We start from the raw sequence: 54,700 nt of genomic DNA, 5'->3' as shown, positions 1-54,700 counted from the left end.
CCTTATCCAACTCCCCAGGTGTCACACACCATCAACGCGGCACAGCCCCGCAGGACACGCCACCAGCGCGTACACCTGACCAAGCACTACTAGGGCCTCCAGGGCCTCAGGCCCAGAGCTGGCCCTGCAGCGCCTCGACGGCCGCCTCGGTGGTCTCCGCCGTGTAGATGCCGGTGGACAGGTACTTCCAGCCGCCGTCGGCGACCACGAACACGATGTCGGCGCGCTCCCCGGCCGCCGCGGCCTTGCGGCCGACGCCGATCGCGGCGTGCAGGATCGCCCCGGTCGAGACGCCCGCGAAGATGCCCTCCTGCTGGAGGAGTTCGCGGGTGCGGCGGACGGCGTCCGCGGAGCCGACCGAGAAGCGGGTGGTGAGCACGGCGGCGTCGTACAGCTCGGGGACGAAGCCCTCGTCAAGGTTGCGCAGCCCGTACACCAGGTCGTCGTAGCGGGGTTCGGCGGCGACGATCCGCACGCCGGGGACCTTCTCGCGCAGGTAGCGGCCGACGCCCATCAGGGTGCCGGTGGTGCCGAGGCCGGCCACGAAGTGGGTGACGGTCGGCAGGTCGGCGAGGATCTCGGGGCCGGTGGTGGCGTAGTGGGCGCCCGCGTTGTCGGGGTTGCCGTACTGGTAGAGCATGACCCAGTCCGGGTGCTCGGCGGCGATCTCCTTGGCGATCCGGACGGCGGTGTTGGAGCCGCCGGCGGCCGGGGAGGGGATGATCTCGGCGCCCCACATGCGGAGCAGTTCGCGCCGTTCCTCGCTGGTGTTCTCGGGCATCACGCAGACCATCCGGTAGCCCTTGAGCTTGGCGGCCATGGCGAGCGAGATGCCGGTGTTGCCGCTGGTGGGTTCCAGGATGGTGCAGCCGGGGGTGAGCCGGCCCGCGGCCTCGGCGCGCTCGATCATGTGCAGCGCCGGGCGGTCCTTGATGGAGCCGGTGGGGTTGCGGTCCTCCAGCTTGGCCCAGAGCGTCACCTGCCCGTCGGTGTTGCCGGGGACGGCGGCGGACAGCCGCGGCAGGCGCACCAGCGGGGTGTTGCCGACGGCTTCGAGCGGGCTGTCGTAACGCAAGGGAGGCCTCCGGCCACGGCGGTGAGGGTGCGGAAGGACGCCCTCCCGCCCGCCGCGGGGCGGGCGGGAGGGCGGGAGGTCAGCGGGCTCCGCCGGCCACGGCGGGCAGGATGGTGACGCTGTCGCCGTCGGCGAGGGCGGTCGAGATGCCCTCCAGGAAGCGGACGTCCTCGTCGTTCAGGTAGACGTTGACGAAGCGGCGCAGCTCGCCGCCCTCGACCAGGCGGGCGGCGATGCCCGGGTGGCGGGCGTCGAGGTCGGTGAAGAGTTCCCCGAGGTTGCTGCCGGTGCCCTCGACGGCCTTGGCGCCGTCGGTGTAGGTGCGGAGGATGGTCGGGATGCGGACCTCGATGGCCATGGGTGCGCTCCTGTGCGGGTCGTGGGGTGGGTGGGCCGCGGCGGGCGCGGCGGGGAGGGTGGTCCCGGGGCCCGGCGTCGCCGGCAGGAGGTGGGCCCGGGTGGGGCGGGGCGGCTCAGCGCGAGCGCGCGGGCGTGCCGGGACAGATCGCACTGGCGAGCCGGCACAGGTCGACGTGCAGGCGCGCCACGAGGCGGGTGCCCGGGGCCTGGTTGCTCACATCGACGGAACGCATGGGCTCATCGTATAGATTCCCCGGCCCGCTCCTCCATGCCCGTCTCGGGATCCGGATGTTCCCGTTTCTCGGGCTGAGACGACACGGGCCCGCCGACCGCTCGCGGGCGCTCGGCGGGCCGCGCCCAGGTGGGTGCCGGTCAGGCCGGGTGGGCCTCGACGACCTGGACGTCTTCCTCCGTGATCTCGCCGTCCACGATGCGGAACGAGCGGAACTGGAACGGGTCGTCCGCGCCGTTGCCCTCGGCGGTGGAGACCAGGACGTAGTGGGCGAACGGCTCGGAGGCGTAGCTCACGTCGGTGCGCGAGGGGTAGGCCTCGGTGGCGGTGTGCGAGTGGTAGACGATCACCGGCTCCTCGTCGCGGTCGTCCATCTCGCGGTAGAGCTTGAGCAGGTCGCCCGAGTCGAACTCGTAGAAGGTGGGCGAGCGGGCCGCGTTGAGCATCGGGATGAACCGCTCGGGCCGTCCGCTGCCGGCCGGTCCGGCGACCACGCCGCAGGCCTCGTCCGGGTGGTCGGCGCGGGCGTGGGCCACGATCCGGTCGCGGAGTTCTCGGGTGATGGTCAGCATGCGGTCAGGATAGCCACGCCCCGATGGGTGTCCGCCGGGGCGTCCGAGGCCCGGTCACCGGGTGTCCGCCACCCGGGCGCGGCGGTCCGGACCCGGCGGTCCGGGCCCGGGCGGGCGGGCCGGTTCAGCCGCCGTCGCGCGCGTGCAGGTGGTCGTGGGCGACGCCGTGGGCGGCCCGCGGGTTGCGGCGCTTGAGCACCTGGTAGCCGATCACCAGCAGCACGGCCCAGCACGGGAAGACGTACAGCGAGATCCGGTTGTCCACGTCGAACCCGATCAGCACCACGACCAGGACGAGGAAGGCGAGCGCGGCCCAGCTGGTCCAGGCGCCGCCGGGGGCCTTGAAGGTGGGCGGCGGCAGGTGGCCGGCCCGCCAGGCCCGGCGGTAGCGGATCTGGCAGATCAGGATCATCGCCCAGGTCCACAGACCGCAGACGGTGGCGACGGAGGTGATGTACTCGAACGCCTTGGCCGGGACGAGGTAGTTGAGCACCACGCCGGCGCCCATCAGCAGGCAGGAGACGGTGATCGCGAAGGCCGGGGTGCGGCGGGTGTTGAGCTTGGTGAGCTGGCCCGGGGCCTGGCCGCGCAGGGCGAGGTCGCGCAGCATGCGGCCGGTGGAGTACATGCCGGAGTTGCAGGAGGAGAGCGCGGCGGTGAGCACCACGAAGTTGATGATGCCGGCCGCGGCCGGGATGCCGATCTTGCCGAAGGCGGCGACGAACGGGCTGACGCCGGGCTGGAACTCGGTCCACGGCACGAGCGAGAGGATGATCACCAGGGAGCCGATGTAGAACAGCATGATGCGCCAGGGCAGGGTGTTGATGGCGCGCGGCAGGGTCTTCTCGGGGTTCTCGCTCTCCCCGGCGGTGACGCCGACGAGTTCGACGCCCAGGTAGGCGAACATGACGATCTGCAGCGTCATCACGGTGGCGCCGATCCCCTTGGGGAAGAAGCCGCCGTCCTGCCAGAGGTGGGTGATCGACGCGGTGTCACCGGCCTTGCTGAAGCCGAGGGTGAGCACCCCGATGCCGATCAGGATCATGCCGATGATGGCGGTGACCTTGACCATCGAGAACCAGAACTCGATCTCGCCGAACAGCTTCACCGAGATCAGGTTGGCCCCGTAGAGGATCACCAGGAAGGTCAGCGCGCTGATCCACTGCGGGATGTCAGGCGCCCAGAACCTCACGTACACGGCGGCGGCGGTGGTCTCCGCCATGCCGGTGACCACCCAGAACAGCCAGTACGTCCAACCGGTCACGTAGCCGGCGAAGGGGCCGAGGAACTCGCGTGCGTACTCGGCGAAGCTGCCGGAGACCGGGCGGTAGGTGAGGAGTTCGCCGAGGGCGCGCATGATCGCGAAGATCACCACGCCGGCGACGGCGTAGGAGAGGATCAGGCTCGGGCCGGACCTGGAGATCGCGGTGCCCGCACCGAGGAAGAGGCCGGTGCCGATGGCACCGCCGATCGCGATCATCTGGATCTGGCGGCTTCCCAGCCCCCGGTGGTAGCCCTCCTCGTCCGGTTTCGAGTCGACCACGTCGTCGTACAGCTGCTCGGCCATGGTGCACCGTCCTGGGTGGGTCTCGTGGGGTGGAGAAGTCGTACCACGCAGGGTTCGGACAGCGGTGTTCGTCTGAGCGTTATTTGAGCATGACCTGCTAGGTTTTGCCCGATTTACCAGGAGATGCCCCGGTCATCCGTCCACATACTGGACGAATCGACCAGGGCTTGCCCGAGAGCGGTCAGGATCAGTCCGCGATCGCCTCCAGGAGCGTCTCCTGGAGCGCCCCCAGCCAGACGTACGCCATCACCAGCGGCTTGCGGTCGTCCTCGTCCGGCAGCTCGTAGAGCTCCTCGTCGTCCTCGCTGACCTCCAGCTGGACGCCCAGGGTCAGCCGCAGGTCGTTGAGCGCGCCCAGCCAGCGCAGGCAGTCGGCGGGGTCCAGCTTGACCACCCCGCCCTCGCCGCCGAGCCGGTCGAGCATCCGGACGACGTGCAGCGCGTCCTCGCGCTTGCGGGCCCGCAGGTCCACCTCGGTGTAGCGGCGGAACTCTCCCGAGGCGGCCCGGCTCTCCGGGTCCTCCGGCGCGGCCGGGTCGCCGTAGGCGTCCGGGAGGAGCCGGGCGAGCATCGGATTGGCCGGCGCCTCGGTCGGGCCCTCGGCGAACAGCGCGGCCAGCGGATCGCCGCCGTCCCCGCCCGGGCCGGGCCCGATCAGCTGCAGGATCCCCACCTCCAGGGAGCGCAGGATGGAGGCCTCCAGCTCGTCCAGCGCGATCGTCGCACTTCCGCCGCCGGCACTCTCGAACAACCCAGCCATGTCTATCGGTCAGCCCGTCTTCGTCGTCTCGGGTGGGGTACCGGCTCCGCGGCCGCGGTCGGTCGCGCAGCAGTCCGCCGCGCGAGGGGCCGCCACACCGTGGTCAGCCGTCCTGTGGTCAGCCGCACTGCGGCCGATCGCACTGCGGCCGATCGCGCTGCGGTCAGTCGTGCTGCGGTCAGTCGTGCTGCAGCGTCGCCCAGAGGCCGTAGCCGTGCATCGCCTGGACGTCGCGTTCCATCTCCTCGCGGGAGCCGCTGGAGACCACCGTCCGCCCCTTGGTGTGCACCTCCATCATCAGCTTCCTGGCCTTGTCCTTCGGGTAGCCGAAGTAGGCCTGGAAGACGTACTGGACGTAGCTCATCAGGTTCACCGGGTCGTTGTGCACGATGGTCACCCAGGGCGTGTCCGGCTCCACCACCGGTAGTCCTTCGACCTCCGGGCGCTCGATCTCCACGGGCGCGACACTCACCGCCGGGTCCTCCTCGCTGCGCAGTCCGTCCACGCCTCTTCTGCCCCATGCTGCCATCCGGGGGACCCCCGGGCGATTCCGGCCCGGCCCGCACCACGAGAAATCGTCACTCTGACGCTAAGTGGTAGTAGCATCATCCGCATGGACGCCACTTCAGTGCGCGCGGCCGGTTCGACCGCGCTCCTCACCGACCGCTACGAGCTCACCATGCTGCAGGCCGCCCTGCGCAGCGGGGCCGCGGACCGCCGCTCCGTGTTCGAGGTGTTCACCCGCCGCCTGCCCGGCGGCCGCCGCTACGGCGTCATGGCCGGCACCGGCCGGGTGCTCGACGCCATCGAGAACTTCCGCTTCACCACCCCCCAGCTCGACTGGCTGGCCGGCCAGGGCGTGATCGACGACGACACCCTGCACTACCTCGCCGACTACCGCTTCGCCGGCGACGTCCACGGCTACCCCGAGGGCGAGGTCTACTTCCCCGGCTCGCCGCTGCTCACCGTCGAGGGCAGCTTCGCCGAGGCGGTGATCCTGGAGACGGTGATCCTCTCGATCCTCAACCACGACTCGGCGATCGCGGCCGCCGCCTCCCGGATGACCGCCGCCGCCGGCGGTCGCCCGGTGATCGAGATGGGCGCCCGGCGTGCCCACGAGCAGGCCGCCGTCGCCGCCGCCCGGGCCGCGTACGTGGCCGGCTTCGCCGCCACCTCCGACCTGGAGGCCGGCTTCACCCACGGCATCCCGACCACCGGCACCGCCGCCCACGCCTTCACCCTCGTCCACGACAGCGAGCGGGACGCCTTCCGCGCGCAGATCGCCTCCATGGGCAAGGGCACCACCCTCTTGGTCGACACCTTCGACCTGCGCGAGGCCGTCCGCACCGCCGTCGAGGTGGCCGGCCCCGAACTGGGCGCCGTCCGGATCGACTCCGGCGACCTCACCCTGCTGGCCCACCGGGTCCGCCGTCAGCTGGACGACCTCGGCGCCACGAAGACCCGGATCATCGTCACCTCCGACCTCGACGAGTACGCCATCGCCGCGCTCGCCGCCGCCCCGGTGGACGGCTACGGCGTCGGCACCAGCCTGGTCACCGGCAGCGGCCACCCGACCTGCGCGATGGTCTACAAGCTGGTCGCCCGCGCCGAGACCGCGGACGGGCCGCTGGTGCCGGTGGCCAAGCGCGCGGCCGGCGGCAAGACCAGCATCGGCGGCCGCAAGTGGGCCGCCCGACGGCCCGACGCCGACGGCGTCGCCGAGGCCGAGGTGGTCGGCACCGGAACGGTCCCGGCCGACCTGGAGCCGCACCTGATGCAGGTGCCGCTGGTGCGGGCCGGCCGGACCGTCGGCCGCGAACCGCTCACCGCCGCCCGCGAACGGCACGTCCGGGCCCGGGCCGCGCTGCCGCTGTCGGCCACCCAGCTCTCCAAGGGCGACCCGGTCCTGCCGACCGAACTCGTCCTCTGACCCCGCCCGGCCGACCGACGCGAACCGGCGGACGGCTCCCGGGGCCCGCCCCGGGAGCCGTCGCCACCCAGGCGGGAGCTCGAAGACGGCCCCAAGCCTTCCGCCCCCGCGCGCCACTCCCTAGAGTCAGCCGTAGAGTTCCCCCGGAGCTCCCCGAGAACCCCCCGAGCCCCGCCGCGGGCCGAGTATCCCGAGGGCTCCCCCGCCGGGGCGCCACCACGGCCGCCCCCCACATCCGAGGATGCGAGCCATGCACCGGGCACTGATCGTCGTCGACGTGCAGAACGACTTCTGCGAGGGCGGCAGCCTGGCCGTCGCCGGCGGCGCCGAGGTGGCCGCCGCCATCACCGACCTGATCGCCGAGTCCTCCCCCGGCTACCAGCACATCCTCGCCACCCGCGACCACCACATCGACCCGGGCGACCACTTCTCCACCGACCCCGACTACGTGACCAGCTGGCCGGTGCACTGCGTGGCCGGCACCGAAGGCGTGGGCTTCCACCCCAACTTCGCCCCGGCCGTCATCTCCGGCGCGGTCGAGGCGGTCTTCGACAAGGGCGCCTACTCGGCGGCGTACAGCGGCTTCGAGGGGCTGGACGAGAACAACCGCGGCCCGGTGGAGTGGCTGCGCGAACGGCAGGTCGACGAGATCGACGTGGTCGGCATCGCCACCGACCACTGCGTCCGGGCCACCGCCCTGGACGCCGCCCGGGCCGGCTTCACCACCCGCGTCCTGCTCGACCTCACCGCCGGGGTCGCACCGGCGACCACCTCCGCCGCGCTCGCCGAACTGCGGGCCGCCGGGGTCGAGTTGGTCGGCACCCCGGTGGTACGGGCGTAGCCCTGGCGCTGTGCGGGCGCCGCGCGGGAGCGACGCGGGGCCTGGTGAGGGCCTGATGCGGGCCTGGTGCGGGCCCCGGTGCGGGCTCAGCCCTGGCCCTGCGCGGGCGGATCCGGCCAAGACCTAACCGACCATCAACTCCACCACGTCCGAGCCGCCCACCCGGTGGGCCTCGCGCAGTTCGGCGCCGACCGCGTCCCGGTCGGCCGCGAGCCGGGCACCGGAGACGTACACCACCCGGATCCCCAGGTACTCCATCCGGTGCTGGCCGCCGCGCACCCAGGCGGCCTCGCCCTCGCTGACGCAGCGCAGGTCCGGGTCCACCTCCACCGCGACGCCCTGCTCCGGCCAGTAGAGGTCGGGGACGGCGATGTACGTGCCGCCACGCATCCGCAGCTCGGGGCCGACCAGCGGGACGGGCAGCAGGCACTCGTCCACCAGTTCGCCGACCCGGTCCATGACGAAGTCCCGTTCACCGGCCAGCAGTTCGTCCAGGGCCGCCCGCACCCGGGGTTCGCCGGTCAGCCCGGACTCGGTCAGCTCGGTCGCCAACTCCCGGACTGTGCAGGGATCGTCGGGGCGGGCGACGGCCTCGCGCAGCACCTCCCGCACCGGCACCGGGGCGCAGTCCTCCTCCGTCGTCCACTCGCACAGCGCGTCCGCGACCGCCCGGGCGACCGGCGCACAGGCCAGGCCGTGCACCGAGCGGGCCACCAACTCCCGTTCGGTGCGCCGGATCCGCACCTCCCCGGCGTCCTTCAGCCGGCGCTGGCGGGGCACCAGGACATCCACCCCGGTCACCGCCGGCAGCCGGGGCACCGCGGCGAAGCCGTACAGTGCGAGCGCGGCCGCGCCGGTGATCACCGCGCCCTCGCGGCGGCCCTCCTCCCGGCCGTTCTGCGCCGCGTACAGCAGGGCGGCCCACATCCGCTGCTCCGGGGTCGGCCCGTCGGACTGCAACAGGTACACCCGGGGCAGCAGCCGCTGCCAGGGCCCGCCGCGACGGCAGTGTTCGGTGACGATCCGGGCCGGCACGCCCCGGGCGCGCAACTGGCTCGCGGTGACGACGTTCTGTTGACGCTTCGCCAGCTCCTCCAGGGACGGCGGCGGCGTGGGAATCCGGTAGCTCATGCGGACACCATCCCCAACCGCTCCGACCCGCCACCGGCCACCTGACGCACTGTTACCCAACCGTCGCGAAACCGGGATCAGCCCGCACTAAAGTCCCCATACCCTCACTCAATCGGAGTAATTGACGGTCGTCAGGTTGTCATATCTGATCGAAAGCGATCGCCCACCAGGCCGCCTGACCCAGAGTGACCAAAGGCATACGCCGGGAGACCCTCCAGGCGTCAAACCCGCCCCGGGAATTGCCTAGGCTTGCGTCATGTCACGTGACGAGACCGCCGGCCTCCGCGCGGCCCAGCTCCGCCTTGGCCGCCTGCCCGGATACGTCCGCCGCCCGGACCCGGCCCGCCGCAGCGGCGAACAGGGCCATACGTACAAGAAGGGCTGGGAGGTCCGCTTCACCGCCCGCAGCGAGGCCGAGATAGCCGAGATCCGCGACCTCGTGGTCGCCGCCGGGTTCGCCCCGGCCAGACCCTTCTTCAAAGGCCACCAACTCATCCAGCCGGTCTACGGCATGGCTGCCGTCCAGGCTTACCTGGCCGCGAGACAGGCGGCCGAGGAACACGCCGCCCGCACCGCACTCGGCCGCCGCCGACGAACCGCCGGCGGACACCCCGCCACCGGACACCCCTCCAGCGGACACCCCGTCAGTGGGCGCCCCGCCACCGGGCACCCCACCGGCGCCGCACACCGGTGCGAACGCGAGGAGGCCGCCGACGGGGCCGCCGCGGCGACTGCGGCCGCAGCTGCCACCGCCGCCCAACTCACCCGGCGGCGGGCCATCGAATCCTTCCCCGCCCAGGTCGAACGGGGCAACGCCGTCGACGACCGCCTCTCCCCGACGGAGGCCCGACCGAAGCCCTGACGACAGACCACCCCACCCGCGCCTCGGCCCCCGGGCCGGACGGCCCCAGGCCGCCGGGGCGTGGCCGATGTGCACGGTGGCGGCCGGCAGGCGCGGGACCGCCCGGACCGGCGCCTGCTCCGCCGCCTCAGCCACCCGGTGCGCCGCCGCCACGGCGAGCGCACCGTCCACACCGGCACGTCACCGGCACGTCCACCACCACACCCGCCGGCGCGCCCCCGGCGGAGGCCCCCACGACGCCGTCCGGCCGCTCCGTGGCGCCGTCCACCCGCTCCGTGGCGCCACGCCGGTGCAGGCGCGATCGAAGGTGTGGTTGCGCGGATGGTTGTGCGGCCGCGGCTTCGCGCCGTGGGCGTGGACGCCAGCCTCCATAAGCCCTACGGTGGCACATCAACCGTCTTGCAACCACACCCCTCCTGCACCCCCTGACCAGCCGCGACGTGCTCGCAACTACGCCCCCCACGCCACTGCGCCACCCTTCCCCACCGATCCCCCGCCCGGCCGCCCCACCACCGCTGCACCACCGCGCCCCACCGGTCGACACCGGAACCGGCCGAGCGGCGGCGGGTTCCGGGCATTCAATCCGATTGGTAACCCAGCGCACCGAGGGCATATCGTAGAGTGAGCGCAGATGATCCACCGTCAGCCGTCCATCTCCCTTTCCGAGAAGCCGAGATGACCAACCGTCACGCGAGTTCCGCCGAGCCGCCCCCGAGGCCCGGCGAGCCGGAGGACGTACCACTGGAGTTCGCCGCCTTCTGCGAACTCCACCGCCCCCGGTACCTCAGCTACGCCCGGGTCTGGCTGACCGAGCACAGCGCCGCGGCCACCGCCGTCCAACAGGCGTTCGCCGAAATCGCCGTCCAATGGCGCGAGTTGCTGGGCAGCTCCAACCCCACCGCGAACGCCTGGCAGATCCTGCGCAGCACCGTCGCCGACCACACCCGGCACGTGCCCGCCACCCCGGACCGCCATCCCGCCGACGACGACCTGGCGATCCTGCACTACGTCGTCGGCTTGGCCGCCCCCGAGATCGCCGACGTCATCGGCACCGACACCGCCAGCGTCGCCGGCCGGCTCCGGCGCACCATGCTGCGGGAGGCCTCCGGCTGGTGAGTCCCCTCAGACCCGCACACCCGTCACATCGAACAAGTGATGCACCGGGTCATGGATCAGATAGCGGGCGAACGACTCCACCGTGAACCGCGCCCCGTCACTACGGCCCCCGGTCCGCCGCCACTGCTCGCCCGCCACCCGCTCGAACGCCGCCGCCAACGCCGCCGCGGCCTCCGTCAACTCCCCGGCCACCACCGCCGGCACCTGCTCCCCGTACCGCTCGGCGACCGCCGTCTCGTCCTGATCCCAGTTCGGGAACAGCGGACCGTCCTCGTCCAGCATCAGATCCACCCGGACCCGGAACAACCGGAACACGTCCCGGACATGGCACGCGTACTCCAGCCCCGACCACACCCCCGGCCGCGGCCGCCGACGCACCCCCTCCTCGTCCCCGGCCAACAGCGCCGACCAGCCCTCGGCATTGGCCCGGACCATCCCCGCGACGTCCTCCGGCACCACCGCCGGGACGTCCAACCCACACTCCGGACACGGGCGTTCCAACACCCACGTCCAGTCCTTGCCATCCGGAACGACCACACCCGCCGGATCCACGCCACGCTCAGAAGCACTCATGGCCCCAGCATGGCCACCCCGCCACCCGCCCCACCAGCGGCAAGGACGCCAACCGCCACCAAAATACTGCCACCCCCGCCCTCACCCCTCACCCGAACGGCGGCCGCCCAGCCCCCTCAGCCACCCGCCTCCGCCGGGCCCGCACCCCCCACACCACGACCACCACCACCCCGCCGACCAGCACCCCCCACAACGCCACCCCCACCGCGACCCCGACCCCGAACCAGCCACCCCCGCCGGCCCCGCCGGCCCCAGCCGCGGGCACCACGGCCTCCCCACTCGGCTGCTCCGTCACCCCCTCCACCGGAGCCCCCTGCGACTCCCCCCGCCCCACCAGCGGATTCTCCCGAGGCCCGCTGTCCACAACCGGATTCGCCTCCAACGCCTTCGCGGGCGCAAGAACCCCGAAGCCATACCTGCTCCCCGGCACCGCCGACCCGTCCCCCGGCGCCGCAGCAGTCCTGATCATCCGATTGATCACCTGCCCAGCCGACAGCTCCGGATACTTCGCACGGATCAACGCGGCGGTGGCGGAGACGTAGGCGGTGGCATCCGAAGTGCCGTTGCCCACGCCGTAGCTCGACGAGGACTTGGCCGTGGCCTGGTAGATCTCCACACCGGGCGCGGCGAGTGTCGTCTCGGCACCCGGAGTCGAACGGTCCCAAACGCTCCCCGTGGAATCCACAGCCGCCACCGCCACCACTCCGGGGAAGGCCGCCGGGTACTGGACACCGCTCAGGTTGGCGCCGTTGTTTCCTGTGGCGGCGACCAGCACGACATCTTTGGAGACCGCGTAGTTGACGGCTTCGCGTGCCGGGGAATCGGACCTCGACGTCCCCCCGACCGACATGTTGACGACCTTCGCACCGTGATCCACGGCAAAGCGGATCGCCTCGGCGAGGCCGTTCCGCTGGAGATCCGGATTCTCGCCGTCGGTCCGTACCTTCACTGGCAGGATCTTCGCTTTCGGCGCCAAGCCCATGACCCCTGCCTGAGCGCCGTGCCCGTGCCCCGCGATCAGGCTCGCCATCGCGGTGCCATGGCCGTCGCCGTCGGTGCGGCCGTCCGTGTTCGTGCCGGAGAAGTCACCCCCCGGAAGAACCTGCCCGGTGAGGTCCTGGTGGTCCTGGTTGACCCCGCTGTCGACCAGGCCGACGATCACGCCCTCGCCCTGGCTGACAGTCCAGACTTTCGTCTCGGCCTCGAAGGTCTTCAGGGCCCACTGCTCGTCTCTGATCTGATCCGCCGATGCCGTCGGTGCCGCGACGCTCCAGATCAATGCCCCGGCGGCAAGGGCCGCTGTACCACGTGCCAACCGGCGGCTCGTCAAACCTGGTCACCCCACTCAGCGAGGCGTCCCGCAGATCACCGATCTGCGGGACGCGATCAGATCACCCATCCGATTCAGGACTGGGCTCATTCCACCACGTTCGGATTGGCGGGCTTGTCCGACGCCCAGGTCTCCTCGTCCTCGACGAGGTAGTCGGGCCGCCGACCGCCCTTCTCCCGGTCCTTCTTGTGCCGTTGCGCGCCGGTGAGCGGCATGCCAGGAGCCATGCCGCCTGGGCCGCCAACACCGGGTTCCCCCCTGAGCCGGTTCCGGGCTCCTAGGCCGGAACCGCCTTCCGTGAAAGCCTCTTTGTCACGCATTCCCTCGACCGGCCGCGCCGTCCCGCCGACGATCCCACCGGGTCGGCCCGTAGGCCCACCCATCGGCCGGGCGCCAGAACCACCTCGGTCCCCGCTTCCCCCACCCGGATAAGGTCCACCGGCACCAGTCGCCCGGCCGCCGACCGGCCCGGGGCCGCCCGCCGGATTCGCACCGTCCGGGAGTTCCCGACCGCCAAATCCGACCTTGGCCTGACCGGTGCCGGGGCCAACCGGTAGACCGACTGCGGCCGGGCCTGCGGGATTGGAGATCCCCTGCCCGCCATTGCTACCCGGGAGGCTGCCCGCAACGCCACCGGGCGGCACAACACCCGCTCCGGAGGTCTGGGTCCCTGGAACGGTGGTAGTGGCCATAGCCCCGTTAGGGAGGACCACCAGCGTGCCAGCGATGCCCACGCCGGGGCCGTAGTTCACCGAACCCTGGGCCTTCGGCGGGGTCTGCGCCGTGCCACCCTTGATCCCCGAATCGGTCGGAACAGACACACTCCTCGACGCGGAGCGGGCCGGCATCGCCGGTTCGGAAGACTTCGGGTTCCGCGGTGGTGGGCTACTCGTCACCCGCCCTGACGTTCCCGCGACACCGATCGAGGTGCCCGACATCATCGCGCTCGCCACCGCCGCCGTCCCGGTCGGATCGTCCTGTGGCGTCACATCGCGTGTCTCGCCCGACTTCTGCAACGGTGACAGGTTCTGTGGCGGCTTCAGCGCCGGGGTGGCGATGCGGTAGTGCATGGCGAGGGTTTGCATGACGGTGGCGGCTTCGGCTTTTCGGCGGTCGGCGACGGGGATGTGTTCGTCGTCGCCGCCGAAGACGGAGGAGACTCCGTCGCCGACGGTGTCCTTGACCTTTTCCCAGGTGCTGGGTTCCTCGGGCATGTCGCGTTTGGCCTTGGCGATGGCCTCGGACATGTTGTGGAGGGTGTTGGCCGCGTCGTTGGCGTACGAGGCCGCGTTGTTGATGCTGTCGGCGAGGTGGAGCATGCGGGTGTGGAAGGCGTCGCTGGTGGTGCCTTCCCAGGTGACGGCGGCTTCGGTGCTGGCGCGGGTGAGGGTGGCGCGGATGGCTTTGAGGGTGTCGGCGGCGTGGCGCCAGGGGTCGCCGGCGGCCATGACTTCGCCGGGGTTGAGGGCCTGGGCCATGGTGCGGAGTTGGGCGTGGCTGTAGCTGGTGAAGTCGGTGTAGGCCATGGGGTGTTCGCCTCCGTTCGGGCTCGGCCGGTGGGCGCCGGGGGTCAAGGGGCGGGTGTGCTGCCGCCGGGGGCGGGTGGGGCGACGGTGTGCTCGCAAGCCACCTTGCTGCTGGCGGAGGGGTTGGCGACGGACCAGCCGTCGTCGCCGAGTTTGAGTTTCTTCGCGGTGTGCCGGTCGTGTTCTTCGTAGTTGGTGGCGGTGAGTTCGGCGTTCTTCTGGGCTTCGTCGACGGCTTGTTGGAGTTGGTTGAGGACATCGCGAAGGCCGTCGCGCATGGTGTTGTAGCGGCTGTGGATCTCGGTGGCTTCGGCGAAGGTGCCGAAGGCGGTTCTGCCGATGCCGCTGCTTCCGTGGGTGGCGGCGCCGTCGGCGTGGCGTTGGAAATCGGCGAGCAGGAGCCGGACTTGGGCGGCGAAGGCGCGGAGTTGTTCGACCTCGACGCGGTAGCCCCGGCCGGCGCCTCCGGTTGTGCCGGTTCCTGTTGCCACTTCGGCGCCTCCCCCGTGCGTCCGTGGGTCGCTGTCGGGGTTGGGCCCCGGTGTCTCATGTCTAACACACGGGGCCCGAATTCCGCCTGGTACCTGTTCAGTTCGCAGGCGTCCTCGCATGGAGGGCGTCGGCGAGGGCGCGGCGGCAGAGGGAGTCGGCGTGCCGGGTGGTTTCGGGGAGCCGGTAGTGGGGCGCGAGTTGGAGGGTGGTGCGGACGGCGGTGTCGAGGCTGATGCGGTGGCCGATGGAGACGTAGACGGGTTTGACGCCGGGCCGGGTGCGGAGGGCGCGGCCGACCTCTTCGCCGGTGGCGGGGTCGGTGAGCGGGGTGGTGGCGCCGCGGGGGGTGTCGGGGTCGTGGTGGTGGAAGGTGAAGGGGGTTTTGGCGACGCCGAGGGTGCGCAGGCCGGTGAGGACGCCGAGGTGGCTGGCGAGGCCGAGACGGCGGGGGTGGGCGAGGCCGTAGCCGTCGCAGACGACGGTGTCGGGGGTGCGGGTGAGGGCGGCGAGGGCGTCGAGGACGGCGGGGAGTTCGCGGAAGGCGAGCAGTCCGGGGGTGTAGGGGAAGGGGATGCGGCCGACGGCGGTGGCCTGTTCGACGACGGCGAGGGTGTCGTGGTCGAGGAGGACGGCTGCGGCGGCGACGAGGTCGTGCTCGTCGTCGTAGGCGACGTCGACGCCGGCGATGAGCCGCCCGACGCCACCATCGGAGCCTCCGGAGTCGTCGGAGGCACCGGGGTCGTCGTGGGTCCGGACGAGGGGGCGCAGGCGTTCCTGTTCGGCGAGTGCCTGGGCTTCGGTGGTGGGCCAGTCGGCGGGGATGGGCACGGGTGTTCCCCCGGGGTGGGTGGGGCGGACACGGTCGGGTTCACCGTACCGAGGGGGCGAACGACCCCGGGGTGAGCCTGTGCGCCCCCTGTGCCCCCGGTCCGGCGGGTTAGCCTGGACTTACCGAACTCCCTTGCCGGGCAGTGCTTCTGGGACCGGCACCATTCCCGCTCGTTTCCCCCGACGTGCGAAGGACCCCCGCCATGCCGCGTCCGTCCGCTGCCCAGTACTGCCTCGGCTCGTTCACCGTCGTCGCCGCCACGGTGGCACTGCTGGCCGTTTCGGGCGCCTCGGGCGTCCTGGAGGTCGCGGTGCTGGTGGGGTTCGCGCTGGCGCTCGGCACCGTGGTGACGGTGTTGTCGCTCGCCGCGTCCGGCAGGTCGGCCGCGAGGGCGGGGGCCGCTGCCCCGACCCCGGCCGGACGCGAGTACGCCCGGCAGCGCTAGCAACGCTAGTCCGCCGCCGGGCGTCGCGGCCCGCTTGGCCGGTCAGTCGGTGGTGACCACCACGGTCTTCGCGGCCTTGTCGTGGATGCACTGCCGGTAGGGCTTGTCGAAGACGCCGAACATCCCGTCGATGATCCACCAGAGGGCGGCGCAGCAGATCACGGCCGGGAGGATGTAGACGGCCGCGCGGGTCCAGGCGGCGGCCTGGGTGGGCTTGTTGCCGTCGATCAGCATGGCGACGCGGACGTGCATCGCCTTCTTGCCGAGGGTCTGGCCGTCCCGGCTGAGCATCAGGCCCTCGTAGAGAAGGTAGATGGCGCAACCGAGCCAGAATGCGCCGACCTCGCCGGAGCGGTCGCCGAAGTCGGCGAAGGGGGCCACCACGATCAGGGCGACGACCTGGACGAGGAGGTAGTCGATCAGGCGGGCGAGGATGCGCCTGGGCCAGCTGCCGATCGGCGGCATCCCGGGAACGGGGCCGCCGCCGGGGGTTCCGTAGCCGGCGGGGCCGTAGCCGGGCGGGGGCTGGTCGTAGGGGTTCTGGCCGTAGGGGGCCTGGCCGGGCTGGCTCTGGCCGTAGGTCGGGCCGCCGTAGGTGCCGCCGTACGCGCCGGGGCCGTCGGCCGGACTGCCGGGGGTGCCGTCGGACGGACCGCCGGTGGGCGGCGGGGCAGGGGAAGGGTTCGGGTCCGACGGGCGGCCTTCCGGCGTGCCGCCACCCGGCTGCGGGGACTGCTTGTCGAAGGAGGGCTGGCCGCCCCCCTCCGGCTGGGGGCCTGAGGGGTCGTGAGTGCTCATCCCTCGAGTAGAACATCACACATTCTTGCAATTTGGGACATTCTGTCCGTTTTGCCGCCCAGTCGAGAAGAGCGCCTCCGGGCCGGGGAGGCGGCCTCCGCACTGGGGAGGCGGCCTCCGGGCCGGGTGGCCTCAGTCGCGGACCACCCTGGTGCGAGCGGCCCGGTCCTGCCAGCCGCGCCGGGCCTGGCGGTCGAACACGGGCCAGACCAGGCCGACGAGCAGCACCAGCCCGAGTTGCCTGACCGCCCATCGGAGCAGCGAGCGGCCGAGGCTCAACCTCGCCCGGGCGCCGGGGGCGGCGGCGTCCACCACCCGGATCCGGGCCAGCCGCTTGCCGAAGGTCTGGCCGGTGCGGGCGGTCGGCAGCACCTCGTAGAGCAGGCTGACGAAGAGCAGGATGCCGAGCAGGACCACGACCTTGCCCAGCACCACGTCGTCCACCAACCAGACCTGGACCTGGCGCCGGGCGAGGGAACTGGCCATCCGGGCCTGGTCGAGCTTCTGCTGGAGGTGCTCGGACGCCGAGCGGCCGAGCGGGATTCCGGCGGCGACGGCGACCACGAGGAGTACGACGGTGTCCACGGCGCGCGCGGCCAGCCGGCGCCCGAGCCCGGCGGGCGTCGCCGGGGCGAGCGCCGCAGGGGCGGGGCGGCGGCGCGCGACGGCCTCCCGGGCCGGGCGCACGACGGGCAGCGACGCGGCAGACGCGGGGGGCCGGCCCTGGGTCCGGGCCGGAACCCCTCCGGCGGCGACCGGCGCGGCCGGGGCCGGTACGGCGAGCTCGGGCTCAGACGCGGACTCGGATACGGGCTCAACAGCACGCCCGGCCCCGCGCACAACCTTCGGAACGGGCGCCACGACGGACGACGCGACGGACGACGGCGCCTCCCGCACCGCCACCGCCGTCGGGGCGCTCGCGGGCGACCCGACGACGGCGGCCACCTCCACCGCGACCGAACTCTCGACCGACGCCTCGATCGACGCCGCGACCGGAACGCCGACCGAAGCCCGGGCCGGAACAGCAACAGGAGCACGAACCTCCATCACGCGCCCCTCCTCCGCCTCGGGCTCCCCCGGAAGCGCTCCCCAGGAGACCCGGTGCGGCCCGCCGCCCGTCTCCATCAGCCCCCGCTGCACCCGCGGATCGGCCTGCCAGCCGGGCTCCTCCGCCGCACCCCCGACCGCCGCACCCCCGACCGCCGAAACCTCGACCACCAGCTCGCCGAGGACCGCCTCGTCGAGAACCGGCGCCTCGACCACCACCCTCTCCACCCCGGACAACCCGGATACCCCGGATGCTCCAGGCGCTCCAGACATCCCAGACTCCCCGGACTCCCCGGACTCCCCGGACTCCCCGACCGTCCGGAACACCGGCCCGCCCATCACCTCCGCCGCCCGCGGCCCGAGGACGAACTTCGCCCCGCCCGTGGTCTGGTCGAGGTACACCGGCCCGGTGTCCCCGCCCCCGCCGCGCACGGCCCCGCCCCAGGACGGCTCCGGGGCCCCCGACTCCGGGACGGCCGACTCCGGGACGGCCGGCTCCGGCACCACCGGCGGCGGCACTGCCCGCGCCGTACCCGCCACGACCGCCCCGCTGGCGGCAGGCCGCCGGGACGCGAACCGGGGCGGCTCCAGCACCTCGCCCTCGGCGGGTGCGGGCCGGCTGGTGCCCGGCACCCAGGCCGAGCCGCCCCAGTACCGGACGAAGCCGGGGATGGAGGGGTCGGGGTAGTAGCCCGGCTCGGGTCCGACGGCCGGGTCGCCGGCGCCGGCGAAGGGGCGGTCCGTCATGGGGTCTTCTCTCCTGGCGGGTCCTGGCGGGGCCGACACGGCACGCCCGCCCGGCGCACCCGCGAGCCGCCCGGCGCACGCGAGGGCACCGCCGGTAGGCGGACAGTCGCCGGACAGTCACAAAGGGTAGTACCTCGCCGCAGTGCCAACGGAAAGTTGGCCAATCACCGGACAGCGGGAGGCCGTCCGGGGTAGGAGCGGCCGAGCCGTCCCGGCGTGTGGCAGGTGTCCGAGCGCCGCGTTCCCCACCGTTCACCACCTCTCGCCGAACTTCCCGAAGAAATCCCGGAAACGTGTGTAAGAACCGGTGTGGACCGCCCTCTCAAAGGTCACCGGGCCCGGAACCGGGCAGGAACCGAAGGCAGAGAGGAAGACGATCATGGAGCGCCCCACCAGCGTGGTCGAGCACGAACTGGAGCTGAACCTGGTGCTCTCCCCCGAGCACAGCGTCCCCGTCCCGGCCCGGCTGTCCTACGGCAGCCACGACCCGTACGCGGTGCACATCACCTTCCACCTGGACACCGGCTCCCCGGTGACCTGGGTGTTCGCCCGCGAGCTGCTGGTCGAGGGCACCTTCCGGCCGTGCGGCCAGGGCGACGTGCGGATCTGGCCGACCCGCTCGGGCCGGCGCAGCGTGCTCTGCCTGGCGTTGAGCTCCCCGGCCGGGGACGCGCTGCTGGAGGCGCCGCTGCCGACCGTTGCGGCCTGGCTGGAGCGGGCCCACCGGCTGGTCCCGCCGGGCAGCGAGATGGCCGCGCTGGACATGGACGGCTCGCTCGCGGACCTGCTTGCGTGAGCGCGCGTACGACCAGCGGCCCTGCTTGCGTGAGCGCGCGTACGACCGCCGGCGCACCTACGACCGCGAACACACCTACGACCGCGAACGCGCGCACGACCACGAGCGCGCCGACCGGTGGGAACGCGCCCACGGCCACGAACGCGCACCCGGCCGGGACCGCGCAACGCGACGGGAGCGGCGCCCCCGCTGGCTCAGCGGGCCGCGGGGGCCTGCTGACGGCCGCGAGTGGCGTCCGGGCCGCCGCCGTCGCGCTGGCCGGGCAGCCGGACCAGCGGCGCGCCGGCGGAGCGTCGCCGGGCCCTTATCCGGATGGCGGCGGCGAGCAGGAAGCAGAGCCCGACCCACGGGTAGACCGAGGTCGGCAGCTGGCGCAGCGGTGACATGTGGAGGACGGCAGGCCCGAGCGGCTTGGCGGCCCACATCGCGAAGGAGAGGAACGCGAGCAGCGTCGCCCAGAAGGCGGCCCGCCAGCGCAGCCGGCGGACGCCGACCGGGCGGGCGTGCTCGACGGAGGCCTCGGCGGCCAGCAGGACGAGCAGCGGCACGCACCAGACCCAGTGGTGGGTCCAGCTGATCGGCGAGATCAGCACGGCGGTGACGGCGGCGCAGCAGACGCCCCAGGCCTCGGCCCGGGGCAGCCAGCGGGCGCTGCGGTGGGCCCAGGCGGCGACGGCGAGGCCGGCCACCGCGACCAGGCCGGCCGCGAGGGTGGCGAGGGTGCCGGGGTCGGCGGTGTGCAGCAGCCGGGCGAGGGCGCCGCGCAGCGACTGGTTGTCGACGATCTCGGTCTTGCCGACCCGGGAGGAGTCGTACAGGTACTTGGTCCAGAAGCCCCAGGTGGCGTCGGGCAGGGCGACGGCACCGATCAGGAAGGTGCCGAGGAAGGTGAGGCCGGCCACGAAGGCGGCCCGGACCCGGCCGGTGATCAGCAGGTAGACGGCGAACAGGCCGGGGGTGAGCTTGAGGCCGGCGGCGATGCCGATCGCCATGCCCTTGCTGCGGCGGGCGTCCGAACGGGTGAGGTCCCAGAGGATCAGGCAGGCGAGCGCCAGGTTGATCTGGCCGTACCGGAGCGTGGTGAAGACGGGTTCGAGCCAGACGCCGAGGCCGGTCACCAGGATGACGCCGATCGGCCGCAGTTCGCGGCGCGGCCAGCCGACCAGCTTGAAGGACAGGTGGGTCAGCAGGGCGAGCAGACCGAGGTTGCCGAGAGTGATCGCCACCCGGAGGAACGGGACCGGGAACCAGGTGGTGGGCACGAACAGCATGGCCGCGAACGGGGGGTAGGTCGCGGGCAGGTTCCACTCGGTGACGCGCAGTGCGTACAGGTCGGTGCCGTTGGCGACGGCGGCGCCCTCGGCCCGGTAGACGATCATGTCGACCATCGAGGTGTTGACGAAGTGGCGGACCACCGCGTACACGACCAGGGACAGCAGCGCCAGGGCCGAAGCGGCCAGCAGCGGGCGGCGGGGGGCCTCGCGCAGCGCGCGGACGGGGGCGCCGAGCGCGGTCCGCAGCCGGTCCGACAGGGGGGCGGGCGCGGGGTCGGGTGCGGTCCGCACCGGGCTGCGCTCGTCTTGCACCGCTGTCACCAGTCCACTCCGTCCACCACTCGACCAAACGCCGACGATACCGGATGCAGGCCGACCAGGCCTGGGCGCGATCAGTCACGCAGCGTGACGAGTGGGCCCCGGCCAGCCGGCCGTGCACGCGCGTTTCGCCCCGGGCCTCTTCATCCGGGCCTCTTCATCCGAGCCCAGCCGACCTTGACCCGGTCGGCCTCAACCCGGCTGGTCTCAACCCGGCTGGTCTCAACCCAGATCGCGTGAGACCCTGCCGACCGCCGGCCGGCCGGAACGGGGCGAGCCGGAGTCCCCCGGGCTTCGGCCGGGAGAGGGGTCAGTTCTGGAACAGCGCGCCCCGGCTGCGCCGTCGGCGGGCCCGGAGCGGCGCCCCGCCGTCCGGGCGGGCCTCCAGCCGCAGCCGGATCTCGGCGCCGCCGAGCACGGCGGAGCGGCCGAGCGCCAGGTCGCCGCCGGTGGACTCGGCGAGTTTGCGGACGATGTCGAGGCCGAGGCCGGTGGAGCCCTCGCCGCCGTGGCCCTCGCCGCGCTTGAGGGCGGCGGCCGGGTCGCTGAAGCCGGGGCCGGCGTCGCCGACCAGGACGATCACCGAGGTCTCGGTGGCGAGCACGTCCACCGAGAAGGCGGTGCCGACGGCGGTGTGCCGGAAGACGTTGCCGAGCAGTGCGTCGACGACGGCGGCCAGGTCGGCACGCTGGACCGGGACGGGCGCCGCCCGGTCGGCGCCGGCCAGTTGCCAGCGGCGTCCCTCGTCCTCGGCCAGTGCGGACCAGAAGCCGACCCGTTCGCGGACCACCTCGGCGATGTCGCAGCCGACCGCGACGGCGGGCGCGTCCTCGGGGTCGCGGCGGGCCGAGCGGATGATCTGGTCGACCTCGCGTTCCAGTTGGGAGACCGCGTGCCGGGTGGCGTCGGCGGCGTCGCCCTCGCCGAGCGAGGCGGCGTTGAGCCGCAGCACGGTCAGCGGGGTGCGCAGCCGGTGGGACAGGTCGGCGGCCAGTTCCCGTTCGGCGGCGAGGAGCTGGACCACCCGGTCGGCCATGGTGTTGAACGCGTGGGCGGCCTCGCGCAGTTCCTCGGGGCTGCCTGCGGCCTGCTTGCCGTCGACCGGGACCCGTACGGCCAGGTTGCCGGCGCCGAGCGAGCGGGCGGCGCTGGCGAGCCGCCGGGCGGAGGCCACGATCCGGCCGCCCATCCGGTCGGCGACCAGTACCGAGATGGCGACCAGGCCGAGCGCGACGCCCGAGAGCACCAGCCAGGCGGTGGAGACGCCCCGGGTGAGGTCGCCGTTGGCGACGAACACCTCGACCACGGCGGTGCGCCCGGTGTCCACCGCGACCGGCTGGAGCAGCGCGTAGCCGCCGGGCACCGCGACGGTGAAGGAGCGGCCCTGGCCGCCGGCGGTGGACACGTCGCCGGCGGCGGCCCGGGCCTCGCCGATGGTGGGCCCGCCGGGGCCGCCCGCGCCGGGGAGTGCGTCCGGGGCGGCCGGGGCGGGCAGGTGGACCGCCATCCGGCCCTGCCCGCCGGCGTCGGTACTGGCCAGGGCGCGGTCGATGGCGATCTGGTCGGTGGTGATGGCGAGGGCCGGGCCGAGTGCGGCGGCCTGCCGTTCGGCGGCGGTGAAGGCGTGGTCCCGGGCGGTCTGCTGGACCATCAGGCCGAGCGGGATGAGGAAGGCCAGCGCGACCATGGTGGTCCCGGCGACGGCGGCCTTGATCAGGGCCCAGCGCAGCGAGCGCCCGAACCTCCTCATGTCCGGTGCTCCGCCAGCCCCCCGGCCGCCTCCAGCCGGACCCCGACTCCCCGGACGGTGTGCAGGTAGCGGGGGCTGGAGGCGGTCTCGCCGAGCTTGCGGCGCAGCCAGGACAGGTGGACGTCGATGGTCTGGTCGCCGCCGTAGGTCTGCTGCCAGACCTCGGCCAGGATCTCCTTGCGCGGCACGACCACGCCGGGGCGCCCGGCCAGGAAGGCCAGCAGGTCGAACTCGCGGCGGGTCAGGTCGAGCAGCCGCCCGTCCAGCGAGGCCTCGCGGCGCTGGAGGTCGATGGCGAGGCCGCCGACCCGCAGCACCTGGGCGACGGGGGCGGCGCCGCCGCCGAGCCGGCGCAGGACGGCGGCCATCCGGGCACTGAGGTGCTCCCCGGAGAAAGGTTTCACCAGATAGTCGTCGGCGCCGTCGTTGAGCAGCCGGACGATCTCGGCCTCGTCGTCGCGGGCGGTCGAGATGATCACCGGCACATTGGTCAGGCCCCGGATCATCTTGAGCGCCTCGCTGCCGTCCAGGTCCGGCAGGCCCAGGTCGAGGATCACCAGGTCACAGCCGACCTGGGCGACCTCCCGCAGCGCCTCAAGTGCCGTGCCCACACTGCGGACCGCATGACCGGTGTCGGTCAGGTGCCGGATGAGGGCGGAACGTACGAAGGGGTCGTCCTCGACCACGAGCACTGTTGCCATGGCCCTGCACGGTACGCCATCGACGGGCAGTGGTCTGTACCTCGGGGTGGCCTCCGGACGGCGTGCAACTGCCCTGACCGATAACGGGGCTGCCCGGCTGCGCAGGCCCGGAATACGGCAGGATGAGCGGACGATGCGGAACGGACTGGTACAGCTCGGCGCCTGGGCGGCGGCCACCGGGGCGGCGGTGGCGCTGTCCTGGCTCGGCGTGCACGCGGTGCTGACCGGCGCCGCGTTCGAACAGCCCACGGCCCTGCCGCTGCCCTCGCCGAGAGCCGACGGCACGCCGCACACCGCGACCGTCACCCCCGACCAGGCGCGGTCGGCCGCCCGGACCGGGGCCCCGGCCCCACCGGCCTCCCCGACCGCCGCCACCACCACGACGCGCGGGCCGGCCCCCGCCACCACCCTCTCCGCCGCCTCCCCGTCGGCCACCCGCCGCCCCGCCCCCACCACCACCACGGCGACGTCCTCCGTGAAGAGCTATCCGGTGCCGGGCGGCAAGGTCGCCCTGGACATCCGCCCCGACAAGGCCTCGCTGGTCTCCGCCACCCCGGACCCGGGCTGGCAGATGCAGGTGTGGAACGGCGACCAGTGGATGCGGGTGGACTTCACCAAGGGCGAGCAGGCCAACTCGGTCTTCGTCTACTGGAACGGCCACCCGCCGGTGGTCGAGACGGCCATCCGCTGAGCCCCCCTCACCAGGTCTCGAACGGCAGGTACCCCGGCAGGTACGGCCCGGCGTAGCCGGACCGGTCGACCAGGGTGTGCCTGGTCCCGCCCGGCACCCCGATCGTCGCGAGCACCACCGTGCCGAAGCGGTCCCGCGCCTCGTACGGTTCGGCCAGCGACAGCGCGCCCCGGTCCACCGCGTAGTCGTACGCGTAGTAGACGTCCGGCACGCTCACCACGAGGTCCAGCACCCCGTCCCCGTGCCGGGCCAGGTGCGCGCCCAGCTCCCGCCCGCGCGGGCCGATCACCTGGACCAGCGAGGTGAGCACGATCCGGGTCCCGGGCGCGTCCAGCACGTACGAGACCGTCTCCGGCTCCCCGGTCTCCGGCCCGGCGTACGCGCTACAGCGCAGCCCGAGCGCGGCGGCGTAGCGGCGGGCGGCCCGATCGGCGTCGCCGACCGCGAAGACCACCGCGTCGGCGCGGCCCATCGGGAGGGGGTCGGACTCTCCGGGCCCTGCGGCGAGCAGGACGGGTTCGGCGGCGGTGTCGGTCATGACGGCCCTCCCGGTAGGCGTGCGGACCACGGCGGGTGCGGCCGCGCGCCGGGGTGGGGCCCGGCGCACGGCGTCGTGGCTGGAGGGTGGCGCCGAGCCGACCGGCGCGCAACTGTTCCGTTTCCTCCTGGTCAAGCTGTGCGCCGGGGCGGGAGAATCGGCGGCGCCGCTGTACAGAATGCCCACCGGAGGACGGAGCCGCGATGCCCCCCGCCCAGTCCCCGAGCTCCCCCGGCTCGCCCAACTCCCCTGCCCCGCAAGGCGCTTCGTCCGGACCCGGGGCGGGTGGCGGGAACGACGCGATCGACGCGCTGGACGGCCGGCTGATCCGGCTGCTCGCCGAGGAGCCCCGGATCGGGGTGCTGGAGTGCTCGCGCCGGCTCCAGGTCGCCCGGGGCACCGTGCAGGCCCGGCTGGACCGGTTGCAGGCCAAGGGGGTGATCGGCGGCTTCGGCCCGGAGGTCGACCCGGCGGCGCTCGGCTACCCGGTCACGGCCTTCGCCACCCTGGAGATCTCCCAGGGCCAGGGCGCCGACGTCCGGGCGCACCTGGCGAGCGTGCCGGAGGTGCTGGAACTGCACACCATCACCGGGGCCGGGGACATGATGGTGCGGATCGTGGCCCGCTCCAACGCCGACCTGCAACGGGTGATCGACCGGGTGGTGGGCTTCGACGGGATCGTCCGCTCGTCCACCGCGATCGCGCTGGAGAACCCGGTGCCGTACCGCATCCTGCCGCTGGTGGACCAGGCCGCCGCCGAGTAGGGCCCGCGGCCCCGCTCAGCAGCTGGGGACGCTGCCGCCGCTCTTCAGTGCCTCCAGCGCCGAGACCGCCTCACCGAGCGTGCCGACCGGCACCAGTCGCAGCGTCCTGGGCGTGTTGACCTTGGCGTCCGTGCACTCGTCCTTGGGCAGCAGGAACACCGTCGCGCCGTCCCGGGCGGCCGCCTGGGTCTTGAGCGGGACGCCGCCGACCGCGCCGACGACGCCCTGGTCGTCGATGGTGCCGGTGCCCGCGATCGTGAGCCCGCCGGTGAGGTCGCCGCCCTTGCCGTCGCCGGCGAGCTGGTCGACGATGCCCAGCGCCAGCATCTGCCCGGCGCTCGGGCCGCCGACGTCGCCCAGGTCGACCTTCACCTTGACCTGGTCCGGCGAGAGGTGGAGGTAGCCGAGGGCGGCGGCGGTGGCGCTGTTCTGCGACTCGACCATCTGCTGGGTGGTCTGCTCCTCGGCCTTGGCCGGGTTGCCGGGCAGGTAGACCGTGTCGGTCGGGCGCACCGCCTCGTCCTGGTCGAACCAGGCCTGGAGCGCGCGCCAGAAGGTGGTCCGCTCCCCCGGGTTGGTGGCCGAGATGGTGACCATCCGCAGCTCGCCCTCGGTGGAGCGCAGCGGCGCCCCGGTGATGGTGAGGACCGGCTTGTCCTTGTACGTGCCGAGGGTGTCCGCGGTCAGGCCCGGCCAGGTCAGCGTGTACGGCAGCGGGACGAAGGCGGCCACGCCGAACAGCGCGGCGACCAGCACCCCGCAGAGCGTGAGCGCGCGGGTCCGCGGGGAGGTGAGGGCCTTGGGCAGCTTGGTGTCGGACACAAGGGGAATCCAAACACACCGGGGCCCGTGCTGACCTACCGCAGCGCGTCGGCCACCTCGGTCGCCGCCTCCACCACCCGGGGCCCGACCCGCTCGGGGACCAGCCCGTTCAGCATCACCACGCCGACGCTGCCCTCGATGCCGCTCAGCCCGATCAGCGCGGCGGCCGCGCCGCACGCCCCGGACTGCTCCTCCGCACGGGTGATGACGAAGCCCTGCTCCGGCCGGCGCTGGCCGGGGAAGGAGCGCGCCTCCAGGATGGCCCGGCCGGCGGCGCTCTCGCCGAGCGGGTGGCGCAGCCCGGTGCGGTAGGCGACGTGGAAGTCGGTCCAGCTCGGCTCGACCACGGCGACGGCCAGCGCCTCGTTGCCGTCCACCAGGGTCAGGTGGGCGGTGGCGCCGAGGTCCTCGGCCAGGCTGCGCAGGGCCGGCAGCGCGGCCTCGCGCAGCAGCGGGTGCACCCGGTGGGCGAGGCGCAGGACGCCCAGGCCGACCCGGGCGCGGCCGCCGATGTCCCGGCGGACCAGGCCGTGCTGTTCCAGGGTGGCCAGCAGCCGGTAGACGACGGTGCGGTTGACGGCCAGTCGGGCGGCCAGCTCGGTGACGGTGAGCCCGCGCTCGGAGTCGGCGAGGAGTTTGAGGACCCGGACGCCACGGTCCAGGGTCTGGGAGGTCTCGGCAGTCACGACGGGCTTCCTTTCCGCGGCGCTCGCGGGGCAGGCGGCGCCGGGCCGGGTTCGGTGTCGCGCGCAGGTGGGGTGGCCGCGCTCGGACCGCTCGCGGTGTCGTCCCTGACGTGCGTGCGGTCCTGCGGCGCCCGTCCTGTGGGGGTTGCCCGGTGGAAGAGCGTGGGGGAAAGGTAGTGAAGGAAATGTCGTGACGGAAGTGGTTGTCCAAAATTCGGGCGTGATCGACTTCAACAGCGCGACGAAACCAGGACAAACACTCCCATTCATCCGGGCCCGTCAGCGCACGGGTTCGACCGCGCTCCGGAGTCCGGACACCCGGGGCGGAGCGGCCGACCCGCGGCCACCCGCCGTATCGTTCCTGCGGCTGATTCCACGCCCGTTTCCGGGCCCGCTTCCATGCCCGTTTTCCGGGCCCGCTTCCGAACCGGCTTCCGCGGTTACTTCGCCCACTCGCGGATCTTGGCGATCCGCGCCTTCAGCTGGTTGGCGGTGGCCTGTGCGGTCAGCGGGCCACCGCACTGGCGGCGCAGCTCGTTGTGGACGGTGCCGTGCGGCTGGTTGGTGCGGTGGTGCCAGGCGGCCACCAGCGCGTTCAGCTCCTTGCGCAGCTCCCGGAGTTCCTGGTGGGTGACGACCGGCCGCTGCTCGGCCGGCAGCTCCAGCAGGTCGGCCTCCTCGGCGGGCTTGCCCTTGCTGCGCTGGATCTGCCGGTGCTGGCGCTTCTGCAGCAGCATCTGCACCTGGTCCGGCTCCAGCAGGCCCGGGATGCCGAGGTAGTCGTCCTCCTCCTCGCTCCCCGGGTGGGCCTGCATGCCGAACTCCATGGCGTTGTACAGCACCCGGTCGAAGACCGCGTCGGAGCCGATCGCCTCGTAGGAGAACTCGTCGCCGCCCGCGCCGTCCGGCCCGTCGTTGGCCCGCTCGGCCTCGGCGAGCAGCCGGTCCTCCTCGTCGAAGAGGCCCTCGCCCTCCTTCTTCGGCCGGTCCAGCACGTGGTCGCGCTGGACCTCCATCTCGTTGGCGAAGCCGAGCAGCATCGGGATGGTCGGCAGGAACACCGAGGCGGTCTCGCCGCGCTTGCGGGCGCGCACGAAGCGGCCGACGGCCTGGGCGAAGAACAGCGGGGTGGAGATCGAGGTGGCGTACACCCCGACGCACAGCCGGGGCACGTCGACGCCTTCGGACACCATCCGGACCGCGACCATCCAGCGCGAGTCCCCGGCCGCGTAGTCGGAGATCCGCTGGGAGGCCTCGGTCTCGTCGGAGAGCACCACGGTGGCCTTCTCGCCGGAGATCTCGCGCAGGATCTTGGCGTAGGCGCGCGCGGTGTTCTGGTCGGTGGCGATGACCAGCCCGCCGGCGTCCGGGATCGCCTTGCGGACCTCGGACAGCCGCCGGTCGGCGGCCTGCAGCACGGACGGGATCCACTCGCCCTGCGGGGCCAGCGCGGTGCGCCAGGCCTGGGCGATCAGGTCCTTGGTCATCGGCTCTCCGAGCCGGGCCTCCAACTCGTCGCCGGACTTGGTGCGCCAGCGCATGTTGCCGCTGTAGCTGAGGAAGATCACCGGGCGGACGACGTGGTCGGCGAGCGCGTGTCCGTAGCCGTAGGTGTAGTCGGCGACGGACTTGCGGATGCCGTCGCCGCCGGCCTCGTACTGGACGAACGGGATCGGGTTGGTGTCGGAGCGGAACGGCGTCCCGGTCAGCGCCAGTCGGCGGGTGGCCGGTTCGAAGGCCTCGAAGCAGGCCTCGCCCCAGGACTTGGAGTCACCGGCGTGGTGGATCTCGTCCATGATCACGAGGGTCTTGCGCGCCTCGGTCCGGTTGCGGTGCAGCATCGGGTTGACCCCGACGCCCGCGTAGGTGACCACGATGCCGTGGTAGTCCCGGGAGAGCGGGCCGGAGGAGTAGGCCGGGTCGAGCCGGATGCCTATCCGCGCGGCGGCCTCGGCCCACTGCTTCTTCAGGTGCTCGGTCGGCGCGACGACGGTCACCTGCTGCACCAGGTGGTTGTGCAGCAGGTACGAGGCCAGGGTGAGCGCGAAGGTGGTCTTACCGGCGCCCGGGGTGGCGACCGCGAGGAAGTCGCGCGGCTGCGTCTCGATGTACCTGTCCAGCGCGCCCTGCTGCCAGGCCCGCAGCTTGCCCGCGGTGCCCCAGGGGGCGCGGCCGGGGAAGGCCGGCGAGAGGTGGTGCGAGGCGGCGGACGCGGCGGACGCGGCGGACCCGGCGCCCCGGGCGGGCGCCTGCGGCTCCGGCACGTCGGAGAACAGCGGCATCGAGGAGGCGGCGGCAGTACTCACGGTCTCCGAGGGGGGATCATCGCAGGTCAGGGGCGGTTTCTCAGCCCCGCCCCGCGGTCGGGCGGCGATCGGACAACCCGCCCAGCGTACCGGCCCGGCGCCCTCAGGGCGGCCAGGCGAGGCTCCGCGCCGGGTCGGGGCGGCCGGAAATCGACGTGATGCGGATCACATTCGATCGACTTCGAAACCGAGTAATCACGACCGGTCCCAGGACTCTCACCAGGGTGAGGCCGCCCCAACCCTCCCCCTTGTCGACCGGCCTCACACCGACCCGAAGGGACTCGCCGTGCACACCCCCGCCGAAGAGACCGTCCAGGCCCGCCTGATCCTCTCCCCCCACCGCTCCGTCCGGCTGCGGGTGGTCCTGAGTTACCTGCCGGAGGACCCGCTCGCCGTCCGGATGGCCTTCCCCGCCGAGTTCTCCCTGGACGAACCGGCGGACGGCGGCGCGGGCGCGGACGGCGCCGACGACATCGTCTGGGTCTTCGCCCGCCAACTGCTCTCGGCCGGCCTGGAGCTGTCGGCCGGCGTCGGCGACGTCCACGTCCGACCCGCGCTCGGCCGGCGCACCATGGTCGAGCTGCGGGCGCCGGAGGGCACCGCGCTGCTCCAGTTCGACACCACCGACCTGCGCCGCTTCCTGTGGCGCAGCCGGCTGCTCGTCCCCGAGGGCGAGGAGCACCTGCACCTGGACGCCGACCGCGCGCTCGCCGAGCTGCTCGGCTGAGCGGCACGCGGGCCGGCGTCCGGGAGCGTCAGCGCGCTTCCGGCCGGCGCCCGGGCCCGGGGCCCGGGACGCCTCAGCCCGACAGCCTGCGCATCAGCCGGACGCCCTGTGCCGGCGTCAGGTGCGGCAGGTACGCCTTGCCGATCGCCCTGGTGATGCTCGGCAGCGCGGCGGGGTCGGGGTAGGCCATGTACATCGGCCGGTACTCCGGCTGGAACTTCGACTTGAACGCGAGCAGCGAGCGGAAGCCGTACACCGGCTCCAGCACCCGTCCCATCCAGTCCAGCATCCGTTGCAGGCCGGAGGGCTCCTCGTCCTGCCCGGAGCGGGCCAGCGGCGCGCCGGACAGCGACAGGAAGCGCGCGCCCTCCTCCTTGAAGCCCAGCGCGGCCGAGGCGATCAGGAACTCGTTGACGCCGCGGAAGCCGTCCGAGCGCCGGCGCATGAAGTCCAGCGTCCAGCCGACCGGCACGCCGTCCTCGTACACCGGCATCCAGCTGGTCAGCCCGTGCACGACGCGCTGCCCGTCCACCGCGATCAGCACCCGCACGTCCGGGTCGTCCAGTTCCTCCAGCCCGCCGAGCGTGAAGCCCATCTCGGGCAGGCCCTTCTCGGAGACCCACTCCTCGGAGATCGCCCGGATCTGGTCCCGCAGCGCGCGCGGCGCCTCGTGGTAGGACCACCACTCGGCGGTGATGCCCTGCTTGCCGGCCTTGTTCAGCGCGGTCCGGATGTCCTGCCACTTGCGGCCGGTGAAGGCCAGCTCGGGCAGCGCGACCACGGTGTCCTCGGCGACCTGCACCGAGCGCCAGCCGAGCTGCCCGGCGGCCGCCCTGGTCTGCGGGGAGACGCTGTAGAAGCACGGGGTCCAGCCGCGCTGGTCGCAGTACCGGGCGAACCCGGCCACCGCCCCGGCCCGGGCCTCCGGCGCGCCGAACGGGTCGCCGGTGGTCAGCGCCACCGTGTTGTGCACCCGGTAGGCGACGGCCGCCCGGCCCTCGTCGTCGAACCAGTAGTGGTTGCCGTCCCAGGTGGTGATGAAGGACAGCGTCCCGCCGCCGTACGCGGTGAGCAGCGCCCTGGCCCGGGCGGCCGCCTCGGCGTCGGTGTGCAGCACCGGCCGGCGGAAGGCCGGCAGCAGCGCGGCCAGCGCGACCACCCAGAACGCCAGCCCGCAGTACGTCTCCAGGAACAGCGCCACCGGGCCGACCGCGATCGGGTAGTCCGGCAGCAGGTCGTTGTAGGCGGGCGGCAGGAACTGCGCCGGCAGCCCGTGCAGCAGCCGGCGGACGTTCGCCCCCGGCTCGAACTGGTCGGCGGCGAGGCGCCCGAGCCCCACGTACGCGGCGGAGGCCGCCAGGGCGGCGCCGCCGAGCAGCGCGCCCAGCCGGAGCACCGCCCGGCCGGGCAGCCGCAGCCGGAAGCGCTGCCGGGTGGCCAGCAGCAGGCCGAGGGTGAGCAGCGGCAGCAGCAGCGCCTCGACGAAGTACTGCACCACGTCGCCGCTGACCGGGCCGGAGTCGAGGTACAGCCAGCCCAGCAGCGCCGCCCAGAGCAGCTCGGTGGCGACGGTGATCCGCCAGGCGAGCCGCAGCCCCCGGCGCAGCCCCTCGGCCAGGACCAGCAGCAGCGCCGGGAACAGCGCGGCCATCAGCCGGCCCGGGGTGTCGAAGATCCGCTCGACGGCGTGCGCGCGGGCGCAGTCGTGCGCCGACAGCGCGCAGAAGTCGGCGACCTCCTCCGGGCTGAGCCGGTGCGAGAAGTACAGCTCGGAGAAGGTGTTGAACGGCCCGCTGGCGTTGTCGTACAGCGAGGCGATCAGCGGTCCGAGCGCGGCGGCGACCAGGCAGAGCGCCACCAGCACCCGGGTCTCGGAGTGCGAGGAGCGGTGGGTGCGCAGGTGCAGCCGGCCCCGGGCGAGCAGCGCGCCGGCGCCCAGCCCGACGAGCGCGGCGGCGCACCGCTGGACGCTCTGCAGGTGGCCCACGTACAGCGTCATGACCAGCGGGGCGAGCAGCACCAGCAGGTGCAGCCGGCGGCGCCAGAGCACGGTGAGCCGGTAGCCGAGCACCCCGGCGAGCGCGAACAGGCCGACGCCGGGGCCGACCGCGGTCTGGTCGGCCACCGAGACGGTCCACTGCTCGCCGACCCGGGAGCCGGCCGCGATCAGCGCGGTGCCGAGCAGGGTGCCCGCCAGCTGCCCGCCGACCAGCACCGCGAGCGTGCGCAGCCGCCCGAGCCGGTGCTCGGCGGCCGGGCCGACCAGGAGCAGCAGCAGGCTGGTGAACACGTACGCGCCCAGGCCGGAGCACCAGAACAGCGAGGTGAATGGCGTCCACCAGCGGCCCTCGGCGAGGGTGGGCACGCCGGCCCCGACCCGGTCGAGCAGCCGCTCGGACGGCCCGTGGGCCAGGCTGCCGGTGGCCGCGCCGAGCGCCCAGAGGCCGGCCAGCAGCAGCAGCGTGAGCGGTGCCGAGCGCAGCCAGACGCCGAACGTCCGGGCCGCCCGCCAGGCCCGCTGCGGGTGCGGCTCCGGCGTTCCGGCGACGGGCGCGCGGTCCGCCGGCGACTCGTGCTCGTTCGTCGGCGCGGGGGCCGCGAGGAGCCGCGTCACCGGACGAGCCCGGTCTGCTGGGCGAGCCAGGTCAGGTTCTGTTCGAAGGCCTGGCGGAACACCACCCAGCTGTGCCAGCCGGGGATGGTCTGGTAGCCGACCTTCATCCCGGCCGCCTGCGCCGCTGCATGGGCCTTCTCCTGCATGGGTCGGAAGTCCGGGTCGTTGGCGCCGACCACGAACATGCCGGCGGTGTCGGGGAACTTCTGCCGGGCCATGACGTGCAGCGGGTCGACGGCGTCGAACGCGGCCTCGTCGCCGTCGAAGGCCTTGTCGACGGTCTCGCCGCGGTCGCCCAGGGTCGGCTCGTCCTGGCCGGAGATGTCCAGGAAGGTGCCGTAGACCTCGGGTGCGTTGACGGCCAGTTGGAGCGAGCAGGTGCCGCCGAGCGAGAGCCCGCCGATGGCGAAGGCGCCGCGGCCGGTGGCGGTCTGCAGGTTGCGGTGGATCCAGTCCGGGACGTCGGCGGCCAGGTAGGTCTGCGCCTTGGCGATCCGGGAGTCCATGCAGAGCGTGTTGGTGAACGGGCTGCCGATGGGGTCGGCGACCACCACGATCGGGGCGAGGCCCCGGTGGTCGGCGGCGAAGGCGTCCAGGGTGTCCTGGATGGCCCCGGAGGTGATCCAGTCGGCCGGGGCGCCGGGCTGGCCGGGCAGCAGCACCACGACGGGCAGCAGCGGCCGGGGATTGGCCTGGTAGGCGGGCGGCAGGTAGACGTACCCCTCGCGGGCCGTGAAGCCGGACCGGGTGCCGGGGATGGTCACGGTGGAGAGGGTGCCCTTCGCGGGCAGGCCGGGCGGCGCGTGCCAGAGTTCCTCGACGGGCTTGCCGGGCGTGGCGGCGATGGTGCTGGCCACCTTGCCCGTGGTCAGCGCCTGGATCTCGGGCACCAGCATGGCCCGGGCGGTCGGGTACTGGTCGAAGCCCCGGTTGACCTGCGAGGCGGCCATCAGCAGCACCAGGACGGCGGCCCCGGTCGCCAGCAGCCGTCGGCGGACGGCGAGCAGCGGCGCGCGGAAGCAGAGCAGGGATATCGCGAACAGCGCGACGGCTATCCAGCGCAGAACGAAGTCCGGGGTGCCCTCCGGGAAGGGGTGCCACCAGCCGTCGACGCCGAGCTTCACCAGGGCGGTGAGCGTTCCGGCCAGCATCAGGGCGCCGAACAGGCGCGGGGCCCGCCAGCGTTCGTCGCGCGAGAACGCGAGCAGGGCCAGCGCCCCCCAGCCCGCGGCGAGCACGGCGTACGGGATCGGGCCGTGGGTGAGCGGCCAGTCGATCGGGTTCCAGCGGGTGGCGAGGGTCAGCGTGGTCATGCGGCTTTGCCCGGCCGGGTGGTGTCGGCCAGGAAGCCGTAGGCGACGACGTTGCCCTCGTAGCCGTGCTCCGCGCTGTACGCGCCGCCGCAGGTGATGACCCGCAGCTGTGCGTCGGCGGCCTGGCGGTAGACCCGGTCGTCCGGGAAGTCCTTTCGGTCGTGCACTTCGATGGCGTACAGCTGGTAGACGGCGACGGCGCCGTCCGCGCGGGCGATCTCGATCCGGTCTCCGCGCCGGAGCGCCCCCAGGTGGTAGAAGACGGCCGGGCCGGCCTTGTTGTCGACGTGCCCGGCCAGGATGGCGGTGCCGCGCTGCCCGGGGCTGGCCCCGCCGCGGTACCAGCCCGCCAGGTTGCGGTCCGCCTCGGGCGGGGCCTGGAGGTGGCCGTCGGGGTCGAGGCCGAGCGTGGTGACCGGGGCGTCCAGCCGGACGGCCGGGATGCGGATGCGGGTGGGGTCGGACGGCCCCAGCGGCGGGACGACGGAGACCGGGGCGAAGCCGGACAGCGCCTGTGTGCCGCCGGGGACGGGCGGCAGCGCGCCCGGTCCGCCGTCGTGCAGCAGCCAGGCGCCGAGCACCAGCGCGGCACCGGCCGCCAGGGTGCCCGGCCACGGGCTCCTGCTCTGCTGGACGCCCACGGGCGCTCCCCTCTGCCGACGGATTCCCGATCCTGGGAGTTTCCTGGGAACAATTCAATCGGATCGGACCCTAGAGCACGTCCATACGACGGTCGTAACGACACCCCCCGATCGGCAGGGCAACCGCCCGGATCCGTGCGCCGAGTGGGTGCCCGGTGACGGAGCGCGACGGCCGGTTCCCGGGTGACGGCGCCGCCGGAACACCTCGGCAGGAGCTTCGACGGCGAAGGGGGCCGATCCGGTTGCGTCAATCGGGCGATCGGTTGCGACCGCCTGTGGCGCCTCACCGACCGATCGCGCCCAACTGCCATGCTGACCCGGTCACGGGTTCTATCACCCCACTTGTCCGACCGGACTTTCGCACGTCTGTACGCCTGTACGCCTGCCGAACGCCTCATGAACGGAGTGACCATGGCCGCTCTCTCCCGCCGCACCCTGCTGGCCGCCGGTGCGGCCTCCGCCGCCACCCTGGCGGCCGGCTGCGGCAGCAACGGCTCCGACGGCGACAAGGAACCGAGGATCGGCTCGGCCGTCCCCCCTGCCGGCACGGCCGGCGAGCAGGGCGCCGACCCCACGGACTCCCCGGCGCCGCAGCCCGTCCTGATCGGCGACGGCTCCACCTCCGACACCGGGGACCAGCCCCACCAGCCCACCCCCGAACGGCTCAAGACCGGCGAACGCCCGCCGCAGTTCGTGGTCTTCTCCTGGGACGGCGCCGGCGAACTCGACAACGGCCTGTTCGCCCGCTTCCGCCGGCTGGCGCAGGAGCACAACGCGTCGATGACCTTCTTCCTCAGCGGCCTCTACCTGCTGCCCGAGTCCAAGAAGGACCTCTACCGCCCCCCGCAGCACAAGGTCGGCGCCTCCGAGATCGGCTACCTCACCGACCAGCACATCCACGACACCCTGGAGAACGTGCACGCGGCCTGGCTGGAGGGCCACGAGATCGGCACCCACTTCAACGGCCACTTCTGCGGCGCCACCGGCGTCGGCAAGTGGTCCCCGGAGGAGTGGGACAGCGAGATCCAGCAGGCCATGGACTTCGTGACGAACTGGCGCACCAACACCGGCTTCACCGACCTGCCGGCGCTGCCCTTCGACTACCGCAAGGAGCTGATCGGCAGCCGCACCCCCTGCCTGGAGGGCCAGCGCAACCTGCTGCCCACCGCGGTCAAGCGCGGCTGGCGCTACGACAGCAGCGGCAACGGCACCCAGGTGTGGCCGCAGAAGATCCAGGGCGGCGCGCTCTGGGACCTCCCGCTGCAGTCCATCCCCTTCCCCGGGCACACCTTCCAGGTGCTGTCGATGGACTACAACATCATGTTCAACCAGTGCGGCCCCAACACCAAGGCCGACCCGGCGCTCTACCCGGGCTTCCAGGCCCAGGCCCGCGACGCCTACCTGATGGGCTTCGACCGCACCTACAACGGCAACCGGGCGCCGTACGTCATCGGCAACCACTTCGAGGAGTGGAACGGCGGCATCTACATGAACGCCGTCGAGGACGTGCTCCGGACGATCGCGGGCAAGCCGGAGGTCCGGCTGGTCTCCTTCCGCCAGTTGGTGGACTGGCTGGACGCCCAGGACCCGGCGGTGCTGCGCAAGCTCCAGGGCCTCGCCGCGGGCCAGGCGCCGACCGGCGGCTGGGAGGCCTTCCTCGGCACCCCCGGCGCGCCGCCGGTGCCCGCCGCCACCGCTGCCGCGGCCGGCTGACCCTCAGGACCTCGCCCGGACCCGGCCGGAGAGCAACGCGCCCAGCAGGGCCACGCCGGCCATGGCCAGCAGGATCGCCGCGAAGGCCCCGGGTGAGCCGGCGGCCCCGGCACCCTCGTGGGCGGCGGCGAGCGAGCCGCCGCCCAGCGCCGCGAACATCACCCCCGCCAGGCCCGTCAGCAGGACGTTGCCCAGCGCGTCGCTCATCTGCAGGGCCGCCGAGTTCGCCCCGGCGTCCTCCGGCGCCGAGAGCTTCATCATCAGCACGCTGACGCTCGCGATCGTCAGCCCCATCCCGATCCCGCCGACGCCCCAGGCCACCGCCGCCGCCCAGGCCGGCACCGCCGGGACCAGCACCAGCGTGGTGCCCGCGATCGCCACCGCGGTCAGCACGAAGCCGCCCCGGATCATCGCCTCGCGGTAGCGCTCGGCTCCCGGCCGTCCCTGCAGCCAGGAGCCCAGCGCCCAGGTGAGCCCGCCGCTGGTCAGGGTGAGCCCCGACAGCGTCGGCGAGAGGCCGCGCTCGGTGGTCATCATCAGCGGGACGAACGCCTCGGCCCCGAGGAACGCCCCGGCCGCCAGTCCGCGCAGCAGGATCACCGACGGCAGCCCCCGACCGGCCCGCAGGGTCCGCGCGGGCAACAGCCCCAGGACGGCCGGCACCAGCAGCGCCGCCCCGGCGATCCCGGGGAGCAACCCGATCAGGTCGCGCCGCTGGCCCGCGTACTGCAGCAGGCCGGCACCGAGCGCGGCCATCGCGGCCAGCAGGGTGCGGCGGCGGTCGAAGTCCGCGCCCCTGGCCACCGGGTGCTCCCGCTCGGAGCGGGTCAGCGCGGGGCCCATCACGGCCAGCGGCAGCAGGATCAGCACCGGCACGGCCAGGAACACCCAGCGCCAGCCGAGGTGCTGGGTGATCGCGCCGGAGACCAGCGGCCCGATGATCGAGGGCAGCACCCAGGCCGAGGAGAAGGCCGCGAACACCGCCGGCCGCAGCCGCTCCGGGTAGGCCCGGCCGACCACCACGTACAGCGCGACGATCACCAGCCCGCCGCCCAGGCCCTGGATCGCCCGCCCGGCCACGAACACCCACATGCCCGGCGCCGTCCCGGCCACCACCAGGCCCACGCCGAACACCGCGATGCCGGTGAACAGCGGCTGCAACGGCCCGCGGCGGTCGCACCACTGCCCGGAGACGACCAGCGCGAACAGCGTGGTGGTGAAGTAGCCGGAGAAGGCGAAGGCGTAGAGCCCGAGGCCGTTCAGCTGGCGGGCCGCGGTCGGCATCGCGGTGTTGACGGCGGTCGCCTCGAAGGCGATCACCAGGACCACCGAGACGATCCCCAGCGTCAGCGCCCGGTAGCGGCCGCTGAGCACCCCGTCGCCGGGGTCGTCGTCGAGGGGTATCGGCACGGAGTCGACCGAGGTGGGGGAGGCAGTGGTCATACGTAACATCGTAAGGGCCGTCTGCCTTCATGACCCCTGACTCAGGTCGGTGACCAGCTCGGTCGCAGGGCCTAGGACCGGGGTCAGGGGAAGCGCGGGCGGGGGGTCAGGCGGAGGTCAGTGGAGCACCTTCAGGCCGACCACGCCGGAGACGATGAGCAGCAGGCAGCCGATCCGGGCCGCCGTCACCGCGTCCCCCAGGACGGCCATGCCGTAGAGCGCGGTGCCGACCGCGCCGATGCCGACCCAGACCGCGTACCCGGTGCCGATCGGGATGGTGCGCATCGCGTACGCCAGCCCGCCCATGCTCAACAGCAGGGCGACGCCGAAGACGAGGCTGGGGGTGAGCCGGGAAAAGCCCTTGGACGACTCCAGGGCCACCGCCCACACGGTCTCCAGGACACCCGAGATGATCAGAACGAGCCATGCCATGACGGCCTACCTCCGCAGTCCACAGCGGCCGGATTGCCGCTGAACTGCGCCGTCTTGTCGTCACCGGGTACGACGCGCTCGTCCGGGGTGGCCGGACACCGACCACCTGGTTCCGACCGTAGCACAAGCCGCCATACAGAATTTACATTCCACCGTTGACGGCCCCCCGCGCATTCCGCCACTATGAATTCACTGGCCGTGTGCCCGAGTGGCTTAGGGAACCGTCTGCAAAGCGGTACACACGGGTTCGATTCCCGTCATGGCCTCGCCGGAAATGGAATTGCCGGTCGACATTCCGTCGACCGGCAATTCCTGTTTCCGGTATTTCCAGGGCGGTCGGCCGGACAGGGCCTAACCGGACAGGGCCCAAGCCGCCGCCCCGTCCGTCAGACCGCGACCGCGTCCTCCGGCCGGATCGGCAGCCGGCCGACCGGCAGGCCGGTGGCCGCCCGGACGGCGGCGGCCACGGCCGCCGGGGCGACCACCGCGGGGACGGCGCTGACCGCCTTGGCCCCGAAGGTGGCGACCACGTCCCGCTCCTCCAGCAGGGCGGCGATCCGCACCTGCGGGGTGTCCAGCGCGGTGGGCAGCCGGTAGCCGGTGAGCGAGGGGTTCAGCAGCACCCCGCCCTCGGTGCGCAGGTCCTCCAGCAGGGCCAGGCCGACGCCCTGGGCCACGCCCGCCTCGATCCGGTCCTCGATCTGCCGCGGGTTCAGCGCCCGGCCGACGTCCTGGGCGACCGTCATCTCGACCACCCGGACGGCGCCCAGCTCGATGTCCACGTCCACCACCGCGCGCATCGCGCAGAACGCGATCGACACGAACGCGTCGCCCTGCCCGGACTCGTCCAGCGGCTCGGTGGGGTGCGGGCGGCACTGGGCGGTCGCCCAGAGCTCCTTGCCCTCCAGCGCCTCGGCGACCGGCATGCCGAGCACCCCGTCGTACGAGGTGATCTTCCCGTCGGCGATCTGGAGCAGTTCCACCGACATCCCGAAGTTGGCGGCGATCGGCTGCAGCAGCTGGTGGCGGACCATCAGCGCGGCGCGCTCGACGGCTCCGCCGGAGACCCAGGTGTGCCGGCCGCGGGCGGAGGGCCCGGCGATCGACTGGTCGCTGTCGGCCGGCGCGATGTACACCTCGCTGACGCCCAGCACGGTCTGCACGATCTGCCGGGCCAGCGTGGCGAAGCCCTGCCCGGAGTCGACGGCCGCGCAGATCACCGTGGCGTGGTCGCCGCTGACCCGCACGGTGGCGGTGGAGACCTCGTCCTCGCCCTCGGCACCGAGCATGTGCACCATGCCGACGGCGTAGCCGATCCCGCGCCGCACCGCCGCCGGGTCGCCGGCGCCGCCGGGCCCGCCCGGCAGCAGCCACTCGGCGTCCGGCTCGTCCACCGGCAGGGCCGGCAGCGGCTCGGCCGCGACGGCCTCCAGCAGCGCGCCGACCGGCGCCGGGCAGGTGACGGCCTGTCCGGTGGGCATCGGGTCGCCGGTGGCCATCGCGTTGCGGCGGCGGATCTCCACCGGGTCCACGCCGATCCGGGCGGCCAGCTGGTCCAGCTGCGACTCGTAGGCGAAGCAGGCCTGCAACGCCCCCTCGCCGCGCATCCGCCCGGCCGGCGGATTGTTGGTGCGCACCGCCCAGGCGTCCACGAAGACGTTCGGGCAGACGTACGGGCCGACCGAGAACGCGGTGGCGGCGGCCAGCGCCTCGGCGGAGACGTCCGCGTACGCGCCGCCGTCCAGCAGGATCTGCGCCTCGACCTTCACCAGGGTGCCCTCGGCGTCGGCGTGGTGGCGGTAGCGCAGCAGCGCGGGGTGGCGCGAGGTGTGGGTGTGGAAGGACTCCTCCCGGGTGAGGGTCATCTTCACCGGGCGGCCGGTGCGCAGTGCCAGCAGCGCCAGGGTGACCTGGAAGGAGAGGTCCTCGCGGTCGGTGGTGGCGCCGGGCACTCCGGTGGCCACCAGCCGGACCCGGTCGGGCTCCAGGCCGAGGCAGGCGGCGGTGCGGTCGCGGTCGCCGTGCGGGTCGGTCGAGGACAGGTGCAGTTCGACGCCGCCGTCCGGGCGCGGCACGGCCAGCCCGGCCTCGGCGCCGAGCGGGGCCGGATCCTGCCGGCCGACCTGGTAGAGGCCCTCGACGACGATCTCGCCGGCCGCGTCCGGGTCCCCGGTGCGCAGCGGCAGGTGGCGGAACAGGTTGCCGTCCGGGTGCAGCGGCGGGGCGGTGAAGGCCTGCTCGGGGTCGGTGACGGCCTCCAGCGGCTCGTAGTCGACCGCGATCAGGCCGACCGCCAGCCGGGCGGTGTCCGGGTGGTCGGCGGCCACCGCGGCGATCGGCTCGCCGTGGTGGCGCACCACGCCCGCGGCCAGCACCGGCCGGTCGGCGACGATCGGCCCGCCCGGGGCACCGTCCGGGGTGCCGTCCGGGCCGAGCGGCAGGTCGGCGGCGGTGACCACGGCGTGCACGCCGGGCAGCGCGAGCGCGGCCGCGGTGTCGATGCCCCTGATCCGGGCGTGCGGGTGCGGCGAGCGCAGCACCGCGCCCCAGAGCAGCCCCTCGGCCCACAGGTCGGCCGCGTACGGGTAGATGCCGAGCGCCTTGGGCAGCGCGTCGCTGCGCAGCGGTGAGCTGCCCAGGCCGAACGGCTCCGGTGCGCCGCCCTCGCCGCCGTCCTGCTGGAGTGCTGCGCCGATGTCGGTAGGCGACGTCATGATGCGTGGTCGTCCTCGGGGAGCCGGATGCCGTGGGCGGGGGTGGCGCCGTACGGGACGCCGGCCGGGGCGGGGCCACCGGCCGGGGCGCCGTGCGGGGGCGTGGCGACGTACGGCGTGCCGTGCGGGGGCGTGCCGTCGAAGGCGGCCCCGGGCAGCGGCGTGCCGTGCGCGGGGGTGGGTTCGTAGACCGGGGCGTCGTACCCGGCGTCGTAGCCGCTCTGCTGCGGGTAGCCGCCGGGCACGTAGGTGCCGTGGGCGGGGGTGCCCTGGTACGGCTGCTCGGGGTAGCCCTGCGGCGGGTAGTAGACCTGGTCGTCGGCGGTCTGGGCGGGGATGCCCTGGACCGGCGTCAGGACGGCGGTGTCGTACACACCGGTGTCGTAGCCGCCCTGGCCGTCGCCGTACGGCTGGTCGGCGCCGGCCGGGGCCTGCTCGGCGGGCGGCTGCGGGACGTGCTCGATCCAGGCGTCGGCGTCGGCGTAGACCGGCGGTTCGGCGGCGGGCTCGGGTTCGGTGGCCGGGTCCGCGGAGGGCTCTTCGGCGGGCTGTTCCGCGGCCGGGGAGGCGGTCGGGGAGGCGGCCGGGGAGGCCGTCTCCTCCGTCTCCTCGATGTCCTCGGCGCGCGCGTCGGCGATGCTCTGGACGGCGGCCAGTACGCCGCGGTAGCCGGTGCAGCGGCAGAGGTTGCCGCAGAGCGCCTGGCGGGCCTCGACCTCGGTCGGGCGGTGGTTGCGCTGGAGCAGGTCGTGCACCGCCATCGCCATGCCGGGGGTGCAGTAGCCGCACTGCACCGCGCCGGACTCGGCCAGCGCCTGCTGGACGTCGCTCGCGCCGCCGGCGGCCGACAGTCCCTCGACGGTGTTGATCTCGCTGTCGGCGGCCAGCGCGGCGGGCACCAGGCAGCCGGCCACCAGCTGGCCGTCCACCTGCACCGAGCAGGCCCCGCACTCGCCCTGCTCGCAGCCGTCCTTGGCGCCGGCCAGGCCGAGCCGCTCGCGCAGCACGTAGAGCAGGCTCTCGCCGATCCAGGCGTCGGTGACGGGCCGTTCGAAACCGTTGACCCGCAAGGTGTACGAGGCGCACGGGCGCAGCTCGCGGCTGACCTGCGGGGTGAGGCCGAGCGGGTCGGCGTCGAGGGTCTCGATGGGGTCTGTGGTCACTTCAGCGCCCTTCCCAGTGCCCGTCGGGCCAGCACCGATACGGTACGCCGCAGCCGAACGGCGGCCGCGCTCGGCCCCTCGGTCACGGCCTCCCAGGCGCCTTCGGCGCCGTAGCTGTCGGGGACGCAGGCGGCGGCCACGTACTCGCCGAAGGCGGCGGTCGCGGCCGGGTCGATCTCCCGGCTGCCGTCCCAGTCGATGCAGCCGGCCACCCAGGCCTCGGCCTCCAGCGGGCGCAGCGGCACCGGGGCGACGGCGCCGACCGCGCAGCGCACGGCGCGCCGGGCGGGGTCGAGGACCAGGGCGACGGAGGCGGTGGCGCGGGCCGGGCCGCTGCGGCCGGTGGCCTTGAGGAACACCTGCGGGGCGTGCAGCAGCGGCACCCGCACCCAGGTGAGGAGTTCGCCGGGGCGCACCGGGTCGAGGCCGGTGAGCAGGTGACTGACCGGCACCTCGCGGCTGGCGCCGGCCCGGGCGAGGGTGACGCTGGCCTCCAGGGCGGTGAGCACCGGGAGGGTGTCGCCGGCCGGGGCGGCGGTGACGATGTTGCCGCCGAGGGTGCCGACGTTGCGGACCTGCGGCGGGCCGGCGGTGCGGGCGGCGTCCGCGAGCGCGGGGATGAGCGCGGCGAAGTCGGGGCGGTCCATCCGGGCGTGGGTGAGTCCGGCGCCGAGGACGGCGGTGCCGCCGTCCTCGTAGCGCCAGCCGCGCAGTTCGGTGATCCGGCCGAGGCCGACCAGGGCGGCGGGGCGCAGCCGCCCGGCGTTGACGGCCTCCATCAGGTCGGTGGCGCCGGCCACCGGCACCGCGGCCGGGGTGGCGGCCAGCGCGTCGACGGCCTCGTCGAGGGAGGCCGGCAGCATGATCGTCCGGTTCACCTGGGTCCCACCGTGCTCCACTTGCTCATCAATCGGCTGCCGCCCGCGGCCCTCGGCCGTGGTGTCCGCGTCAGCAGCCCGGCCTGGCCCGTAGGGTACGGGCGATCGGGCCGGGTTGGGCAACTCTGGCACACAATGCTCGATGATCATTTCGGGGCAGGTGAACGGGACTGCCCGATTGGGACGGATACCGGGCGGTATCTGCCCCGGCCCGAACCGGACCAGGGCAGATGTTCATCTGTTCTTGACGTCAGATGACCACTCAGAAGTTCCCGCGGCGGTGACTCCGTCGTGCTCAGCGCACCGGCGGCGGACCCTCGATCGGCCGGCCGGCCACCCCGGGCCAGCGCTGCCAGGGGTGCGGGCCGTCCGCCGGGCGGTACTCGACGCCGAGCGCGTCCAGCACCTTCAGGTGCGCCTCCAGCCGGTGCTCGAAGCCGGCGTAGTCGCGCTCGGCCGGATCGGTGGGCAGGTCGGACCAGGCGACCTCGGCGAAGGCCACCAGCCGGGGGAAGGCCCGGTAGTCGATGTCCCGGGCGCTGTCCATGAACTCGCTCCACAGGTTGGCCTGGGTGCCGATCACGTGCCGGGCGGCGGTCTCGTCCAGTTGCCCGGGCACCGGCTCGAAGCGGTAGACGTCCTCCAGCGTGCGCACGAAACCGACCGGGATCGGCTCGTCCGGGCCGTCGGCCTGCCGGTGGTCGAAGTAGACGTGCTGCTCGGGGCACATCACCACGTCGTGCCCGGCCTTGGCGGCGGCGATCCCGCCGCCGAACCCGCGCCAGGAGGAGACCGCGGCGCCCGGGGCGAGCCCGCCCTCCAGGATCTCGTCCCAGCCGATCAGCCGGCGGCCGCGCTCGGCCAGCCAGCGGTCGAAGTGCCGGATCACGAAGCTCTGCAGCTCGTCCTCGTTGGCCAGGCCGAGCTCGCGGATCCGTGCCTGGGCGGCCGCGCTGTCCTTCCACTGCTCCTTGGGGCACTCGTCGCCGCCGAGGTGAATGAACTCGGACGGGAAGAGCTCCAGCACCTCCTCCAGCACCCCCTCGAAGAAGCGCAGGGTGTCCTCGGAGGCGTTGAGCACGTTGTGGCTGACACCCCAGTCCGTCCAGACGCCGAGCGCCGCGGTGTCCACCACGTCGGTGTTGCCCAGCTCGGGGTAGGCGGCGACGGCGGCCTGGGTGTGCCCCGGCAGGTCGACCTCCGGGACGACGGTGACGCCGCGCGCGGCCGCGTAGGCGACGATCTCGCGCAGGTCCTCCTGGGTGTAGTAGCCGCCGTGCGGGCGGTCGTCGCGGCGCTGGCCGGTCCGGTAGCCGACCATCGAGCGGTCCCGCCAGGCGCCGCGCCCGGTCAGGCCGGGGTAGCGCTTGATCTCCACCCGCCAGCCCTGGTCGTCGGTCAGGTGCAGGTGCAGCACGTTGAGCTTGTGCGCGGCCAGCAGGTCGACGAAGCGCAGCACGTCCGACTTGGGCAGGAAGTGCCGGGCGACGTCGAGCAGCGCCCCGCGCCAGCCGAACCGGGGGGCGTCCGCGATGTCCGCGCCGGGCAGCACCCAGCCGGTGCCGCGCAGCGGGGAGCGGCGGAAGGCGTCCGGGCCGAGCAACTGCCGCAGGGTCTGGGCCCCCCACAGCGCGCCGGCCGGCCCGCCCGCGGCGATCAGGGCGTGGCCGGGGCGCACCGTGATCCGGTACGCCTCGGCGGCCAGCTCGTCGTCCTGGACGAGCTCGATCCCCGCGCCCGGCCGGCCCGGGCCGAGCGGCAGCCCGGTGGCCGCGGACAGCGCGGTGCGCAGCCACCGCTCGGCGTCGGCCAGCCCGGGCGGGGCGGTCAGCGTGGTGGCGTCGTCGAGGGGGAAGTCCTCGTCCGGGCGGCGGACGGCACTCGAAGGCACGGGAATGAGGTCCATTCCGACATCCTGCCCCCGCCCCGGACGACTGGCATAGACCACTTCGGAAACTCGGCACTATGCAAAACGACACTGTGCAAAACGGCGCTGTACAGAACGACGCTGTGCACCGGCACGCGGCGGCCGGTGCTACTTCTTGTCGTCGTCGCCGCCCTGCGGCTTGCCGATGCCGTCGTAGATCTCCTTGCACATCGGGCAGACCGGGTACTTCTTCGGGTCGCGCCCGGGCACCCACACCTTGCCGCAGAGCGCCACCACGGGCGAGCCGGAGAGCGCGCTCTCCATGATCTTGTCCTTCTGGACGTAGTGCGCGAAGCGCTCGTGGTCGCCGTCCCCGTTGGACACCTGCGGGACGGGCTCGACCAGGGTGCCGGTGCCGAGGCCGCGCTCGGGCTCAAGAGTGCTCATAGGTGCCAAGTCTATGGGCGCCCCGCAAAACCCGGCCAGTATCGCGACGGCGGCCCGTGCGTCAGTTCAGCGTCGGGTCGTCCGGGTAGGTCGCGAGCAGCGCCAGCGGGCCTCGCTGGCGGCGCAGCACCGAGCGCCACAGCCGCTCCGGTTCCGGGCTGGAGATGTCCCCCGGCTCGCAGTCCACCAGGTACCAGGCGCCGCTGCCCAGCTCCGTCTCCAGCTGGCCCGGCGACCAGCCTGCGTACCCGGCGAAGATCCGCAGCGCGCCCAGCTCGCCGGCCAGCACCTCGGGCGGCGCCCCCAGGTCCACCAGGCCGATCGCGCCGTGCACCCGCCGCCAGCCGAGCGGCTCGCCGGTGCCCGGCTCCCCCGGCGCCACCGCGAGGCCGAGCGCCGAGTCCAGCGCCACCGGTCCGCCCTGGAACACCACGGCGGGCTGCCCGACCAGCCGCCCCCAGCCGTCCAGCACGCTGCCCACCTCGACCGGCGTCGGCCGGTTGAGGACCACACCGAGCGCCCCCTCGGCGTCGTGGTCGAGGAGCAGCACCACCGCCCGGGCGAAGTTCGGGTCGGTGAGCAGGGGCGTCGCGACGAGCAGACGGCCGGTGTGGGACCGTCCTGCGTGCGAATGGGCCGCCGTCATGCCACACATGATCCCGCAGAACGGCCGGGGTCGGACACCGCAACGCTCGAAACCCCGCCACGCCGGACGAACACCCGTACGGCCCATCCGGCGGGCGCGACCGAGCCCGGAGAGAGCACCATCACGGGAGAGGCTCACGGGAACCATCGGCACGCCCACTACCATCTACGGATGGTGGACGCCCTTTACGGTGCCGACTCGGTTTCGCCGGGGGCCCGAGCGCGCCCGTACCGACCGGTCCACCACCGGCTCTCTACCGGAGCCTTCCCACCCCTCTGGCACCCCGGATTGCGAGAACGATGACCGACGACGTCCTGCTGGTCCACGGCGGAAACCCGCTCGAAGGCGAGATCCGCGTCCGCGGTGCGAAGAACCTGGTGCCCAAGGCCATGGTCGCCGCCCTCCTCGGCCAGGGCCCCAGCAGACTGCGCAACGTCCCGGACATCCGTGACGTCAAGGTGGTCCGCGGACTGCTCCAGCTGCACGGGGTCACCGTGCGGACCGGCGACGAGGACGGCGAGCTGATCCTCGACCCGTCGCACGTGGAGAGTGCGAACGTCGCCGACATCGACGCGCACGCCGGCTCCTCGCGGATCCCGATCCTGTTCTGCGGCCCGCTGCTGCACCGCCTCGGCCACGCCTTCATCCCGGGCCTGGGCGGCTGCGACATCGGCGGCCGCCCGGTCGACTTCCACTTCGAGGTGCTGCGCCAGTTCGGCGCCACCATCGAGAAGCACCCGCAGGGCACCTACCTGGTCGCCCAGCAGCGCCTGCGCGGCACCAAGATCGAGCTGCCCTATCCCTCGGTCGGCGCAACCGAGCAGGTGCTGCTCACCGCCGTCCTCGCCGAGGGCGTCACCGAGCTGCGCAACGCGGCCATCGAGCCGGAGATCGTCGACCTGATCTGCGTGCTGCAGAAGATGGGCGCGATCATCACCCTGGGCACCGACCGGACCATCCTGATCACCGGTGTCGACGAGCTGGGCGGCTACACCCACCGCGCGCTGCCGGACCGTCTGGAGGCCGCCTCCTGGGCCTGCGCGGCGCTGGCCACCAAGGGCGACATCTACGTCCGCGGCGCCCGCCAGCTGGAGATGATGACCTTCCTGAACACCTTCCGGAAGGTCGGCGGCGCCTTCGAGGTGGAGGACGAGGGCATCCGCTTCTGGCACCCGGGCGGCGAGCTCAAGGCGATCGCCCTGGAGACGGACGTGCACCCGGGCTTCCAGACCGACTGGCAGCAGCCGCTGGTGGTCGCGCTGACCCAGGCCACCGGCCTGTCCATCGTCCACGAGACGGTGTACGAGTCGCGGCTCGGATTCACCGGCGCGCTCAACCAGATGGGTGCACACATCCAGCTGTACCGCGAGTGCCTGGGCGCCACCCCGTGCCGCTTCGGCGCGCGCAACTTCCTGCACTCGGCGGTCGTCTCCGGCCCGTCCAAGCTGATGGGCGCCGAGCTGGTCATCCCCGACCTGCGCGGCGGCTTCTCGTACCTGATCGCGGCGCTGGCGGCCGAGGGCACCTCGACCGTGCACGGCATCGACCTGATCAACCGCGGCTACGAGAACTTCATGGACAAGCTGCGCGACCTGGGCGCGCACGTCGAGCTGCCGAGCGAGCAGCTGGTCGACGCCTGACCGGCAGGGCGTGTCCGGTGGACCCGACGGGATCCACCGGACACGCCCCACGGCCCACGACGAGAGGCCGGGCTCCCCCAACGGGGAGCCCGGCCTCTCGGGCGTTCAAGGGGTGGTTCAGACGCCCTTGGCGGCTTCCTTCAGCTTGGAGCCGGCGCTCACCTTGGCGCTGTAGCCGGCCGCGATCTGGATCGGCTCACCGGTCTGCGGGTTGCGGGCGGTGCGGGCGGCGCGGTGGGTGCGCTCGAAGGTCAGGAAACCGGGGATGGTGACCTTCTCGTCGCCCTTGGCGACGACCTCGCCGACGATCTCGGCGAAGGCGGCCAGAACGGCGTCGGCGTCCTTGCGGGTCACCTCGGCGCGCTCGGACAGCGCGGCCACCAGCTCACTGCGGTTCATGTGTACTCCTGTGGTCTGTTCGCTTGCGGTGCGCGGGGGCCCATCGGTGCTCCCACCGGGGGGCACCCGGATGGGCCGCAGGTCCGCACACTGTGCTCATGCAGGCATTGCGTGGTCGCAGGCCGGGTCCGTACCCGATGCCGCGCGCCGGTGCCGTCGAAGGCCCGTCCGCCTGCCTGGATACGAATCCTGCCCCGACCGGCCCCGAGAAAGCCAATCGGGCCCCGGCCACGACACCCGAACGAAGCCCGCCCGTTGGAGGTGTGACGCTCCGTCGGCTCCGGCGGACCGGGCGCGGGCGGCGGTCGGGACGACGCGCCGGAAGACCAGGGGGACGTTCCGTACTTGTCGGACACGCCTGCCCCGTGCAGGGCTACCGTACGCCCTAGGCACGACAAGCCCAAACACGCCCTTCGCCCTTGTGTCGCAAGGGTTCGGGGCGGGATCAGGCGGGTAGGGCCGCTATTCGGACATTTGACCGACCGGCGACGCGTCGGCCACCGGGCCGGTCAGAGCTTGACGGTGGGGAAGGAGGAGGCGTCGAGCGTGCCGACGATGCCCGGGGTCGGGCGGGCCGGCTCCGTGCTCTCCTGGGCCCCCGCCAGCGCCGCCTCGCGCACCGCCGAGGCCACCGTCTTGGCGACGTCCTTGTGGAAGACGCTCGGGATGATGTAGTTGGCGTTCAGCTCGTCGTCGCCGACGGTGGTGGCCAGCGCCCGGGCCGCGGCGATCATCATCTCGGTGTTGACGGTGCGGCTCTGGGCGTCCAGCAGGCCGCGGAAGACACCCGGGAAGACCAGTACGTTGTTGATCTGGTTGGGGAAGTCGCTGCGGCCGGTGGCGACCACGGCGGCGGTCTGCCGGGCGATGGCCGGGTCGACCTCCGGGTCCGGGTTGGCCAGCGCGAAGACGATCGAGTCCTCGGCCATGGTGGCCAGGTCCTCGCCGTCCAGGACGTTCGGGGCCGAGACGCCGATGAAGACGTCGGCGTCCGCCACGGCCTCCTTGAGGCTGCCGGTGCGGCCCGAGCGGTTGGTGTGCTCGGCGATCCAGCGCAGGCTGTCGTTGAGGTCCTCCCGGCCCTGGTGGACCACGCCGAGCACGTCCGCCACGGTGGCGTGCTCGACGCCGGCCGCCAGCAGCAGCTTGAGGATCGCGGTACCGGCCGCGCCGGCGCCCGACATCACCACCCGGATGTCGCTGATCTCCTTGCCGACCACCTTCAGCGCGTTGGTGAGGGCGGCCAGCACCACGATCGCGGTGCCGTGCTGGTCGTCGTGGAAGACCGGGATGTCCAGGGCCTCGCGCAGCCGGGCCTCGATCTCGAAGCAGCGCGGCGCGGAGATGTCCTCCAGGTTGATGCCCGCGAAGCCGGGGGCGATCGCCTTGACGATGGCCACGATCTCGTCGCTGTCCTGGGTGTCCAGGCAGATCGGCCAGGCGTCGATCCCGGCGAAGCGCTTGAACAGGGCCGCCTTGCCCTCCATGACCGGCAGCGCGGCGGCCGGGCCGATGTTGCCCAGGCCCAGCACCGCCGAGCCGTCGGTGACCACGGCGACGCTGTTGCGCTTGATGGTGAGGCGGCGGGCGTCCTCGGGGTTCTCGGCGATCGCCAGGCAGACCCGGGCGACGCCCGGGGTGTAGATCATGCTGAGGTCGTCACGGTTGCGGATCGGCAGCTTGGACGACATCTCGATCTTGCCACCGAGGTGCATCAGGAAGGTGCGGTCCGAGACCTTGCCGATCGACACGCCGTCGATCGCCCGCAGCTTCTCGACGATCTCCTCGCCGTGCGCGACCGAGGAGGCCGCCACCGTGACGTCGATCCGCAGCGCCTCCAGGCCGGAGGCGGTGACGTCGAGACCGGTCACCGAACCGCCGGAGGACTCCACGGCCGTGGTGATCGCACTGACGGCGTTGCCCCGGGCCGGGACCTCCAGCCGCACCGTGATCGAGTTGGAGACACTGGGCACCGTCGCCATCGACGCTTCCTTCTTCCGTCCGTGCGGCAGGTTCAACATTTTGTTGAAGGCATCGCCTGCGCATGCTAGGCCTCGATCGTCGCACCTTCCAAGGGGTAGCCAGAAATAACGTTCATTGAGTGTGCGGACCCGACAACTTCTTGCCTCTCCGGGCCGATGCGTTACATTGGACGGGACACCGGCTCGATCCAAGCCCCCGGGCCCAACCTTCGTCCCTTCGAGGGACCACTTGCCGCGAGGCGAGCATGGCGGGTCGGTGTCACTAACGTCTGAAGGCCCCTCACCATCCGGTGAGGGGCCTTCTTCGTCCGGCGGACCGGCCGTCAGCCGTGCAGCAGCGCGGGCACGCCAGCCGCGTCCGGCAGGTCGTCCGGGCCGGACAGCACGGTCAGCCGCTGGGTCGCCCGGGTGAGCGCCACGTACAGCACCCGCAGGCCGGCCTCCGACTCGCCGGCGATGCCGGTCGGGTCGGCCACCACGGTCGCGTCGTACTCCAGGCCCTTCGCCTCCAGGCTGCCCAGCACCACCGCCCGCTCGCCCAGGCCCTCGGCCCAGCCGGCCGCCTCGGCCCGGCGGTCCATCGGCACCACGATCGCCACGGTGCCGTCCACCTCGGCCAGCAGCCGCTCCAGCTCCGCCCGGGCCGCCGCGCCGAAGGCCTCCGGGGCGGGGTCGACGACGGCCGCGAAGCGCGGCTCGACGCCGACCCGGCGCACCGCGCTCGGCGACGGGGTGCCCGGCGCGGCCAGCGCCAGCACCTTGGCCGCGACCTCGGCGATCTCGGCCGGGTTGCGGTAGTTGACGGTCAGCGTGAAGCGGCGGCGCGGCTTGCCGGACAGCACCTCGTCCAGCGCGGCCTGCGCCTCCTGCGGGAACGGCCAGGAGGACTGCGCCGGGTCGCCGACGATCGTCCAGGTCGCCATCCGGGCCCGGCGGCCGATCATCCGCCACTGCATCGGGGTGAGGTCCTGCGCCTCGTCCACGATCACGTGCGCGTACTCGGTGCGCTCCACCGGCACCCTCCCCCAGCCTCCGGCCGGGGGTACCCCCACGCGGCGTCCGGAGGAGCGGTCGGCGAAGGTGGTGACCTCCTCCAGCCCGCTCAGCAGGTCCACCGCGTCCACCTCGCGCACCTTCGGCCGGACCGCCTCGCCGAGCAGCACCTGGAGCTCGTCCACCAGCGCGACGTCGTGCGCGGACAGCGCGCCCGCACCGTTCGGGGACAGGTGGCGCCAGGACGCCGCCAGCAGCCTCGCCTCGTCCGGGGCGACGGCGCGGCGGGCGATCCGGTTGATGTGCCGGTGCTGCTTGAGCGTGCCGAGCACCCGGCGCGGGGTCACGGCGGGCCACCAGGCGTCCAGGAAGTCCAGGAACGACGCCTCGTCCGAGACGTAGTCGTCGAAGGACTCCCTCTCCTCCTGACGCTGCTCGCGGGCGTAGTGGTCGGTCGGCTTCGGCAGGTGCCGGGTGACCTCCTGCCACAGGGCGTCCAGCAGCAGCCGGCGGGCCCGCGGGCGCAGCAGGTTCAGCGGGGTGCCGCCGGAGCCGATCACGTTGCCGCGCACGGCCTTGAGCCGGCCCGCGTCCAGCTTGAGCACCTCGCCGCGGGCGACCACCTTCAGCTCCTGCGGCGCACCCAGCTCCAGCGCCGCCCGGGCGGCCCGGCGCAGCAGCTGCACCATCCGGCCCGAGCCCTTGACCCGGGCCGCCTCCGGACTGTCGTAGATGCCCGCCTCGATGCCGTCCACCAGCGAGCCGACCGCACGGACGGCGACCTGCCCCTCCTCGCCGAGCGAGGGCAGCACGCCCTCGGTGTAGGAGACCAGCAGCGGGGTCGGCGAGACCACCAGGATGCCCCCGGCGTAGCGGCGGCGGTCCTGGTACAGCAGGTACGCGGCGCGGTGCAGGGCGACGGCGGTCTTGCCGGTGCCCGGGCCGCCGGTGACGAGCGTGGCGCCGGCCGCGGCGGCCCGGATCACCTCGTCCTGCTCCTTCTGGATGGAGGAGACGATGTCGCGCATCGAGTGGCTGCGGGCGCGCCCGAGCGAGGCCATCAGCGCGCCGTCGCCGACCACCGCCAGCTCCCGGCCGTTCAGGGTCGGGGTGAGGTCGGGACGCAGCAGGTCGTCCTCGACGCCGATCACCTTGCGCCCCTTGGAGCGGATCACCCGGCGGCGGACCACCCGGCCCGGCTCGACCGGGGTCGCGCGGTAGAACGGTGCGGCGGCGGGCGCCCGCCAGTCGATCACCAGCGGGCCGTACTCGGCGTCCAGCACGCCGAGGCGGCCGATGTGCAGGGTCTCGGCGACCGCCGGGTCGGCCGGGTCGAGCGGGGTGTCGGAGGGGATGCCGTGCTCCTCCGGGGCGTCCGCCCGCTGGAGGTCGATCCGGCCGAACAGGAAGTCCTCGAACTCGTTGTTCAGGCGCTGAAGGTGGGCGCCGGCCCGGTAGACCTGGGCGTCGCGCTCGGCGAGCGCGCCGGGAGTGCCCACGTGGACCCGCTTGGCGGCGTCCTCCAGGATGTACTCGGCCTCGGCGAGCTTCTCCTCCAGCCGGCGGTAGACGGTGTCGAGGTGCTGCTGCTCACCGGCGATCTCGCGCTCGCGTGCGGTCTCGTGGTCGGTGGCGGCGGTGGTGTCCGTGTTGCTCTGCATGGCCTCGGTGGTAGCGGCGGAATCCGGCTCCGGAAAACGAGCGGACGGATGATCCTACGCCCGAACCGGGGCAAACGTGAAGGCCGCCCACCGCAAAGCGGTGGACGGCCTTCACTGTCAACATGGGGTGGTGGAGATGCCGGGAATCGAACCCGGGTCCAGTGGAGTTAATTCAGGGCTTCTCCGAGCGCAGTCCGCTGTGATTTTCTCGGCCCTGGCAGTCACACGGACAAGCCGCCAACAGGCCCAGCTGCTGTTTGATTTCCCATCCGCCCTCGCAGCCCGGGCGGACGGTTGAGTTCCCTAGATTATGCCAGGGTCCGGGTCGGGAACTCCCCGGTCTGACACCCAAGCGCTATCGGTGCTTATTAGGCAGCGAGAGCGAACTGCTGGGAATCGCGCTTAGAGTTGGCGATTATTTTTTTGCGACACGTGGTTAACGAGATCATTGCCGCGTTCCTCGGCTCGCTTCCCCTGTTTCAACATCCCCTGTCGAAACCGATCATCCCCATGTTTTGTTGAGAAACAGCCGGACGGTGACCGTCCGTGTTGCTGACGCCATAGTACGCGAGGCGGCGGGTGAGGGTCCAGCGGATTAACGCTGGCGCCGCCGGGCGGCCGCCACGGCGCGCGCCGTCTCGCGGGTGTCCTGCTTCTCGCGCAGCGTCTGCCGCTTGTCGTACAGCTTCTTGCCGACCGCGAGCGCGAGTTCGAGCTTCACCCGGCCGTCCTTGAAGTACAGCGAGAGCGGGACGAGCGTGTGGCCCGCGTCGCGGACGGTGCTCTCGATCTTGCGGATCTCCAGCCTGTGCAGCAGCAGCTTGCGCTTGCGCCGGGCCGCGTGGTTGGTCCACGTCCCCTGGGTGTACTCGGGGATGAACACGTTGTCGATCCAGGCCTCGTGGTTCTGGATGTAGGCGTAGCCGTCGACCAGGTTGGCCCGCCCCTCACGCAGTGACTTCACCTCCGTACCGGTGAGCACGAGGCCGCACTCGTAGGTGTCGAGGATCGTGTACTCGTGTCGCGCCTTCTTGTTCTGCGCGATCAGCTTCTGTCCGGTTTCCTTTGCCATAGCGCGGCCATTCTCGCACTTCGGCCGGTCCGGGGCAGCCCCTTTAGGGCCTGCCCGACGGATGTTGCCGCGGGCCCGGCGAGATCCGCCGGACAGGCCCTAGGACCGGGTGCCGAGCCCGGCCAGCACCCGCAGGGCGAGCGCGTCGGCGTCCTCGCCGGCCGCCGCCGGGACGTCCGGGGCCAGGCCGGCGCCCTCCGGGGAGCGGCCGGCCGGGGTGTAGTAGCGGCCGACGGTCAGCTCCAGCACGGCGCCGTCGGCGAGCCGGCTGGGCTGCTGGACGGTGCCCTTGCCGAAGGTCCGGGAGCCCACCACCACGGCGCGGCTGCGGTCCTGGAGCGCGCCGGTGAGCAGTTCGGCGGCGCTCATCGTGCCGCCGTCGACCAGCACCACCAGCGGGGTGCGCTGGTCTCCCCCGGCCGGGGCGGTCAACTCCCGGGTCTCGCCGCGCTCCTGGTACGAGCCGACCGGGCCGCCGTCCAGGAAGATCCCGGCGGTGTCGGCGGCCTCCTCGACCAACCCGCCCGAGTTGCCGCGCAGATCGAGCACCACACCGGCGTGCGGGGCGCGCAGCGCGGCGCGCACCTGATCGGCCACGCCGCTGGTGAACGCCCGCACGGCGATCCGCAGCACGCCCTTCTCCAGTTGCTCGGCGGTGACCTGCCGGCTGTCCAGCAGGGCGCGCCGCAGCCGCAGTTCGCGGACCTCGCCGGCACCGCGCTGCACGGCGAGGGTGACCTCGGAGCCCACCCCGCGCTCGCCGTCGCGCCCGCGCAGCCGGGCCACCACCTCGGTGACCGGCAGGTGGTCGGCCTGGTCCTGGTCGATCCGCAGCAGCCGGTCGCCGGCCGCGATCCCGGCCGTGGCGGCGGGCCCGGCGGGCGCGACCTGGGAGACCGCGGTGACGCCGTCCTCACCGCGGCCGACCGAGAGCCCGACGCCCAGGTAACGGCCGTCCAGGCCCTGGCTGAACGCGGCGTACTCCTGGGCGCTGTAGTACGCGCCCCAGCGGTCGCCGTTGGCCCCGAGCAGGTGCTCGGCCTGCTGCTCGGACAGGGCGGCGCCGGCCGGGTCCGCCGGGAGTCCCGCGGCGGCGCCCGCGACCGGGCCGGCGTCGGCGGCCGGGCGCCGCGGCTGGTCGCTCGGGTCGCCCCAGGCCCCGGTGGCGGCCCCGGCGATCAGCACGACGCCGAACACCAGGCTGAGGGTGGCCACCTGACGTGCCCTGCGCGGAGTTTCCAGCATGGCATCGGAGTGTAGACACCGCGTCGGGCACCACGGGCCGGAACGGCGGGCGAAACGGCGGCGGGGCCCCGCGGGGCCGGGGGGGCGCGGGGCGGCCGGGGGGGGGGGGGGGGGGGCCGGGGGGGGGGGGGGCGGGGGGGGGGGGGGCGGGGGGGCCGCGGGGGGGGGGGGGGGCGGGGCGGCCACGGGGCCGGGGCGGGGCGGCTGCCCGGTCCCGGCCCAACGGCCTTG

General features: G+C 73.3%; 49 protein-coding genes, 1 tRNA gene, 1 other RNA gene and 1 riboswitch. Of the genes, 12 read left to right on the top strand and 39 right to left on the bottom strand.

The window, feature by feature from the left end; all coding sequences use genetic code 11:
• Positions 1-106 precede the first annotated feature (106 nt).
• The 7 genes from ACIPLC_RS32965 to clpS all read right to left on the bottom strand — a co-directional run bounded on the left by ACIPLC_RS32965 (position 107) and on the right by clpS (position 5,038).
• Complete coding sequence (locus ACIPLC_RS32965; protein WP_363583759.1) at positions 107-1,075, bottom strand: cysteine synthase; 969 nt, start codon at positions 1,073-1,075, stop codon at positions 107-109.
• Positions 1,076-1,154: 79 nt separating this feature from the next.
• Positions 1,155-1,433 (bottom strand): MoaD/ThiS family protein, encoded by a 279-nt coding sequence (locus ACIPLC_RS32960; protein ID WP_196952340.1) that lies wholly within the window; start codon positions 1,431-1,433, stop codon positions 1,155-1,157.
• A gap of 115 nt (positions 1,434-1,548) precedes the next feature.
• Positions 1,549-1,668, bottom strand: a complete 120-nt coding sequence (locus ACIPLC_RS32955) for a putative leader peptide (protein ID WP_347878546.1) — start codon at positions 1,666-1,668, stop codon at positions 1,549-1,551.
• A 139-nt stretch (positions 1,669-1,807) separates the two neighbouring features.
• A complete protein-coding gene (locus ACIPLC_RS32950; protein WP_400476705.1) occupies positions 1,808-2,239 on the bottom strand; it encodes a Mov34/MPN/PAD-1 family protein in 432 nt (143 codons plus the stop codon).
• A gap of 124 nt (positions 2,240-2,363) precedes the next feature.
• On the bottom strand, positions 2,364-3,806 hold the full coding sequence (locus tag ACIPLC_RS32945) for an amino acid permease (RefSeq protein WP_400476704.1): 1,443 nt from the start codon (positions 3,804-3,806) through the stop codon (positions 2,364-2,366).
• 187 nt (positions 3,807-3,993) lie between these two features.
• Entirely contained in the window at positions 3,994-4,566 is a 573-nt protein-coding gene (locus ACIPLC_RS32940) for a DUF2017 domain-containing protein (protein ID WP_400476703.1), read from the bottom strand.
• Between the two features lie 178 nt (positions 4,567-4,744).
• On the bottom strand, positions 4,745-5,038 hold the full coding sequence (clpS, locus tag ACIPLC_RS32935) for an ATP-dependent Clp protease adapter ClpS (RefSeq protein ID WP_063351371.1): 294 nt from the start codon (positions 5,036-5,038) through the stop codon (positions 4,745-4,747).
• Between the two features lie 141 nt (positions 5,039-5,179).
• On the opposite strand from clpS, the gene ACIPLC_RS32930 reads away from it, so the two are divergent.
• Both ACIPLC_RS32930 and ACIPLC_RS32925 read left to right on the top strand, forming a co-directional pair.
• Complete coding sequence (locus ACIPLC_RS32930; RefSeq protein WP_400476702.1) at positions 5,180-6,496, top strand: nicotinate phosphoribosyltransferase; 1,317 nt, start codon at positions 5,180-5,182, stop codon at positions 6,494-6,496.
• Between the two features lie 250 nt (positions 6,497-6,746).
• Complete coding sequence (locus tag ACIPLC_RS32925) at positions 6,747-7,337, top strand: isochorismatase family protein (protein ID WP_400476701.1); 591 nt, start codon at positions 6,747-6,749, stop codon at positions 7,335-7,337.
• 123 nt (positions 7,338-7,460) lie between these two features.
• On the opposite strand, the gene ACIPLC_RS32920 is transcribed toward ACIPLC_RS32925, so the two are convergent.
• On the bottom strand, positions 7,461-8,468 hold the full coding sequence (locus tag ACIPLC_RS32920; protein WP_400476700.1) for a hypothetical protein: 1,008 nt from the start codon (positions 8,466-8,468) through the stop codon (positions 7,461-7,463).
• A 256-nt stretch (positions 8,469-8,724) separates the two neighbouring features.
• Between ACIPLC_RS32920 and ACIPLC_RS32915 the strand changes: the two genes are divergently transcribed.
• A complete protein-coding gene (locus ACIPLC_RS32915) occupies positions 8,725-9,330 on the top strand; it encodes a hypothetical protein (protein WP_400476699.1) in 606 nt (201 codons plus the stop codon).
• 675 nt (positions 9,331-10,005) lie between these two features.
• Positions 10,006-10,446, top strand: coding sequence for a hypothetical protein (locus ACIPLC_RS32910; protein ID WP_400476698.1), 441 nt, complete (start codon positions 10,006-10,008; stop codon positions 10,444-10,446).
• Between the two features lie 6 nt (positions 10,447-10,452).
• On the opposite strand, the gene ACIPLC_RS32905 is transcribed toward ACIPLC_RS32910, so the two are convergent.
• From ACIPLC_RS32905 to ACIPLC_RS32885, 5 genes are all read right to left on the bottom strand, one after another.
• On the bottom strand, positions 10,453-10,905 hold the full coding sequence (locus ACIPLC_RS32905; RefSeq protein WP_400476697.1) for a DinB family protein: 453 nt from the start codon (positions 10,903-10,905) through the stop codon (positions 10,453-10,455).
• 202 nt (positions 10,906-11,107) lie between these two features.
• Positions 11,108-12,298, bottom strand: a complete 1,191-nt coding sequence (mycP, locus tag ACIPLC_RS32900) for a type VII secretion-associated serine protease mycosin (RefSeq protein WP_400476696.1) — start codon at positions 12,296-12,298, stop codon at positions 11,108-11,110.
• A 137-nt stretch (positions 12,299-12,435) separates the two neighbouring features.
• Entirely contained in the window at positions 12,436-13,875 is a 1,440-nt protein-coding gene (locus ACIPLC_RS32895) for a WXG100 family type VII secretion target (protein ID WP_400476695.1), read from the bottom strand.
• Between the two features lie 44 nt (positions 13,876-13,919).
• The gene (locus ACIPLC_RS32890) at positions 13,920-14,366 is read right to left on the bottom strand and encodes a hypothetical protein (protein ID WP_400476694.1); all 447 of its coding nucleotides are present in this window, start codon (positions 14,364-14,366) and stop codon (positions 13,920-13,922) included.
• Positions 14,367-14,463: 97 nt separating this feature from the next.
• Complete coding sequence (locus tag ACIPLC_RS32885) at positions 14,464-15,195, bottom strand: endonuclease V (RefSeq protein ID WP_400476693.1); 732 nt, start codon at positions 15,193-15,195, stop codon at positions 14,464-14,466.
• A 203-nt stretch (positions 15,196-15,398) separates the two neighbouring features.
• Between ACIPLC_RS32885 and ACIPLC_RS32880 the strand changes: the two genes are divergently transcribed.
• On the top strand, positions 15,399-15,641 hold the full coding sequence (locus ACIPLC_RS32880) for a hypothetical protein (RefSeq protein ID WP_400476692.1): 243 nt from the start codon (positions 15,399-15,401) through the stop codon (positions 15,639-15,641).
• A 42-nt stretch (positions 15,642-15,683) separates the two neighbouring features.
• On the opposite strand, the gene ACIPLC_RS32875 is transcribed toward ACIPLC_RS32880, so the two are convergent.
• Both ACIPLC_RS32875 and ACIPLC_RS32870 read right to left on the bottom strand, forming a co-directional pair.
• Complete coding sequence (locus tag ACIPLC_RS32875) at positions 15,684-16,439, bottom strand: RDD family protein (protein WP_400476691.1); 756 nt, start codon at positions 16,437-16,439, stop codon at positions 15,684-15,686.
• A gap of 132 nt (positions 16,440-16,571) precedes the next feature.
• Positions 16,572-18,233, bottom strand: a complete 1,662-nt coding sequence (locus ACIPLC_RS32870; protein ID WP_400476690.1) for an RDD family protein — start codon at positions 18,231-18,233, stop codon at positions 16,572-16,574.
• A 379-nt stretch (positions 18,234-18,612) separates the two neighbouring features.
• Between ACIPLC_RS32870 and ACIPLC_RS32865 the strand changes: the two genes are divergently transcribed.
• Positions 18,613-19,029, top strand: coding sequence for an SsgA family sporulation/cell division regulator (locus tag ACIPLC_RS32865; protein ID WP_400476689.1), 417 nt, complete (start codon positions 18,613-18,615; stop codon positions 19,027-19,029).
• A gap of 194 nt (positions 19,030-19,223) precedes the next feature.
• On the opposite strand, the gene ACIPLC_RS32860 is transcribed toward ACIPLC_RS32865, so the two are convergent.
• The 3 genes from ACIPLC_RS32860 to ACIPLC_RS32850 form a co-directional block, all read right to left on the bottom strand.
• On the bottom strand, positions 19,224-20,624 hold the full coding sequence (locus ACIPLC_RS32860) for a glycosyltransferase 87 family protein (RefSeq protein WP_400476688.1): 1,401 nt from the start codon (positions 20,622-20,624) through the stop codon (positions 19,224-19,226).
• 307 nt (positions 20,625-20,931) lie between these two features.
• Entirely contained in the window at positions 20,932-22,371 is a 1,440-nt protein-coding gene (locus ACIPLC_RS32855; RefSeq protein ID WP_400476687.1) for a sensor histidine kinase, read from the bottom strand.
• Positions 22,368-23,072: a response regulator transcription factor gene (locus tag ACIPLC_RS32850; RefSeq protein ID WP_350881149.1), complete on the bottom strand. Its 705-nt coding sequence runs from the start codon at positions 23,070-23,072 to the stop codon at positions 22,368-22,370. Before ACIPLC_RS32850 ends, ACIPLC_RS32855 begins: the two co-directional genes overlap by 4 nt.
• A gap of 133 nt (positions 23,073-23,205) precedes the next feature.
• Here ACIPLC_RS32850 and ACIPLC_RS32845 point away from each other — a divergent pair, with 133 nt between their 5' ends.
• The gene (locus tag ACIPLC_RS32845; RefSeq protein ID WP_400476686.1) at positions 23,206-23,763 is read left to right on the top strand and encodes a hypothetical protein; all 558 of its coding nucleotides are present in this window, start codon (positions 23,206-23,208) and stop codon (positions 23,761-23,763) included.
• A 7-nt stretch (positions 23,764-23,770) separates the two neighbouring features.
• Here the strand turns inward: ACIPLC_RS32845 and ACIPLC_RS32840 are convergent, their stop codons facing one another.
• Positions 23,771-24,301: a VOC family protein gene (locus ACIPLC_RS32840; RefSeq protein WP_400476685.1), complete on the bottom strand. Its 531-nt coding sequence runs from the start codon at positions 24,299-24,301 to the stop codon at positions 23,771-23,773.
• A 203-nt stretch (positions 24,302-24,504) separates the two neighbouring features.
• Between ACIPLC_RS32840 and ACIPLC_RS32835 the strand changes: the two genes are divergently transcribed.
• Positions 24,505-25,065, top strand: a complete 561-nt coding sequence (locus ACIPLC_RS32835) for an Lrp/AsnC family transcriptional regulator (RefSeq protein ID WP_400476684.1) — start codon at positions 24,505-24,507, stop codon at positions 25,063-25,065.
• Between the two features lie 15 nt (positions 25,066-25,080).
• Here ACIPLC_RS32835 and ACIPLC_RS32830 read toward each other — a convergent pair whose 3' ends face one another.
• The 3 genes from ACIPLC_RS32830 to ACIPLC_RS32820 all read right to left on the bottom strand — a co-directional run bounded on the left by ACIPLC_RS32830 (position 25,081) and on the right by ACIPLC_RS32820 (position 28,855).
• Positions 25,081-25,887 carry a S16 family serine protease gene (locus tag ACIPLC_RS32830; RefSeq protein ID WP_400476683.1) on the bottom strand — a complete coding sequence of 269 codons (807 nt, stop codon included), beginning with the start codon at positions 25,885-25,887 and terminating at the stop codon, positions 25,081-25,083.
• 35 nt (positions 25,888-25,922) lie between these two features.
• A complete protein-coding gene (locus ACIPLC_RS32825; protein WP_400476682.1) occupies positions 25,923-26,573 on the bottom strand; it encodes an IclR family transcriptional regulator in 651 nt (216 codons plus the stop codon).
• Between the two features lie 440 nt (positions 26,574-27,013).
• Complete coding sequence (locus ACIPLC_RS32820; protein WP_400476706.1) at positions 27,014-28,855, bottom strand: DEAD/DEAH box helicase; 1,842 nt, start codon at positions 28,853-28,855, stop codon at positions 27,014-27,016.
• A gap of 310 nt (positions 28,856-29,165) precedes the next feature.
• Between ACIPLC_RS32820 and ACIPLC_RS32815 the strand changes: the two genes are divergently transcribed.
• Positions 29,166-29,606 (top strand): SsgA family sporulation/cell division regulator, encoded by a 441-nt coding sequence (locus ACIPLC_RS32815; protein ID WP_400476681.1) that lies wholly within the window; start codon positions 29,166-29,168, stop codon positions 29,604-29,606.
• Positions 29,607-29,679: 73 nt separating this feature from the next.
• On the opposite strand, the gene ACIPLC_RS32810 is transcribed toward ACIPLC_RS32815, so the two are convergent.
• Genes ACIPLC_RS32810 through ACIPLC_RS32800 form a run of 3 tightly spaced genes read right to left on the bottom strand, consistent with a single transcriptional unit; the run spans position 29,680 to position 34,174 of the window.
• Positions 29,680-32,220 carry a rhomboid family intramembrane serine protease gene (locus tag ACIPLC_RS32810; RefSeq protein ID WP_400476680.1) on the bottom strand — a complete coding sequence of 847 codons (2,541 nt, stop codon included), beginning with the start codon at positions 32,218-32,220 and terminating at the stop codon, positions 29,680-29,682.
• The gene (locus tag ACIPLC_RS32805; RefSeq protein ID WP_400476679.1) at positions 32,217-33,533 is read right to left on the bottom strand and encodes an alpha/beta hydrolase; all 1,317 of its coding nucleotides are present in this window, start codon (positions 33,531-33,533) and stop codon (positions 32,217-32,219) included. The genes ACIPLC_RS32810 and ACIPLC_RS32805 overlap by 4 nt, the downstream gene beginning before the upstream one ends.
• The gene (locus ACIPLC_RS32800; RefSeq protein ID WP_400476678.1) at positions 33,530-34,174 is read right to left on the bottom strand and encodes a class F sortase; all 645 of its coding nucleotides are present in this window, start codon (positions 34,172-34,174) and stop codon (positions 33,530-33,532) included. Before ACIPLC_RS32800 ends, ACIPLC_RS32805 begins: the two co-directional genes overlap by 4 nt.
• A gap of 411 nt (positions 34,175-34,585) precedes the next feature.
• Between ACIPLC_RS32800 and ACIPLC_RS32795 the strand changes: the two genes are divergently transcribed.
• Positions 34,586-35,887 (top strand): hypothetical protein, encoded by a 1,302-nt coding sequence (locus tag ACIPLC_RS32795; RefSeq protein ID WP_400476677.1) that lies wholly within the window; start codon positions 34,586-34,588, stop codon positions 35,885-35,887.
• A gap of 3 nt (positions 35,888-35,890) precedes the next feature.
• On the opposite strand, the gene ACIPLC_RS32790 is transcribed toward ACIPLC_RS32795, so the two are convergent.
• Together ACIPLC_RS32790 and ACIPLC_RS32785 are read right to left on the bottom strand one after the other, a co-directional pair.
• Positions 35,891-37,330, bottom strand: coding sequence for an MFS transporter (locus tag ACIPLC_RS32790; protein WP_400476676.1), 1,440 nt, complete (start codon positions 37,328-37,330; stop codon positions 35,891-35,893).
• Between the two features lie 117 nt (positions 37,331-37,447).
• Complete coding sequence (locus ACIPLC_RS32785) at positions 37,448-37,762, bottom strand: SMR family transporter (protein ID WP_350881126.1); 315 nt, start codon at positions 37,760-37,762, stop codon at positions 37,448-37,450.
• 43 nt (positions 37,763-37,805) lie between these two features.
• A riboswitch (guanidine-III (ykkC-III) riboswitch) is annotated at positions 37,806-37,871 on the bottom strand.
• Between the two features lie 85 nt (positions 37,872-37,956).
• Between ACIPLC_RS32785 and ACIPLC_RS32780 the strand changes: the two genes are divergently transcribed.
• Positions 37,957-38,028, top strand: a tRNA-Cys gene (locus ACIPLC_RS32780).
• 120 nt (positions 38,029-38,148) lie between these two features.
• Here ACIPLC_RS32780 and ACIPLC_RS32775 read toward each other — a convergent pair.
• The 6 genes from ACIPLC_RS32775 to ACIPLC_RS32750 form a co-directional block, all read right to left on the bottom strand.
• Positions 38,149-40,476 carry a xanthine dehydrogenase family protein molybdopterin-binding subunit gene (locus ACIPLC_RS32775; RefSeq protein ID WP_400476675.1) on the bottom strand — a complete coding sequence of 776 codons (2,328 nt, stop codon included), beginning with the start codon at positions 40,474-40,476 and terminating at the stop codon, positions 38,149-38,151.
• Positions 40,473-41,639 carry a 2Fe-2S iron-sulfur cluster-binding protein gene (locus ACIPLC_RS32770; protein ID WP_400476674.1) on the bottom strand — a complete coding sequence of 389 codons (1,167 nt, stop codon included), beginning with the start codon at positions 41,637-41,639 and terminating at the stop codon, positions 40,473-40,475. Before ACIPLC_RS32770 ends, ACIPLC_RS32775 begins: the two co-directional genes overlap by 4 nt.
• Positions 41,636-42,502 (bottom strand): FAD binding domain-containing protein, encoded by an 867-nt coding sequence (locus tag ACIPLC_RS32765; protein ID WP_280680193.1) that lies wholly within the window; start codon positions 42,500-42,502, stop codon positions 41,636-41,638. Before ACIPLC_RS32765 ends, ACIPLC_RS32770 begins: the two co-directional genes overlap by 4 nt.
• A gap of 310 nt (positions 42,503-42,812) precedes the next feature.
• Positions 42,813-44,423, bottom strand: a complete 1,611-nt coding sequence (locus ACIPLC_RS32760) for a beta-N-acetylhexosaminidase (protein ID WP_400476673.1) — start codon at positions 44,421-44,423, stop codon at positions 42,813-42,815.
• Between the two features lie 129 nt (positions 44,424-44,552).
• Positions 44,553-44,831 (bottom strand): DUF3039 domain-containing protein, encoded by a 279-nt coding sequence (locus tag ACIPLC_RS32755; RefSeq protein WP_400476672.1) that lies wholly within the window; start codon positions 44,829-44,831, stop codon positions 44,553-44,555.
• A gap of 61 nt (positions 44,832-44,892) precedes the next feature.
• Positions 44,893-45,486 (bottom strand): YqgE/AlgH family protein, encoded by a 594-nt coding sequence (locus ACIPLC_RS32750; protein ID WP_400476671.1) that lies wholly within the window; start codon positions 45,484-45,486, stop codon positions 44,893-44,895.
• A 290-nt stretch (positions 45,487-45,776) separates the two neighbouring features.
• On the opposite strand from ACIPLC_RS32750, the gene murA reads away from it, so the two are divergent.
• Complete coding sequence (gene murA / locus ACIPLC_RS32745) at positions 45,777-47,117, top strand: UDP-N-acetylglucosamine 1-carboxyvinyltransferase (protein ID WP_350881121.1); 1,341 nt, start codon at positions 45,777-45,779, stop codon at positions 47,115-47,117.
• A gap of 117 nt (positions 47,118-47,234) precedes the next feature.
• Here the strand turns inward: murA and ACIPLC_RS32740 are convergent, their stop codons facing one another.
• From ACIPLC_RS32740 to ACIPLC_RS32715, 6 genes are all read right to left on the bottom strand, one after another.
• Positions 47,235-47,516, bottom strand: coding sequence for an HU family DNA-binding protein (locus tag ACIPLC_RS32740; RefSeq protein WP_188304146.1), 282 nt, complete (start codon positions 47,514-47,516; stop codon positions 47,235-47,237).
• A gap of 509 nt (positions 47,517-48,025) precedes the next feature.
• Positions 48,026-49,498, bottom strand: a complete 1,473-nt coding sequence (locus tag ACIPLC_RS32735; RefSeq protein ID WP_400476670.1) for an NAD-dependent malic enzyme — start codon at positions 49,496-49,498, stop codon at positions 48,026-48,028.
• Positions 49,499-49,821: 323 nt separating this feature from the next.
• Positions 49,822-52,152 (bottom strand): HelD family protein, encoded by a 2,331-nt coding sequence (locus tag ACIPLC_RS32730; protein ID WP_400476669.1) that lies wholly within the window; start codon positions 52,150-52,152, stop codon positions 49,822-49,824.
• 128 nt (positions 52,153-52,280) lie between these two features.
• Positions 52,281-52,662, bottom strand: a transfer-messenger RNA (tmRNA) gene (gene ssrA, locus ACIPLC_RS32725).
• Positions 52,663-52,747: 85 nt separating this feature from the next.
• Positions 52,748-53,224: an SsrA-binding protein SmpB gene (gene smpB, locus ACIPLC_RS32720; protein WP_350881115.1), complete on the bottom strand. Its 477-nt coding sequence runs from the start codon at positions 53,222-53,224 to the stop codon at positions 52,748-52,750.
• A 99-nt stretch (positions 53,225-53,323) separates the two neighbouring features.
• A complete protein-coding gene (locus ACIPLC_RS32715) occupies positions 53,324-54,469 on the bottom strand; it encodes a S41 family peptidase (protein ID WP_400476668.1) in 1,146 nt (381 codons plus the stop codon).
• Positions 54,470-54,700 lie beyond the last annotated feature (231 nt).

The sequence above is a fragment of the Kitasatospora sp. NPDC086801 genome (genome assembly GCF_044745805.1).
In the GTDB taxonomy this organism is placed as follows: Bacteria; Actinomycetota; Actinomycetes; order Streptomycetales; family Streptomycetaceae; genus Kitasatospora.
Note: the sequence above shows the minus strand (reverse complement) of the source record. Positions and strands in the feature narration are given on the sequence as shown.

Coding starts and splice junctions, on each gene's coding strand:
- ACIPLC_RS32950 (WP_400476705.1), bottom strand. CDS start 2,239: ATGCTGACCATCACCCGAGAACTCCGCGACCGGATCGTGGCCCACGCC.
- ACIPLC_RS32920 (WP_400476700.1), bottom strand. CDS start 8,468: ATGAGCTACCGGATTCCCACGCCGCCGCCGTCCCTGGAGGAGCTGGCG.
- ACIPLC_RS32895 (WP_400476695.1), bottom strand. CDS start 13,875: ATGGCCTACACCGACTTCACCAGCTACAGCCACGCCCAACTCCGCACC.
- ACIPLC_RS32870 (WP_400476690.1), bottom strand. CDS start 18,233: ATGACGGACCGCCCCTTCGCCGGCGCCGGCGACCCGGCCGTCGGACCC.
- ACIPLC_RS32805 (WP_400476679.1), bottom strand. CDS start 33,533: ATGACCACGCTGACCCTCGCCACCCGCTGGAACCCGATCGACTGGCCG.
- ACIPLC_RS32820 (WP_400476706.1), bottom strand. CDS start 28,855: ATGCCGCTGTTCTCCGACGTGCCGGAGCCGCAGGCGCCCGCCCGGGGC.
- ACIPLC_RS32760 (WP_400476673.1), bottom strand. CDS start 44,423: ATGGACCTCATTCCCGTGCCTTCGAGTGCCGTCCGCCGCCCGGACGAG.
- ACIPLC_RS32730 (WP_400476669.1), bottom strand. CDS start 52,152: ATGCAGAGCAACACGGACACCACCGCCGCCACCGACCACGAGACCGCA.
- ACIPLC_RS32755 (WP_400476672.1), bottom strand. CDS start 44,831: ATGAGCACTCTTGAGCCCGAGCGCGGCCTCGGCACCGGCACCCTGGTC.
- ACIPLC_RS32910 (WP_400476698.1), top strand. CDS start 10,006: ATGACCAACCGTCACGCGAGTTCCGCCGAGCCGCCCCCGAGGCCCGGC.
- ACIPLC_RS32795 (WP_400476677.1), top strand. CDS start 34,586: ATGGCCGCTCTCTCCCGCCGCACCCTGCTGGCCGCCGGTGCGGCCTCC.
- ACIPLC_RS32880 (WP_400476692.1), top strand. CDS start 15,399: ATGCCGCGTCCGTCCGCTGCCCAGTACTGCCTCGGCTCGTTCACCGTC.
- ACIPLC_RS32735 (WP_400476670.1), bottom strand. CDS start 49,498: ATGGCGACGGTGCCCAGTGTCTCCAACTCGATCACGGTGCGGCTGGAG.
- murA (WP_350881121.1), top strand. CDS start 45,777: ATGACCGACGACGTCCTGCTGGTCCACGGCGGAAACCCGCTCGAAGGC.
- ACIPLC_RS32715 (WP_400476668.1), bottom strand. CDS start 54,469: ATGCTGGAAACTCCGCGCAGGGCACGTCAGGTGGCCACCCTCAGCCTG.
- ACIPLC_RS32915 (WP_400476699.1), top strand. CDS start 8,725: ATGTCACGTGACGAGACCGCCGGCCTCCGCGCGGCCCAGCTCCGCCTT.
- ACIPLC_RS32775 (WP_400476675.1), bottom strand. CDS start 40,476: ATGACGTCGCCTACCGACATCGGCGCAGCACTCCAGCAGGACGGCGGC.
- smpB (WP_350881115.1), bottom strand. CDS start 53,224: ATGGCAAAGGAAACCGGACAGAAGCTGATCGCGCAGAACAAGAAGGCG.
- ACIPLC_RS32845 (WP_400476686.1), top strand. CDS start 23,206: ATGCGGAACGGACTGGTACAGCTCGGCGCCTGGGCGGCGGCCACCGGG.
- ACIPLC_RS32840 (WP_400476685.1), bottom strand. CDS start 24,301: ATGACCGACACCGCCGCCGAACCCGTCCTGCTCGCCGCAGGGCCCGGA.
- ACIPLC_RS32835 (WP_400476684.1), top strand. CDS start 24,505: ATGCCCCCCGCCCAGTCCCCGAGCTCCCCCGGCTCGCCCAACTCCCCT.
- ACIPLC_RS32790 (WP_400476676.1), bottom strand. CDS start 37,330: ATGACCACTGCCTCCCCCACCTCGGTCGACTCCGTGCCGATACCCCTC.
- ACIPLC_RS32875 (WP_400476691.1), bottom strand. CDS start 16,439: ATGAGCACTCACGACCCCTCAGGCCCCCAGCCGGAGGGGGGCGGCCAG.
- ACIPLC_RS32850 (WP_350881149.1), bottom strand. CDS start 23,072: ATGGCAACAGTGCTCGTGGTCGAGGACGACCCCTTCGTACGTTCCGCC.
- ACIPLC_RS32960 (WP_196952340.1), bottom strand. CDS start 1,433: ATGGCCATCGAGGTCCGCATCCCGACCATCCTCCGCACCTACACCGAC.
- ACIPLC_RS32930 (WP_400476702.1), top strand. CDS start 5,180: ATGGACGCCACTTCAGTGCGCGCGGCCGGTTCGACCGCGCTCCTCACC.
- ACIPLC_RS32740 (WP_188304146.1), bottom strand. CDS start 47,516: ATGAACCGCAGTGAGCTGGTGGCCGCGCTGTCCGAGCGCGCCGAGGTG.
- ACIPLC_RS32765 (WP_280680193.1), bottom strand. CDS start 42,502: ATGCTGCCGGCCTCCCTCGACGAGGCCGTCGACGCGCTGGCCGCCACC.
- ACIPLC_RS32925 (WP_400476701.1), top strand. CDS start 6,747: ATGCACCGGGCACTGATCGTCGTCGACGTGCAGAACGACTTCTGCGAG.
- ACIPLC_RS32855 (WP_400476687.1), bottom strand. CDS start 22,371: ATGAGGAGGTTCGGGCGCTCGCTGCGCTGGGCCCTGATCAAGGCCGCC.
- ACIPLC_RS32865 (WP_400476689.1), top strand. CDS start 18,613: ATGGAGCGCCCCACCAGCGTGGTCGAGCACGAACTGGAGCTGAACCTG.
- ACIPLC_RS32955 (WP_347878546.1), bottom strand. CDS start 1,668: ATGCGTTCCGTCGATGTGAGCAACCAGGCCCCGGGCACCCGCCTCGTG.
- ACIPLC_RS32785 (WP_350881126.1), bottom strand. CDS start 37,762: ATGGCATGGCTCGTTCTGATCATCTCGGGTGTCCTGGAGACCGTGTGG.
- ACIPLC_RS32945 (WP_400476704.1), bottom strand. CDS start 3,806: ATGGCCGAGCAGCTGTACGACGACGTGGTCGACTCGAAACCGGACGAG.
- ACIPLC_RS32940 (WP_400476703.1), bottom strand. CDS start 4,566: ATGGCTGGGTTGTTCGAGAGTGCCGGCGGCGGAAGTGCGACGATCGCG.
- ACIPLC_RS32750 (WP_400476671.1), bottom strand. CDS start 45,486: ATGTGTGGCATGACGGCGGCCCATTCGCACGCAGGACGGTCCCACACC.